This is a genomic window from Flagellimonas sp. B-3 (assembly GCF_056857835.1).
Map to the genome: position 1 here is coordinate 1 of NZ_JBSXNW010000015.1, position 57671 is coordinate 57671.

Genomic DNA, 57671 nt, shown 5'->3' on the forward strand with positions numbered 1-57671 from the left:
ACCTTCGGTAAAACCATATTCGGTACCATTGTCGCCCAATACACGGACCGTGGCACCGCCCTCCATATCCACCGAATCAATGGGGCGACTGCCCAAGGGAATGTATGGATTGTAAACGGTATCGGTCTCGAGGTCCAAACGCAGGCTGCTTCGGCTCAGATACACCTTTTGGGTAATCATTTCATTTGTTAGGACAGCCTCTACCACCAAAGCAGCGGTTTGTTCATCTTCGGCAAGCGTATCAAGTTCGAGTTCGTCCAAGCATGCCCCAAGAGATGCCAGAAATATGATTCCCAAAATAATTCGATATGAACCTTTTTGAAATTTCATCAAAACTTGAAATTATAGGTTATGGAGGGTATGGGCATTCCAAAAATGGAGCTTTGCAATGCTTTTACTTCACCATCATCCGTCACAAAAAAAACGGAGTACGGGTTGTTCCTGCCCAGCACATTGTACACCTGAATGGTTATAAAACTATGGGCCAATTTGTTCTTTTTATGGTTTCCTTCAATATTGATGCCCAAGTCCAAGCGATAAAAATCGGGTATCCGATATTTGTTACGATCGCTAAAAGTGACATAATCGGCATTATTGAACCTAAAGGTTCCCGTAGGGTACGTAATAGGTCTTCCCGTTTGATACACAAAATTCATGGATACACTATACCTTCTTGTAAACTTGTAATTGGCAATAACACTTAAGTCGTGCGGTTTGTCAAAATTGGATGGGAAAAATTCCCCATTGTTGATGCGTTCCTCACTGGTATCCCCATCAAATTTATATTTAGATCGTGAATAGGTATAGCTCAGCCAACCGTTAAGATCTCCTCTACTTTTCTTTAAAAGGAATTCCACTCCATAGGCTTTCCCTTCTCCTTGAAGCACTTCGGTCTCCACATTTTCATTGAGCAATAAGTCGGCCCCGGTTTTAAAATCGAGCACATCGTCCATACGTTTGTAATAGCCTTCCAAGCTCAACTCAAACATATTTTCGTTGAAATTTTTAAAGAATCCGAAGGTTGCCTGATATCCTTTTTGAGGTTTGATGTTCAAATCCGAAAGTTTCCAAGTATCAATCGGGGACACTGTTGTATTATTGGAAAGCGTATGTATAAATTGATACGAATTATTGAAACTGGCCTTTACCGAGAAGTCCGGGGCAAACAAATATCTAGCAGCAACCCTAGCCTCCGGTCCACCATACGTTTTAATAAATTCACCGCTATCATAACTTATAGTGTCCTGCACAGTAGATTCACTTCGCGGTGCACCCTCTTGGTAGGTATTTTGTGTGGCTTCGCCCATGGCCGCATAAAAAGCGTATCGGGCTCCCACATTGAGCAGTAGTTTATCGGATACTTTAAACTCGTCCCCAACAAACAAAGCTCCTTCCAATGCCTTTTCCCGATCTATGTCAATAGGTTCTACATTGGAATCATTGCCTTTAGGTTCAATGCTTCCGGGTTCCACCGAGTAATATTTACCCGATATGCCATAATCGAGTGTATGGGCATCGTTCAAACGGGTGTTCAACCGATACCTGAGCTCTGATTCGTTGATGGTATAGTCCAGTTCAAAATCACTGTTCCCATCGTCATCGTAATCAATTCCAAAATTATAATTGCTGTTACTTGCCGTGAGCACTCCGGTGCTTTTCTCGCTCAGTTTATGTGCCCAACGTACGGAGCCCAAACGGTTACTGTAATTGTAAAGCGAATCGGAAGTGATGCTAAAATTGTCTTTGCTGTAATAGGCGGTACCACGGATTTCACTGTTTTCATTGAATTTATGATGATATTTTACGATTCCATCAAAAAATGATGCCTCGCTGTTGCTCAGGTCCTCATCATCCAAAGCTTTCAATATCCAATCGGCATAGGCACCCCTACCTCCTATAACCAAGGAAGAAACCTCCTTTTTCAATGGAATTTCCAAAGCCAGGTTTCCGGTAACCGGACCTATGGAGCCCTCTCCTGATATTTTTTGGGTATCCCCGTTTTTGGTCTCAATATCGAGCACCGAAGAAAGCCGACCACCAAATTCCACGGGCGGTGCCCCTTTGTAGATGTTGACTTTTTCCGTTGTGAACGGGTTCAATGCTTGGAAAATCCCAAAGAAATGAGTTGGGTTATAAATTACCGCGTCGTCCAACAGTACCAAGTTTTGGTCGGTTTTCCCCCCTCTTACATTCAGTCCCGAAGCTCCTTCGCCGGCCGAGGAAATTCCAGGTAATGCTTTGGCTACCTCCAAAATGTTTCGCTCTCCCAATACCAGAGGTATGTCCTTGGATTCTTCAGAGCTTATCTCTTCGCTACCGGAAACTGCTTCTTCAACATTGCTTACGGCATCTGCTTCGACCACAACTTCCTGCAACTGTTCCAGACTCTCCTGTAATTGAAGGTTCAGGGTACCGTCGTTGTACATGATAACTTTACGTTCCGAATCCCTTATTCCCATGGCACTAGTAGAAATAAGGTTATAACCAGCCGGTAACACCAACTCGTACTCCCCTTGCTCGTTTGTGACGGTTACACCACTTCTACCTCCCACTCTAATGGCCAAATCAGGTATAGGAGCACCTGTTTCGGCGTTGATTGCCCGCCCAGACAATCGGTAGGTTGGCCTTAAATGCTGTTCATTGGCTCTTCCTATTCGAACAACTGGAAGTTTTTCAGTGGTCTGGGATACTTCATCATTATAAAATGTGGGAGGAGGAACATTTCTTTTATCTTGCACAACCGCTGTACTTCCCAAAGTGTCCTTTGTTTGATAAAAACTAGGGGGAAGTTCATCGTAGATAACCGTGTTCTGTAACAAAAACACCCTTTTTTCTTCCTCAAGAAGATAAAAATTCAATTGAGTCTCGGATAGGACGACTTCCAAAATATTGGAAATAGTAGCCTCTTGAAAGTTTTGTTCCACCTTTAAATCTTCAATCCAGTCATCTAGGTAGAAAAATGAATAACCGGATTTGTCTTCCAATTCCTTAAAAAATTCAGAAGAAGTTTTAGATTCACCCGAAATTGTTATGGGCACATTTTGTGAGAAAGCAAATTGCACCACTAAAAGTATGGTCAATAAACTTCCTTTCTTTATCAAAGAAGAACGAGGTTTAGTAAAATAAGTCAATGGTTTGTTGAATTAGCTTGCTACAATTTAACAAAAAATTAATAAGACAATGATATTATCTCACTAAAAGCCCATTAACTCTTAAAAAAATAGAGGTCTTCTAAATTCAGCAGCTTGAAATTAACAGTTCATCAAAATTTTTGGGCCCAATTTAAACAGCAAATAAAACAATCTCAATTGATGAGTGGAAAATGTATCACCTACGTTTGAACGCTGCCTCTTTTTCGACTTATTCCTGCAATGAGTCCAGCACACGTTGCGCGTTTTCCAATTCCCGTTGCATTTTCTCGTTCTCCAAAATATATTGTTCTTGCAACTGATTGATTTTTCGTTCAAACTCGTCGGCAGGGACATATTCCGGCTCCAAGAAAGTTTCTTTAAAAATACTGATCAATGTAAACAAAAAGCTGATCGTCACCGCTACTATAAGTCCTACGAGCATCACTTTTTCCCGTTTCAAATCAGGAGTGTTCTTCTTCAATAGTTTTCTTTCCTCCTTGGTCAATTTTGGCGTACCCGATAACTGCCCAAGAAACGTATCCCATTTCTCTTCTTCCTTAACATAGAGGTTCATGAATCCACCTTCATCCAAAAAATCTTCGGTATTGGGCGTAGAGGCCAACATAAAAATGTCCATTCCATTGCCACTCATTATATCCAGCAAATTAGGGTCGTAAGTTTGAATTTCCTGCACCAATTTTTGAGCATATTCCAGACTATAATTGGGTCTTAAAAATTCATCATAAAGGGTTTGGACTTGGAAGTAATCGTTTCGCTCCAAAGCATATTCCAAAAAACGGTCTTTTAATTCAGCCTTAAAAAATTCACTCATTTTTCAGAATGGGTGGTTAGTGGGTTGGTTTTTGGTTGTTTAGGCTAAATGTAAAGAATTGGGACGGTAAGATATTCTAATTTAAGGTAAACAATACATGGACTTTAGTTTTGAAATATTGTTATATCGGTTTGAGATGGAGAACTTTTGCTGGAATTGGCAAGTTAAACAATTTCGGCACTTAGGCCCGCCTGCAACAGCTTACTGCATTTAGGCTTTAGGGCGGCATACTCTCCCGTTTTTACGGTGCACTTCCCTTTGTAATGCACAATCAAAGAGCACTGTTCGGCTTGTTCGGGCGTATGCTCACAAACATTGATCAGTGTTTGAATAACATGATCAAAGGTATTGACATCGTCATTAAAAAGAACTATCTCGTGCTCATTTATGGTCTCTTCGTCCAGAAGGACATCTTCCAACTCTTTTTCTTTAGTTCCCATAATCTCTTGGAGTTTACGTATTTCTAATTTACATATTTTGCTGCAACCCAGTTATTCTTCTCAATATTTTTTTCAAATTGCAAACCGTAGGTGCCACATTTTGAAGAAATTGCATCTAAATCCTCCAAATAGAAGCCACTTAAAAATAAGAAACCTCCCTTTTTTAAGCAAGTTGTGTATATAGGAATATCTTCCAATAAAATATTCCGGTTGATGTTGGCCAGAATAACATCATATTTTTTGCCGTCCAGCAAACTACTGTCGCCCTGAAAAACTTTTATATCGGCACAGTCATTCCGCTCTACATTTTCCTGGGTATTCAAAAAACACCACTCATCAATATCAATGGCCTCCACATCGCCAGCTCCTTTCTTCTTGGCTAAAATAGCAAGGACACCTGTTCCGCATCCCATATCCAAGACCGATTTTCCTGAAAAATCCGTATCCAAAATATGTTGCAACATCATGTGTGTAGTTTCGTGGTGACCGGTGCCGAAACTCATTTTCGGTTCTATGACGATATCATAATCAACCTCAACGGCCTCGTGGAAAGGTGCACGAACCATACATTTTTCCCCTACTTTAATGGGATGGAAGTTTTTTTCCCATTCTGCGTTCCAATTCTGCTGTTCAATCTCTTTACTGGTCCAGCTTATCTCAAAATTTGGATTTTGGAATACGAACAAGTCTTCCAATACACCACCACGCCATTTGGATTTTAGGATGTAGGCCAAAAGTCCTGTTTCGTTTTCCACAAAACTTTCGAAACCCAATTCCCCCAACTCCGCAATCAAAATATCGGTTGCGGGTTGGAGCGGGTTTATTTTAAAATCGTACTCGAGGTAGACCAAGGACATGGTTTAAATTGCCTTGATGATATCCGTGAAGTCGGTAGCCACCAAAGAAGCGCCTCCAATCAAACCACCGTCCACGTCCGGCTTTGAAAATATCTCGGCCGCGTTGGCAGGCTTTACACTTCCTCCGTACAAAATGGAAACATCCTCGGCAATGGATGAATTGAATCCATCTGCAATTGTTTTTCTAATGAATGCGTGCATTTCCTGTGCTTGCTCTGGACTGGCAGTTTCCCCCGTACCAATGGCCCAAACAGGCTCGTAAGCCAAAACAATCTTGCTCCAAGCGCTGGCATCAAGATCAAACAAGGCATTCTTTAACTGGCTTTCCACTACGGCAAAGTGGTTGTCGGACTTTCTGTCCTCCAATTCTTCACCAAAGCAGAAAATAACCTTTAGCCCTTTTTCAATGGCTGTTTTTACCTTTTTGGCCAATAATTCATCGTCTTCACCAAAGTAAGCGCGCCTTTCGGAGTGACCTAGGATAACAACATCAACATCCAAGCTAAGCAACATATCAGCTGAAATCTCACCTGTATAGGCTCCACTCTCAGCAAAGTGCATATTCTGGGCAGCAACTTGTATTTTAGAATCCTGTAGTGCTTGTTTTGCCGCCTGTAGGTTAACAAAAGTTGGTGCTACTATCACATCGGCATCGGTATCGGGTAGTTTAGCGGAAAGCTCGGCCAACAATTCCTCCGTTTCCTGAAGGTTCTTGTTCATCTTCCAGTTTCCCGCTACAATCTTTGTTCTCATGTTATTTGTTGTTATGTTATACTGTTTTTGTGTTTGGTGTTTGGTGTTTGGTGTTTGGTGTTTGGTGTTTGGTGTTTGGTGTTTGGTGTTTGGTGTTTGGTGTTTGGTGTAAAATATTATTCTTTTTTCCTATTGTTGAATTTTTGTCCTTTTATTTTAGTGTTTCGAAGGTAATACATAAACGCCCCAATTTTGTTGTCACAATGCTCTATCATCTCCAAAGCTTTCATGTAATCTTCATCAGAGATCAGCTTCTTATCGAAAGAACGATAAAATTGAGATTTCAACTCGGTACACGAACCCTTTGAAAAACTTAGAAAATTATGAAACTCCTTATTGCCCCCTCTTCCAAAGCCTTCCGCAATATTGTCCATAATTGAACCTGAACTTCTCTCCATTTGATTCCGCAATGTATAGTTGTTCCCCAACTCAGTTGTTTGAAAAAGATGTTCAACAAGTTGACAAAGTTTCCTAGAAATTTTCCAAACCTCTAAATCTTCAAACCTATCTATCCTACCCATGTAACATCAAAACATTTTAACTGAAAAACAACAAACATCAAAACTCAAGTTCGTCAAAATCGTTGTAATGGACCTTTTGCTGAATAGTCCCTTTACTGAGCACTAAAATAGCTGGATTGGAACGTACAATAGTCTTCAAAGTTGTTTCATCTGTAAAATAGAACTCAAAATCCAGTCCGTAAGTATCGATTATCTTATTTGCCATATCGCTACTCGAAGCTGACATGCCTATGACTTTGTAGCCGTTTTTAATCGCTTTATCAGTCGTTTTCTTTACCTCTGGATAAATTTCTTGTTGTGTCTCCTGAATTTCTTCAGCAGTAGCTCCTTTTGTTAATCCGCCTGTTTTATTTAAATCGTAGGCAATCACCATTACCAATCTATCCTCTTCCAGCAGTTCAGGAGCATAGTCCTGCCCTTCTTGTTCAATGGTAAAGTCATGAATGGGAGGTTCATACCCTGCTTGTATCTGAGTAGTTTCCACATCAATAAATTCTCCATCTACCGTAGGATAATCTCCTTCGGTCACATAAATTTGTTCTTCACCGTCCACCTTAAATCGCCAGGCATACTCGTAAATGGGTTTTGGCGCATCTTCGGGAACGGACATTCCTTCCTGGATATTTGCCCCAATTTTATAAGGTCTAAAATCTACCGAAGGTAAATGGGCCAAAACATGGTTGGCAAACAACATACATGCCAGCAACGCCACTCCGCCAACAATCCAATTGGTCTTAGGGCTGAACAATGGCGTAATATATTTTCTGCCGAAAAACAGTATCAAAATAAATACCAAAAGAATCACATCTTTGGTAAAGGATTCCCAAGGGGTTAGTTTGACGGCATCTCCAAAACATCCGCAATCGGTCACTTTATTGAAATAGGCAGAATAAAAAGTCAAGAAAGTGAAGAAAACAATCATGAGCAGAAGGCTCCAAACGGTGAATTTAGGTTTGAATCCAATCAATAGTAAAATGCCCAGAATAACCTCAACAATAACCACAAAAATAGATATGGACAATGCCAATGGGGTTAAAAATGGTAAATCCAACACTCCTGGACTAAAATATTCCTCCAATTTAAAGGAGAAGCCCATGGGGTCGTTCAATTTTATCAGTCCGCTTATAATGAACAACACCCCTACTATAATTCTTGATATCCAAACTAAATATTTCATATACTATCAAAATAATTTTTTCAAGAAACAAAAAACAAATCCAAAGCACCAAATTCCAAATTCCACATTTCAAATGCCAAATGCTAAACTTTCTAACGCTTAACCTTATTTAGAATTGAAGATAAAATCCTTCTCAATTCCAACGATTCTTTTATTAAATCTTTGACCAAATCATCATCGGGATTCATCTCTTTTAGCAATCGCAACCAATATCCAGATTCTTTCGCTTCTTTTCTGGCAATTCTCAATCTAAATTGAAAATCCTTTTCGCCTAATTTTTCATTCGCCTCAATGTAGTTCGCACCCACTGAACCAGATGATCGTATTAATTGCTTTCCATCTTCCAAATTACCAATGGAAGCTTTCAATGATTTTACATATTTCCTACAATCCTTTGCAAAGTCAAATGTCCTTTCTTCCAAGTCATATTTTTTATCGGAGGGCATGTAATATTTGTTATTTGGATTTTGGTGCTTGGATTTTGGAATTTTCGCTCAAGTGTATGAGCGCAAAAACTGCATAATTGACCATATCCTGATAGTTGGCATCCACACCTTCACTCACCAAGGTAGCCCCTTGATTGTCCTCAATCTGTTTTACGCGCAACAACTTTTGCAAAATCAAATCCGTAAGTGAGCTTACCCGCATATCCCTCCAAGCTTCGCCATAATCGTGATTTTTGTCTTCCATCAATTTTTTGGTGATAACGACTTCCTCATCATAAAGTGCAATGGCTTCGTCGGCGGTTAGGTCCGGTTGTTCCACTACCCCTTTTTTAATCTGGATAAGCGCCATAATGGAATAATTGATAATTCCGATAAACTCGGAACGCTCATCTTCATCCACTTTTCTCACCTCGTTCTGTTGTAGGCTTCGAATGCGCTGGGCCTTTATAAAAATCTGATCTGTTAATGATGGTAACCGTAGGATTCGCCAAGCCGTGCCATAATCCTTGGCTTTTTTCAAAAACAATTCCCGGCAGGTTTGTATCACCTCATCGTATTGTTGGGAAGTATGCTGCATGTATTGTTGCTAATTTGCGTAAATTTCGTCCAACTTGCTTGTGCCCAAAAGCACTTTGCCAAAGATAATGAAACCCAACAAAGCAGATATTTTTTATGACCATAAACTGCAAAGGTGAACTTGTAGACCTAAAAAGGCCCAAAGTAATGGGAATCCTCAACCTTACTCCAGATTCTTTTTTTGATGGTGGAAAGTACAAGGATGAGGATTCCATACTCACGCAAGTTGAATATATGCTCGGCCATGGTGCCGCTTTTATTGATATGGGCGCCTATAGTTCGCGACCTGGTGCCGAACATGTTCCAGAGGATGAGGAATTGCGCAGAATGGTTCCCGTTATCGACCTTATCCTGAAAAGGTTTCCCGATACTTTGATTTCTGTGGATACATTCAGAAGTAAGGTGGCTGCAGAAAGTATTGAGCATGGTGCGGCCATTATTAACGACATTGCTGCTGGAAATTTGGATGATGAAATGTTTGGAACCATCGCAAAGTACCAAGTTCCGTATATAATGATGCACATGAAAGGTACCCCACAATCCATGCAAAAAGAAGCTACCTACGATAACTTGATCAACGACCTCAGGCTTTATTTTTCAGAAAAAGCCCAGAAGGCCACTTCAAAAAAAATCAACGACATCATCATTGACCCAGGCTTTGGCTTTGCCAAGACAACGGAACAAAATTATACGCTTTTAAACCATTTGGACATGTTCCAAACCTTTGGTTTGCCTATTTTGATAGGGTTGAGCAGAAAATCAATGATTTATAAAGTTTTGGAATCATCCCCACAAGAGGCTTTGAACGGCACCACGGCCCTGCACACCATCGCCCTTTTAAGGGGTGCAAACATTATTCGGGCCCACGATGTAAAAGAAGCTACGGAATGTGTTAAACTTGTGGAAGCCTTAAAAGAGAACGCACTCTGATTTGAGGTTCTCCTATTTTTGCTAATTTTACAAAAACACTGCGGTTGGATTTTTTAAATTTTCTCGAGTTCAAGATTACGGATATTATCGACATAGTCCTCGTGGCCGCACTCCTGTATTACATTTATAAACTGGTCAAGGGCACGGTCGCCATCAATATTTTTATTGGGATAGTGATTGTTTGGGCGCTGTGGAAACTAACCGAATTGCTGCAAATGAGAATGATCAGTAGCATGGTCGGCGGCTTTATGAACATTGGCTTGATTGCCTTGATCATTGTGTTTCAGCAAGAGATTCGAAAGTTTTTGCTGATGATCGGCTCCACCAACTTCGCCTCCAAACGCAATATTTTTAAACATTTTAAATTCCTAAAGCAAGAGGCCATTGCCACCAATACCGATGTGGATGCCATAATTGGTGCCTGCGAACGCATGGGCAGCTCCAAAACGGGGGCACTGATCGTAATTGAACGCAACAATTCCATGGATTTTGTAAAATCCACCGGAGATGCCATGAACATAAAGGTGACCCAACCTATATTGGAAAGCATTTTCTTTAAAAACAGCCCGTTGCACGATGGAGCCATTGTAATCCAAGATAACTTTATTACCGCCACAAGAGTGATTCTACCGGTTTCCAACGACCGAAACATCCCCCTCCGTTTCGGATTGCGACATAGGGCAGCCGTAGGCATTACCGAAAAAACCGATGCACTGTGCTTGGTAGTGAGCGAGGAAACAGGTTCCATATCCTACATTAAAAATGGGGAGTTTGTTCCATTTAAAGGAAGAGAGGAACTGATACATCGTATTAAAAAGGATTTGGAGCAATAAATCCAGATTAAGCCACCTCCTCGGCCAAAAATTGTGCATTGTACAAATCATTGTAGTAGTCTCCATTTTTTAGGAGCTCTTGGTGCATCCTTTCCTTGCAATACCCAGTAACGCAAATCCTTCGCCTCCTGTTGTAACAGGGTCTATATCGGAAAGATAAAAAAACTCATATTTTGTAGCACCTTTTTTCTTCCCTTCTTCAAAATTGTTATCTGTCAACTGAAAAGGGGCTTTTATCAATTCATATAGGCTGTTCATCAATTCAAAGAAAATTGAACGATTTGTTTGTGTTAATATTGAGTTAACCCATAAAATCTTACCTGACATGAACAATCCATATTACAGATTTGCATACACAATTCTTTCATTATCCCTTTTTATGGTACAAAGTTGTCAAAAAGAGGATTATATGGGTGAAATCGAAACACATGACCGGATTGCCCAAATCGAGGAAAATTTTAACACCGGCAAGTTGCTAAAGAACCCTTACGAAATCCATACTTTTAGAAGGGCCTATCAGAAAGTGCTGGACAGTTTGGAGTATGGGAGTTATGATACAGGGAAAGGATACAACAACCTTAAAAAAAAGAAAAAGGATACTAGTGATATACAGCCCAATTATCTGTATATTAAGTTCAGTCCCGAATCGGACGCACAGGAAAACAGATTAAGGAAACATCGCAAAATAATTTGCCTTGATTACCCTTTTGAATATGAGAACGGAGAGCTTTATCATAAAGAGAACCCGCTAGGGGAAGGAGAAAGATTGTTCTATTACACAAGCATCCCCATAGATGCCAAATATCCTAAAAACATACCCCATACCATACTCCAAGAAATGTATCTTCCTGAAAAAGATGAAACCTTAAATGACACCAAAACATCTGGCAAAAAGACCTTACGCGGTCTTGTTGATGATGAAGTGGATTTTATGAACCATGCTATAGAGCAAGCGTATGTCGATACCGATAATGAAGATTTGTTGCCAGAACCTCCTTTGGACAAAAATGGTTGTGAAACCTGCTTTTTGGGAATAAATTTAAGGGCTAAATGGCGACCCAGCGGCAATGTGAAAATTTTTGACGACAATATGGGGACATCCACGTATACGGTGAAAGAGTGCCAAACCTCCTATATCTACGATTATTCATCGTGCGACAATAACTTGAAAAGTAGTGTGGAGACAGGAAAGTTAATAATACCGGAACAAAACCTTTGTCCCCAAAAAATTGAAACAAAAACTTGTAAGAATGTCACCAAAACCCGGAATGGCAGTTATGTGCCCATTAATGGTGCCAATATATTGATACGGGATACATGGACCTTGGATCGCGCTATAGCCGATGCTCAAGGAAATTTTAAACATAAAGAGGTTAGGGCAAAAGTGAGATATGTGATCAAATGGGATCGCTTTGAGTTTAGTATTCGGGACCATTCAGGTTTAACACAGGCAGAAGACAAAGGCCCAAAATTGTACAAACAACCTTGGAACCTTAAGATAAACGGAGGGAGAATGAAGTACAGGGGGCAAATATTCCAAGCGGCCATGCATTTTTACTATCATAACATAGGTGGGTTGACCAGACCGCCGACAAACGGGTTTTGGAAAACCCAAATCAAAATCGCAGCCGTAGAGACCAGTCAAGGCCCATCATCTACGAAAATGCAGGTGGGTCATGGTACCTTTGGCATAGTGCCCCATATAAAAATTAAACAATATGGTGAGCCTTCCGAGGAAATTTATGGCACTACAATACACGAATTGGCGCATGCTGCCCATTGGCGTATTGATCCCATTTCTTGGGATGATTTGGTTGAACAAGGATACATTTATAATGGAGGAAGCAACAATCCTGGCCCAGCAGGAGCAAGTGCCCGCCGTCTCATGGAAAGTTGGGCAACGGGAGTGGAAATTTATCTTACCAATATGCGGTATAGAAGACTGGGACCGAATAGTTATAAATATAAAACTACAAATCTTCAAGAGAGACCGATTGATAATGGTGGGAGTATAGTAAAATTTTACACAACAACGTTTTATGATATGTATGATTCTTTTAATCAAAGGGATGAATATGGCATTAAAGTTCCAATGGACAGGGTTTCAGGATTGACTTGGCCGAATATGGAAAAATCCTTGATTGGCTCGACCAGATGGGAGGAATGTAGGGAAAAAAATGTTGCAATCTCTGGACAGTCCTATAAAATTCGAGAATTGTTTAATAACTGGTAAATTTCCGATGATGAATCTTAAAAAAATATTGTTATATCTAATTGTCCCATTTCTTATAATTTCTTGCTGGCCCAGGGAAATGGAGGAAACAATTAATCTAGTCATAAACAGTGATTTGGATAACCGTGTAGATATGAAGTTTTTTAGAAATGGTCTTTCAAGTGAGCGGAAGACTATTTCCAAAACGGGTCCGGGAGAAATTTTCAGGGATGGAGACACAGATATGGGAGTGCAGATTCACGGAATTTTTCAAGCAGACTCCATAGAGTTGATTTTTGACAATGAACGTATTGAAACGCATAAACTATTCTACAACGAACCTGTTGGTAATAGCTTATTTGATTTTAGTTCCTATCAAAGAAAAGGGGACACCTATACCTACACCATAGATACCAAAAATTACAACAACGCTACTCCATGCAATGGACCTTGCTATTGATTATTTGTCAAAATGAGATATCCAATTATTGGAATAATAGCTTTTATGATTGTTTTTGGATGCACTCCAGAACAATCCACAGTTTCAGAATATCAAATTGAAAATGGTCTGGATATTCCAATAAGTGCTGCGGTTTTTTAGAAATGGATTTCCTAGTACAACAATGACTTCTGTTACCCTTAAAGATTTAGGGGCAACATTTAAACAATCTGGAGAAACCTTAGGGTCAAATACGACTCCTTTTGATGTATTCGATGCTGACTCAATTTCAATAATTTTTAATGAAGAAAGAATACAAGGGCATAATTTGTTCGAGCCAAAGGGGTTTTCATTGTTGAATCAGCAAGATTACCAAAATATGGGCAATGGCAAGTTTCTGTACTTGATAGGCCAGGATAATTATGATGCATCGGTTGCTTGCGAAGATAATTGTAGTAATTAAGAGATGGCCCGTTACTCCAAGAAAGCGTTTCTTCTGTTCATTTTTGCTCTCCTATGTTCTTGCTGGCCCAGAGAAATCGAGGAAACCAGTATAATTGTAATAAACAATGGATTGGATAACCGTGTGGACATGCAATTTTTTAGAAATAGTATTCCCAGTGGGCCGGAAATAGTTTCTAAAACTGGAAAAGGGGAAATTTTTAGAGGGGAAGACACGTCCACTGTTGTAGTCATTAACCAAATTCTTCAGGCCGATTCCATTGTATTGATTTTTGACAATGAGCGTGCTGAAACACATTTTTTGCATACTGTGGTGCCTGTCGGTCACAGTTTATTTAATAATGATTCCTACAAACATGACGGTAACACAAGTACCTATACTATAGATGCCAAAAATTACAACAATGCGATTCCCTGCGATGGGCCTTGTAATTAAACTTGTAAGAACGATATTGACCTTGATTACCGTACTGCTGGCAATGTCTTGCTGGCCCAGGGAAATGGAGGAAACTGGTATTATAATTATTAACAACGGATTGGATAATCAAGTACAAATGCGCTTTTTCACCAATGGTCTGCCGAGTGGACAAAAGATGGTTTCTAAAACAGGAAAAGGAGAGATTTTTAGGGGTGAGGATACTGCTAGGGTAGTCCTGACTCACCAAATACTCCAAGCCGACTCCATTGTCATGGTTTTTGACAATAAACATCTTGAAACTCATTTCCTTTATACAGTGGAGCCAAAAGGCCACAGTTTGTTTAAAAGCGATTCATATACACATGATGGTAACACAAGTACCTACACCATAGATACCAAAAATTACAACAACGCTACTCCATGCGATGGACCTTGCTATTGATAGTTGGTAAAATGAAAAATCTAATTATTGCGGGTATGGATTCCAGTTCCAATAATCATGTTCCTCACCTGGGATTTGACATTGGAAGATTTTTCGCCCCATAAAAAGCTAAGCCACCTCCTCGGCCAAAAATTGTGCATTGTACAAATCGTTGTAGTAACCGCCTTTTTCGAGTAGTTCCTTGTGAGTTCCGGTTTCAATGATTTTACCAGCATCCATCACTATGATCTTATCCGCTTTTTTGATGGTCGCCAAACGGTGTGCAATGATGATGGAAGTCCTTCCCTCGGTGATCTTATCCGTGGCACGTTGTATCAATTGCTCGGAATAGGTATCTACGGAAGATGTGGCCTCGTCCAAAATCAAAATACTTGGGTTGCTCACATAAGCGCGCAAAAAGGCAATAAGCTGACGTTGACCACTGGAAAGCATGGTTCCGCGTTCTTTTACATTGTATTGGTAACCTCCCGGCAAACTCGAAATAAATTCGTGAACGCCAATTTGCTTGGCAGCTGCTTCAATCTGTTCCGTGGTAACGGACTCATCGCGAAGCGAAATGTTGTTTGCAATGGTATCGGCAAATAGGAAAACATCCTGAAGCACAATAGCAATATGGGAACGGAGCGATTTTAAGGTGTAGTCATCCAAACACACATCATCCACCAAAATTTTTCCGGAACTGATTTCGTAGAATCGATTGAGCAGATTGATGATGGTAGATTTACCTGCTCCCGTTGCACCAACTATGGCCACTGTTTCCCCAGCTTTCACTTTAAATGAGATTCCGTGCAGTACTTCTTCATCGGGCACATAACCAAAACGGACATCTTTAAATTCAATATCACCTTTTACATCTTCTTTCTCAACGGTTCCGTTATCATCAATATGGCTGTCGGTATCCAAAATCTTAAACACACGGTTGGCAGCTACCATCCCCATTTGCAGGGTGTTGAACTTATCCGCAATCTGACGAAGTGGTCGGAACAACAGATCCATCAAGAAAAAGAAAGCGACAATGGCCCCTTTGTTGTCCAATCCCACATTTTCTATATTCTGAATCACACCGAAATACACCACCAATCCAATACCAATGGAGTTGGAAATTTCCGCTATCGGAAAAAATATGGAGTTGTACCAAACCGTCTTCAACCATGCATTCTGATGCTTTTCGTTGATGACTCGGAACTTTTCTTTTTCAATTTCCTCTCGGTTGAAGAGTTGAACAATCTTCATTCCCGCTATGCGCTCCTGCACAAAGGAATTTAAGTTGGATACTTGGGCACGTACTTCAACAAAAGCTACCTTCATGGCTTGCTGAAAGAGACGCGTAGCAATCAAAATAACAGGCATAATGGCAAACACAATCAAGGCCAGTTTCCAGTTAATGACCACCATAATGATGGCTGCCGACAACATTTTAAGGGCATCGGCCACAATCATAAAAAATCCCTGACTGAATATTTCCCCTATTCGCTGCATATCCGCCACCGCCCTTGTGACCAAAACCCCGATGGAAGAATTGTCGAAATAGGTCATTTTAAAGCTGGTCATCTTCTCAAAAAGATTGATTCGGATATCGCGTATTACAGACTCTCCGAGTAAGTTCGCGTAATAGTTGAACAACAATTGTGTGGTTACCTGGCCCAACAAAAAGGCCAACATGTACAAGACGTTCTGAAGCAGCTGACCCGAGTCCTTATTTTCCAAAGATTGATTTATGATGGTTTTGACCAACAACGGAACCCCAATAGCGAAAGCTGCGGACAGGATGGCCACAATGGCCACCAACCAAAAAATGCCCCTGTAGGGTCTGGTCCGTGAAAAAACCCGTTTGAACAATCGAAAATCAAACGCTTTTCCTACATCATCCTTTTTGCTCATCAAAAATTTCTTTTGGATATAAAACCTTGGTCAAATATAATCCTTTTGCCGGGACAGAGACGCCTGCCTCTCCCCTATCTTTACTTGCAACAATTTGATGGATCTCTTCTGGGGACATTTTCCCCATGCCCACATCAAGCAAAGTGCCTACAACGGCACGCACCATATTCCGTAAAAAACGGTCGGCCGTAATGGTGAACACCCACTTATCATCATCAATTTTCCAGTGAGCTTCGCGAACATCGCAATTGAACGTTTTTACATCGGTATTGGATTTGGAAAAACATTCAAAGTCGGTGTATTCCAACAATATTTTAGCTGCCTTGTTCATGGCTTCTATATCCAACGAATGTTTTACAAAATGGGCATGATCGAAAAGAAATGGATCTTTTTCTTTCACCAACCAATATTCGTAGGTACGTTGCACGGCATCAAACCGGGCATGGGCTTCAATAGCAACTTGATGGATTCCTTGCACCGCGATATCATCTGGTAAAAAAGCATTCAACCGATATATTAAGTCATCTGTATCGGCGATGGGCTCAAAGTCAAAATGGCCAAACATCTGCCTTGCATGTACACCGGCATCGGTTCTACCGGCTCCCACCACTTCTAGCTTTTTACGTAAAAGTGTGGACAGTGCCTTTTCCAAAACCTCCTGCACGGTTATGGCGTTCGGTTGATTCTGCCATCCATGGTATGCCTTACCGAAATAAGAAAATTGGATAAAATATCTCAATGCGATCCCTTACTTTTAAGCCCATAAAGATAATTCAATCCTTTCCAACACAAATTCAACCTTAAGGTTTTAGCATATTTTTAGCGAAATGACGAAAATTTTATTGCTTTCCGATACTCATGGCCACATGGACAACACCATTTTAAAGTATGCCGCACAGGCCGATGAAATTTGGCATGCTGGCGATATTGGAAGCATATCCGTAACCGACCAACTAGAAGCTCTTAAACCTGTTCGAGGGGTACATGGGAACATTGATGACCATGTGATCCAAAAAGAATTTCCAGAAAACAACCGGTTTATGTGCGAGGGTGTGGATGTATGGATCACCCACATTGGGGGTTATCCCAACAGGTACGATGTTCGGGTACGGGAAGAAATTAAAAATAATCCACCTAAACTTTTTATTTGTGGCCACTCCCATATTTTAAAAGTGATGAACGATAAAAAATTGGGGGTTTTGCACATGAACCCAGGAGCTTGTGGCAAATATGGTTTTCATCAAATGCGTACCATGCTTCGTTTTGTGATCAATGAGGATAAGATTAGCGACCTTGAGGTAATTGAACTGGGCAAACGATAGCACAAAACATAAAAACCCCGGCCTAAGCCAGGGTTTTTTCGCACTAATACTACTAAGATGTTAGGTTCAACGTAAGCGATCAACAGATTTTACAAGATCTTCATCCTTTTTGATAGCCCTGTTGGCCAGGACAAGAAAAACGATAGAAAATACAGGAATCAGCATCCCAATACCCTTCTCAGAAACCACAGTTTCTCCGGATAGGCTTAGTGATCGATAAACGAAAAATCCTAGTAAAAAAAGGTTCAATATCATATTCAATCTGTTTACCACAAATTGATTTTGTCTTTTCTTGTACATTATAATCGAAACTACGGCCAAGACGGTTACCACATAAAAAACCAAGCTTACAATAACTTGATCTTGGGCAAATACTTCTCTTCCGCCTACTTCCACCCATAAATTCAGAAAAAACGGAAGTATGCCCGATATAAGGCCTACTATCAGTAAAAATAACGTTTGTATCCGCTGAATCATTGTGCAAATTGATTTCGAATGCCAAAAATAGGCGTCTTTTTGATAAATAAGGCCTTATTCTTGAAAAATTATTTGTAATATTGTCACGTTATTATAAAGCACCTACCTCGGAATTCTTACTCCAGTAGTATCCAAAGATAACTTTACTTCAAATTTTAGAATAACACAAGTTTAACTTATTCCATTACTTAATGTTCGAGATTTCAGATCTAAAAGCTAAAAAGCTTCCTGAGTTGCAAGAAATTGCAAAGGGTCTTAATGTTCCCAAATTCAAATCATTGAAAAAATTGGACCTAGTATATCAAATACTTGACGTTCAAGCATCCAACCCTAAAGCCGTTGCAGAAACTGTTACAGCAAGCGCAGACGAAAAGCCAGCGCCAAAACCTAAAAAACCCAGAGCTCCTCGCCCTAAAGCTTCGGAGACGAAAAGCACAGAAGGTGACGCTCCAAAAAAAGCACCTCAAAAAAGAGAGCCCAGGAACAAAAAAGAGGACTCCAAACCTCAAGGAAAACCTCAGAAAAAGGACAACAAGCTACAGGACAACAAGTCTCAAGACAATAAGTCCCACAGTAGCAGTAACTCCCAAAAGAACCAAAACAACAGGAGAAACAACCAACACAACAAACCGCACCACGATAAAAAGAACAGCAATTTTGACAAGGATTTAAAGAATAGGTACAAAGAGCCTGAATTTGAGTTTGATAGCATTATTGAGAGCGAAGGTGTGCTGGACATTATGCAGGATGGTTACGGATTCCTACGGTCTTCCGATTACAATTACCTGTCTTCTCCCGACGATATTTATGTTTCCCAATCACAGATAAGATTGTTCGGACTTAAGTCCGGGGATACAATTTTAGGAAACATTAGACCTCCAAAAGAGGGTGAAAAATATTTTCCGCTGATCAAAGTGAACAAAATCAACGGATTGGACCCACAAGTGGTTCGTGACAGAGTGGCTTTTGAGCACCTTACCCCATTGTTCCCTAAGGAAAAGTTCAAGTTGGCGGAAAAACAAAGCACTATTTCCACAAGAATTATGGACCTGTTCTCCCCTATCGGGAAAGGACAAAGGGGAATGATCGTTTCCCAGCCCAAAACGGGTAAAACCATGTTACTTAAGGATATTGCCAACGCCATTGCAGCTAACCACCCCGAGGTATATCAAATCATTCTATTGATCGATGAGCGCCCCGAGGAGGTTACCGACATGCAACGCAACGTACGTGGTGAAGTAGTTGCCTCTACCTTTGACAAGGAAGCCACCGAGCACGTAAGAGTAGCCAACATTGTATTGGAAAAAGCAAAACGATTGGTGGAATGTGGTCATGACGTAGTGATCCTTTTGGACTCCATTACGCGTTTGGCCCGAGCCTATAACACCGTACAACCAGCATCTGGTAAAGTATTGAGTGGTGGTGTGGACGCAAACGCACTACATAAACCAAAACGTTTCTTTGGTGCGGCCCGTAACATTGAAAATGGTGGATCATTATCCATTATTGCAACGGCCTTGACCGAAACCGGTTCCAAAATGGACGAAGTTATCTTTGAGGAATTCAAGGGTACAGGTAACATGGAGCTTCAGTTGGACAGAAGAATCTCCAACAGAAGAATCTTCCCTGCCATCGACCTTATTTCTTCCTCAACACGAAGAGATGATCTGTTGTTGGATGAAAACACCATTCAACGTATGTGGATCATGCGCAAATATCTTGCAGACATGAACCCTATTGAAGCAATGGAGTTTATGGAGCAACGTATAAAACAAACCAAGAACAACGAGGAGTTTTTACTCACCATGAACGAGTAAAACCCCACAACACTCCATATCATAATGTTTACAGGCCCTTCAAGTTTTTTGAAGGGCTTTTTGTTGAGCCAATTTATAGAAAAGGCATATCTTTAGTCCGGTTTCCTCAAAAACTGAACATTAAATACTTAACTATGAAAAACAACCAAAAGGCCGTAATTGCATTTTTTGGGGCCATATTACTTTTACTTGGAGCTTGCCAACAAGGGCCCAAGAAAGATGAACCAACCGAACCAGAAGAAGTTTTACCGCCCGAAGGCATTATTTCTTTAGAGGAATCCAAATCACTCTACGATAATTACACCAAGAATAGGGTAGGTGTAATCGAGGAATATGAAATGGAGCGATATCCTGACAGAAAGCATATTCCCGCTCGCTTTACATCCTTTAACTATGCAGACATAAAAGACTATATGGCCTACGTAGAACAAGAGGCCAAAGAAGCTGGCGTTGAAGTTGCATCGCTACGTCTATATTTTGCCAATTATCCGGATAAAGAAAGGTTTCCCGACGGAAAAAAAGTTGTACATCCAAGGCAGAATTCTATTTTTTTAGTCCCCACAACAATTATTGATGGCAAAGAACTCGGATTCTATATTGGTGCAGACGGAAAGGCAAAACCAATAAAAGGTGTTGTGGGCAACTCGGAAACAGGTGAAAAAGATGGACCAAACACATCCCAAGCGGGTTTTGCCCCATCACTCTTTCAGGATGACATTAAGAGTTTGAACCTCAACCACGGAGGTTCAGGACCACCCCCTTACACCGACTTCTAAAAAGTATGTTTGAAGAGCTCTTTAAATATCTGACTGAGCATTTTTATGTACCACTATATCTGATAACTTGGGTAATATCGATATTTCGGTATCGTAGGTATTTCGACACACCGCTTAAATATCTCCCAATGATAATCATTTATACTTTTTTCACAGAGCTCTTGGGCGTACTGATTAAATACAACAACAATTTTCAGTTTTTCTCTGATGGCAGATATGCTTGGCACAATGTTATAATTTATAATGTTTACCAGATTGTGTTTTTTATTTTCTTCTTTGAGGTATACCGAAAAGTGGCCCAGAATGGAACGATCAAAAAACAGATTCGTTATTTAAGTATTCTTTGCATACTATCCTATATTGCCAATGCAATAATCTACAATCCCTTGCACAATCAAATGACCTATGGCCATATCATAGGCTCTCTCATGATGGTCTATGTCATTATTCAATATTTCAAGGAAAAAATACAAGAAGAAAAGACGCAACCATTAAAATTCAATCTAATGTTTTGGATTAGTTCGGGTTTGATGGTCTTTTACACATTGTTTCCCATAATTTCTGTAATCTATCTGTTAGATCTTAATATAGGCATCCAAATTTATTTTAGACCATTATTGTTAACATCCATAGCCTTAATGTATGGACTTATCATTTTGGGCCTGCTCATAGGAAAAAGAAAAGCATTCAGGTAAAAAAAGCCTTCCAAGTAAAAATTTAAGCCTCCAACCTCGAAGGCTTTTATTTCTTATCTTGATTTACCTTTAAAAGCTTTGAGAACCAGACAGCAACCAATAATGGAAGGATTTTACAACTTTATTACCGAACAATACATTCTTCCATTCTATCTTATCGTCTGGATTGTGTCCATGGCCTGTTACCCATCGTATTTTGACACCCCACTAAAGTACTATCCCATTTACTTAATGTACACCTTTCTCACCGAACTATTGGGATACTTCATCAAACATTTTGACGAATTCCAAATAGTGGATGTTGAACAGTATAACTGGTACAACGTCATTATATTCAACATCTATTCCGTGATTTCATTTTTGTTTTTCTACTATATCTACTGGAAAATGGTTCAAAACAAAAAACATAAAAAGTGGATACAAATTGGGGTCTTGGCAAGTATTTCAGGTTATGTGATAAGCCTATTTTTTCAAAATCCTTTGTACAGCAACCTTTACTATGCCGATATGATCGCTTCCTTTATTTTACTTTTTAGTATATGGCTTTATTTTAAAGAAAAAAAGAGCGAACCTACACCCTACCCCAAGAAATACAACCTCATGTATTGGATGAGTTTGGGATTGATAATCTTTCATTCCGTTTTTCCATTTTTGTTTTGGGTTGGATATGAAGCCCCAAAAATTTGGGTAGATTATCACTTTCGGAGCATATTAAGAATATTGATCCTAATCATGTACGGCACTTTTTTGGTGGGCGTACTTATTCATAAAAGAAAGGCTTTCAGATAAATTGTTAAAAACAAAAACGCCCCCAATTTGGGGGCGTTCAGAATATTGTGGTCAAACTAAAATTACATTGCTGCAACTTGAGTCATCAATTTACTCTTAAGGTTTGCGGCCTTGTTATTATGAATGATATTTTTCTTGGCCAATTTATCAATCATACCAACTACGGTAGGCAACAAAGCCTCAGCAGCTTTTTTATCTTCCTCGTTACGTAATTTTTTGATGGCGTTACGCACAGTTTTGTGCTGGTACCTGTTACGCAAACGTACTGCTTCGTTTCTTCTGATTCTCTTTAATGCTGACTTATGGTTTGCCATTGCTTAAATTTAATTCTTTCTAAATCCTTTTGTTGTAGCCCGTAGGGGAATCGAACCCCTGTTACCAGGATGAAAACCTGGCGTCCTAACCCCTAGACGAACGGGCCATTATTTCAATTTCAAAATTTTAAGCTACAAAGTTAAAAAAATAAGCAGCTTTTTAGCCTAAAACTTTTCTTCGTAGCCCGTAGGGGAATCGAACCCCTGTTACCAGGATGAAAACCTGGCGTCCTAACCCCTAGACGAACGGGCCGTTTGGTTGCATAATTGCGGATGCAAAAATACAACTATTTTTAAGTCTTGCAACAGTAATTATTATTTTTTGCAACCTACCTAATAGGCCTTTGCAAACAACACCCGCTGAACAGATGGTTTTCCTGTTACAATACACTTTCCTTCCTCCTTTTCTGCATGCAGTGGAATACAGCGAATAGTGGCTTTGGTCTCTTCTTTTATTCTATCCTCTGTCTCCGTTGTTCCATCCCAATGAGCCGAAACAAAGCCACCCTTATCCTCAATAATTTTTTTGAACTCATCATAGGAATCCACCTTGGTGATATGGTTTTTTCTATAATCCAACGCCTTGTTAAAGATGTTCTCTTGGATTTCATCCATCAGGGAAACCACCTTGTCCACAACTTCATCGGCCTTTACAATTTCCTTGGACAGGGTATCCCTGCGAGCCACTTCAAAAGTTCCATTGGCCAAATCGCGCTGACCTACTGCCAAACGCACAGGAACACCTTTTAATTCATATTCATTGAACTTAAATCCGGGCTTGTGCGTATCTCGGGTATCATATTTAACAGTTATGCCCCTATCACGCAATTCTTTTACCAATGGCTCCACTTTCTCCGAAATAGCGTCCAATTGATCGAATCCTTTATATATAGGAACAATTACAACTTGAATTGGCGCCAACTGTGGCGGCAATACTAGACCATTGTCATCGCTATGGGTCATTACCAAAGCTCCCATCAATCTTGTTGAAACACCCCACGACGTGGCCCAAACATACTCTTGCCCACCTTCTTTGTTGGCAAACTTCACATCAAAAGCTTTTGCAAAATTCTGACCCAAAAAGTGAGAGGTACCGGCTTGCAGGGCCTTTCCGTCCTGCATTAATGCTTCTATACAATAAGTTTCTTCCGCACCCGCAAAACGCTCGCTCTCTGTTTTGGTCCCCTTTATCACAGGAACGCCCATATATTTTTCAGCGAATTCCGCATATATGTCCATCATAAGCTCCGCTTCTTCCAAGGCTTCTTCACGAGTGGCATGTGCGGTATGCCCTTCTTGCCATAAAAACTCAGCAGTCCTCAGAAAAAGACGCGTTCGCATTTCCCAACGTACCACATTGGCCCATTGGTTGATCTTTAAGGGAAGGTCTCGGTAAGATTGAATCCACCTTCTGTATGTATCCCAAATAATGGTTTCGGACGTGGGGCGAACAATCAGCTCTTCTTCCAATTTTGCATCTTCGTCCACCACAATGCCACTTCCATCCTCGGCATTCTTCAATCGGTAATGGGTAACAACAGCACATTCCTTGGCAAAACCCTCTACATGACTGGCCTCCTTACTCAAGTACGATTTTGGTATGAACAACGGAAAATAGGCATTCTCATGACCTGTCTCCTTGAACATCTTGTCCAACTGCCCCTGCATTTTTTCCCATATGGCATATCCGTAGGGTTTTATCACCATACATCCTCTAACTCCCGAGTTTTCAGCCAAATCTGACTTTACGACCAGTTCATTATACCATTTGGAATAATCTTCCGCTCTACTCGTTAACTTTTTACCCATCTATTGTAGTTTGGCACAAAACTTGCGACTTTATTAATAAAAATGATTGGGTAAAACTAATTATTTTTAGTATGTTCAACAATAAAAATTGCGCCATGTTAAAGACTTTACTCCATAAAAAATTACGAATCCCGTCCATTTTGATGGTCAGTGCCATCTTTATGGCATCTTGTGGTTCTTATCAGCAAGCTTCTTATTACGATGATGGCATCTATTCCACCAACAACCGTGTTGTCGGGGTTGAAAAGAAAAATGCCGAAGCAGTAAGAATTGAAGAACAGGAGAACAACATTTACGGCGATTATTTTGGCGACAAAGCAAACGAATACGGTGAAATTTTGGATAGCGAAGTTTTTACCGATATAGACAGTTATTCGAGTCAGGCCCAAAACGACACCATTCCTTACGGAGAACAAACCGATTACATTGCCTATAATAACAACTATAACGGAAACCCTGGTTGGGGCGACAATCCTACAAGCATTTCCATCAACGTTTACGACAACAGTTGGGGCTGGGGCGGCTATTATGGTTGGAACGACCCATGGCTATGGAACGGATGGGGATGGAATGCCGGCTGGGGCTGGGGAGGCCTTGGCTGGGGATGGAACAACCCATGGAGATATAACCGTTGGGGCTGGGCCGGGTATTACGGCTGGGGATACCCCTACAACGGATGGGGCTGGGCTGGTGCTGGCTTCGGATGGGGTGGATACTATGGCTGGGGCGGCTATTACGGTGGTTATTGGAACCGCCCATACTATAACAGAGGATACTATGGCAGAAACTACGCCTACATGTCAGGACGGAGAGGCTATGCTTCCCGTATTCCAGGAACAACACTAACATCTAGATCAAGCGGATATTCCTCTAGGTTCAGAAACAACAGTGGACGTTCCAATGGAACAGTTTCCAGAAACAACGGCTTGGCCAACAGAAGAAGTTCCAATGGCTACAGTAACAGGTCCAACGTTAGAAGGTCGGTAAGCGCAGACGCCGTTGCCAGAAATAGAAACTACAGAACAAGTAGAAGCACAAGAACTTCCCCAAGTTACAATAGAAGTTCAACAAGCTCACGTCGTTCCTATGGGACAACTCCTTCAAGAAGCAGCCGAAGCTACAATAGAAGCAGTTCTCCCTCATCCAGAAGCTATAATTCTGGACGAACCACTAGGAGCTATCAATCCAGAAGCGCTACACCAAGTAGAAATTACAGTCGTTCATCCAGTAGGTCGAGCTCCAGAAGTTACCGTAGCAGCGGCTCATCAAGAAGCAGCAGATCCAGTGGCACCTACCGAAGCTCAGGAAGTAGCTCTAGAAGCTCAGGTGTAAGTAGATCTTCAGGAGGCGCATCACGTTCTTCCGGAGGTAGAGGCGGTAGAGGTGGCAGACCATAATCCACAAACTATTTTGATTAATCTAAATCATAAGAAATGAAAAGAATCTCAACTTTCATAATGGTATTGGCATGCACTTTCGCAAGTGCACAGACCATTGATGATGTATTGCGCTACAGCACGGAAAACATTCAAGGAACCGCAAGGTTTCAGGCTATGGGCGGTGCATTTGGAGCCTTGGGCGGTGATTTATCCGCACTAAATGTAAACCCAGCAGGTTCTGCCGTATTCAATTTTAGTGAATTGTCCATAACGGGTTCCAACTATCATAGAAACAACGACGCCCTTTATGGCAACACCCTAAGCAACACTACTGCCAACTCTTTGGATTTTAACCAAGTGGGCGGAGTGTTCGTATTCAATTCATCTACCGATAGCCCTTGGAAAAAAATTGCATTGGCCTTCAATTACGATATGGTGCAAAATTTTGACAACGAGTTTATTGCATCCGGAACAACATCCGTGGGTATCGACAATTATTTCCTCAACTTTGCACAAGGTGAACCCCTAGGGCCACTGCGCACACAAGAGGGTGAATTTATTGAAGATGCGTATTTGGATATCGGGGCCAATCTCGGTTACTCGGCCCAACAGGCATTTCTTGGCTTTCAGGCAGGAATTATAGAACCAGAAATTGATGATAACGAGAACACTGAATATAACTCAAATGCACAATACAGCAATGTCAATCAACGATATATACAGAATACATCCGGTTACAATAGCAAGTTCACTTTGAATTTTGCCAGCCAGTATAAAGAAGATTTGTATTTAGGTGCGTCTGTAAACTTCCATAACGTACTGTATGATAAAATTACATATTTGGATGAAGAAGGGTATGATGCTGAATCGCCCATCCAATACACCTCTTTTGACAACTTGTTGCACACGGAAGGTTATGGTTTCTCCTTCAGCTTGGGAGCCATTGCCAAAGTAAACCAATCCATTCGTGTGGGCGGTAGTTACCAATCGCCAACATGGTACACTTTGACAGATGACACATCACAAAGAATCAATTCCAATTTGGCGGTATCGGATATTGACTTTATCAACTTTGGTATTGTAAACCTTTATGATGAATACAGGATAAAAACACCTGAAAAATACACAGGTAGTGTGGCATTGGTTTTTGGGCAAGATGGACTTATCAGTTTGGATTACTCCTATCAAGATATGTCCAAAGCAGAGCTTAGACCCACTTCCGACCCTAGTTTTGCCGCAGAGAACGATTTTATTGCAGGTACTTTGGGTGCGGTCAACTCCTACCGTTTAGGAGGTGAATATAGGATAGACCAAGTTAGCCTTAGGGCAGGTTACCGATTTGAAGAAAGCCCTTATGCCGACAGCGATTTTGTGGGCGACCTAAATGGTTTTTCCACAGGTATTGGTTACAATTTTGGGGCAAGTCGCTTGGATTTGGCCTACAGTAGAACCGAGCAAGATGTGAATTCTTATTTTTTTGATGGAGGGATTGATAGTGCTGCCCTAATAAGCAGAATAAACACCAATATCTCTCTAGGGTATACTTTAAAATTCTAAAGCACAGAAAAAGAAAATATAATACAAGAGGCTGTCCAAAAGCAATAAAATTTTGACTTTGTCAGGTTGAGCGCAGTCGAAACCCCTTGGTTATCAGCTTGACTTAGGTTCTCGACTGCGCTCGAACTGACAGATAACAAGCTTTTTAGATTGCCTCTTTTTTATCGAACCAAAGAAAAGTGCCGCCGAACAGATTTGGCCACTAAAATGCCCTCGTCATCACGCTCATACTCCAAACGGAACCAGTAATCGGAGGAAGGCATATCCCTACCATTATAGGTTCCATCCCATCCTACGTTCACATTAATTTGTTTTAAAAGCTTGCCATAGCGATCAAAAATGTAGACCACAGGGTTTGTTAACTCCTCTACCCCGTAAACAGTCCAATTGTCGTGAAATCCATCACTATTGGGCGTAAAGAATTTTGGATACCCCACCACCAAAAACTCTTCGGGTTCCGACATTCCACAACCATTTTTATCGTTAATGACCACAGTGTTTATTCCAGGGGGCACATCCCTAAAAACAGGATCATCCTGAAATTCACCTCCATTTATGGCATATTCATAGTTGCCATCCCCAACAGGAACAATCTCCACATTGTACGGATCGGTCCGGTCACTATTCACAAAATCATCGATTACCCTAACTTCTTCCAGTTCTGGAGTGCCGTAAAAAGTAATCAAAACATCATCGTTATATGTTTGTCCCAAATTATTCTCAACAATAACATAATAGCGCCCTGAATTTGGACTAGTAACAACATACTCCGTTTGACCAGGACTTGTTGGCAAGACCTCTAAATTACCGTTATCTTCTCGATCAACAATCCAATCTACTCTACTAATATTTGGACCAAATGGAGAATTCAAAGCTGACAAAATGATATCCGGATCGCCTTCACAAGCAACAATATCAAACCCTAAAAATTCATCCCTAAGTGTACAATCCAAGGCACTATCCTGATCCTCATCTACCGACGTTCCGGTAAAGGTCAGCTCAAAAGATTCCGGTTCTTCATCAAAATTGGTGTTGTAGTTATTAATATAGAGGTAATAGATTTCTCCTTCCCTAACATTCACCCATTCGTCATAAGTGTTCTGACTCCCCTTTACAAAGGGTGCTCCTTCCCGCCCATCTACGGGGTTTACCCCAATCCCTGTAAAGCCCGTATCGTTGTATTCATAGTTGCATCGGATGGGCTGCGCGCTTCCATCACCGATTATGGTACAGAAATTTTCATTGGAAGTTTCATCAAAAGGGCCGTACAATGCAAAATCCCACTCTGCGGTAATTGGGCTGCCGGGGTTTACGGGCAATGCTTCAATATCAAAACCAATTTGTCCATCGACACCTGCTCTAAATACATACCATTCCGTATTGTTCTCAATATTGGCCGAGCTCACACTTCCTTTTTCCAAACAGCCTGTTTGGGTGATTACCTCTGGATCAAAATCATCAATATCACCACCGCCATCGGTAGTTCCCAAAATGGGTTCATCGGCGCAAACGGGTATGGCGGTTCTGCAATCTGGTGAGTTTTGGGCGCTAACTACTTGAAATAGAAAGAAACAACAGATAGCACTGAATAGAGCTCTCATAGAATTTGGGGCTAGTGGTTACGCTACTTACACCTCATATAACTCTATTAATTATCCTTTTAGTATGTGTTTATGCAATAAAATTTGATGCTGATCAATAAACGGCCAGCTTGTTATCGGCGAAGGGAAAAATGGCTTTGTAAATACTTGGCATAAGTTCGGTTGCCATCATCATCCACATAGGATAGTTTGAACCAATAATCGGTGGATGGCAATGGCTTGCCTTGAAAACTTCCATCCCAGCCCGTATCAAACTCGTTCATCTGCTTGATGAGCTTACCATAACGATCATAAATCGTAACAATCGGCGAGTTTAAGGTAGAAAGCCCCTCTATCTGCCAAGTTTCGTTCAATACATCGCCATTTGGGGAGAAAATCGCCAAATATCCAACCACTACAATATCTTCTTCGACCACCCCGCAACCATAAGGGTCGCGCATTCTCACGGTATGCACACCTGGTAAAACACCTTCAAACATATTGCTGCCCTGGTATTCGCCCCCATCCATACTGAACTCATACGCACCATTGTTTTCCGTATTGATGGTTACTGTATTGTTGGCGCTCATATCGTCAATATCAATACTTGAAATCTGTGGCATGGTTGAAATTTCTACGGACACCGTCCTACTCGTTTCGCAAACAATTCCATGGGATTGATTGGTGACCGTTACCTTATATTCCCCAGCTTCCGAAACCATAATGGATGGTGTTTGCTCACCCGTGCCCCATTGATAACTATAATTGGCATTCGGTTGCGTTTCCCCGATTTCCAAACTTCCAACGGCCTCGCAAATGACCACTTTCTCATCAAAGCTCAACACAGGTGCCTCTATAGCATTCAAAGCAAAGCTTTGGGATGCATCATAACAATCAGGGTTTGCCAAGGAGGTGGTTCGAACGTAAATCGTATCAGAAACACCTGTCAATATATAGTGTTTTTCCAAAGGATTTATCCCTGCTTCGGCATCGGTCTGTGAGTTATGGTAGCTGACCACAAAATCATCTTGATCCATACCACCCAATGCCTCATAATTTTTACTGTTCAAATCAAAGGTCATATCCGCTTCGTAACAAAAAGTTTCGTCCAAAACTGTTCCTGTAATCGGAACATCGTTAAAACCAACCTGCACATCGCTCACAATGCTTTCTGCAGATGTATCTACCACAACACGGTACTGACCAGAATTTTGAACAGTATGGGTTGCACCATTGGCTCCCGCGATTAATTGATAACCACTTCCCGAGTCCATATACCATTCGTAATTCATGGCCCCAGAGGTAGAGGCATCCAAAACCACACTATCGCCCTCGCAAGCAGCAATGGGCGGTCCCAACAAATTGCTTACAATGGAACAATCCAAGGCACTATTGGGGTAGTTTGCCCAAATATTTCCCGTAAACTGGATGGAAAAGCCCGAATTTATATTGCTAAAATTATTGATAAAGAGATAGTAGTCCTCTCCTGCTTCCACTTGAAGCCAATCCTCGTAATGCACCGAATCCTCATCGCCCGTAGGGTCTTCCCCTACTCCAATAAAACTGGTATTTTCGCTATTATCAAAAAAATTACAACGGATAGGCTCCCCTAAATCACTACAATCGCTCGCACGATACAGGGCAAAATCCCAATCTTCGTTACTATTATGACCAATATTAAAGCCCAACTGACCAGATTCAGCGGTTCGAAAACGGTACCAAGCTGAATTGGATTCAATTACACCCGTAGTGGTCTGCTCCAGACATCCACTGGAAGCCGCACCATTAAAGTCATCAGTCCCAAAACCATTTGTTCCGCCATTTATGGGCGTATTGCTGCATATAGGAACGGCATTAATACAATTTTGGGCCACCTGCGCTTGCGCAGTTTGCCAAAAAAGCAACAACAGTAAGGTCTTGGCAAAAGGTTTAATCATAAAAGACTGTAGGTTTGGATATTATAAAAGTACCGTGGTACCTGCCTTAACAATAATTTATGTTGTCAAAGCCCCGATACCAGATGTTAAATCGATCATTAATGTATATCTTTGCTCTCCTTAAGCAATAGCTATGAAACTAGAGCAGGCATTGGAAGAACAATATGAAGAAAGAGGAAACGACCACGTAGGTTCCTCATCGGACACACCTTTAAGAGAAGATGCTTTTGTATTGAGCGATGAAGAAAAGATCGAAAGAATACAAAAAAGCGTAAGGGAAATTATGCTTACCCTGGGTCTCGATTTGGATGACGACAGTTTAAAAGGCACACCTAAACGGGTGGCCAAAATGTACGTACAAGAAATTTTTGGCGGATTGCATCCTGATAGAAAACCAAAATCGTCCACTTTTGACAATAAGTACAAGTACGGCGAAATGTTGGTGGAAAAAAACATTGTGGTTTACTCTACCTGCGAGCACCACTTGTTGCCCATCGTTGGACGGGCGCACATTGCCTATATTTCCAATGGAACGGTTGTTGGCCTTTCCAAAATGAACCGTATTGTGGATTATTTTGCAAAGCGACCACAGGTACAGGAACGCATGAATATCCAAATTGTAAAGGAACTCCAAAAAGTGTTGGGCACCAAGGATGTTGCCTGTGTCATCGATGCCAAGCACCTTTGTGTAAATTCCAGGGGCATACGGGATATTGATAGTAGTACCGTAACCGCTGAATATGGTGGGAAGTTTAAAGATGAGGCCACAAGAAGGGAATTTTTGGACTACATCAATCTCGATACCGAATTTTAAACACCAACCGTTTAAATGCAATTGTACAAAGACCAATCCTTACGAATTCATAATTCACTTACTGGGAAAAAAGATGTATTCAAACCTATAAACGAAGGCCATGTGGGCATGTACGTTTGCGGTCCCACCGTTTATAGCAATGTGCATTTAGGCAACTGCCGCACTTTTATGTCTTTCGACATGATTTTTCGCTACTTTAAGCACTTGGGGTACAAAGTGCGCTACGTCCGTAACATTACCGATGCAGGGCACTTGGAAAATGATGCAGACGAAGGTGAAGATAAAATTGCAAAAAAGGCCAAGTTGGAGCAAATTGAACCTATGGAAGTGGTTCAACGCTACACCGTGGATTTCCATAACACCCTACAACAGTTCAATTTATTGCCGCCAAGCATTGAGCCTACGGCAACAGGCCATATCATTGAACAAATCGAGATCATCAAGGAAATTCTTGAAAAAGGATTCGCTTATGAGGTAAACGGTTCCGTTTATTTTGATGTGGTCAAATTCAACCAAGATCACGATTACGGCAAGTTAAGCGGTAGAAAGTTGGAGGATATGATCACCAACACTCGCGAACTTACCGCACAGGATGAGAAAAGAAACCCACAGGATTTTGCCCTTTGGAAAAAGGCAGAGCCGCAACATATTATGCGTTGGCCATCACCATGGGGAGATGGTTTCCCTGGATGGCACTTGGAGTGTACGGCCATGAGCACCAAATATCTGGGAGAAACCTTTGATATCCACGGTGGCGGAATGGATCTTAAATTCCCCCACCACGAGTGTGAAATAGCACAAGCCGAGGCCAGTACGGGAAAATCCCCTGTCAACTATTGGATGCATGCCAATATGTTGACCTTGAACGGCAGAAAAATGTCCAAATCCACGGACAACAACATTTATCCTTCGGAAATCTTTAGCGGGGACAACAATATTTTGAGCAAACCCTACACCCCGGCCGTGGTTCGCTTTTTTATGATGCAAGCCCATTACACCAGTATTTTGGACCTGAGTGATGAAGCCTTGCAAGCATCCGAAAAAGGATACAATCGTTTGATGGATGCGCTCGAAAGCATTGATGCCCTTAAAACAGGTGATAAATCAGATTTTGAAGTGGCCGCTTGGAAGCAGAAATGCTACGATGCCATGAACGATGACTTCAATACACCGATTTTGATTGCACAGTTGTTCGAGGCCGTGAAGCACATCAACCTCATAAAAGAGAACAAAGAAAGTATTACAACCGACGACAAAGAATTATTGGCCAATACATTAAAAGCCTTTGTTTACGACGTTTTAGGCGTAGAAGGTCAAGCCTTGGCAAAAGACAATTCCAATGCTCTAAAAGGAGTTATGGAACTATTGATCGAGATGAGAAATGATGCCCGCGCCAAAAAGGATTTCGCAACATCCGATAAAATCAGGGACAAACTCAATGCTTTGGGCATCCAATTAAAAGACGGCAAGGACGGTACAACCTTTAGCGTAAACTAGTGTTTCACAAATTTTGATTGGTATTCACCTGGTGAAACATGGATTTTTCGCTTGAACAAGCGGTTAAAATAAGAACGGTTCTCAAAACCGCATTCCAAATAAATCTCCTTTATTTTCCTATCGGGATTTTTTAAAAGGTCAATGGCCATTTTTATTCGCTCGCTATTGATATAGTCAATGGGTGTTATCCCCAATTCTTCTTTAAAAGTTTTATGGAAATGGGATTCGCTCATGCAAGCCTTTTTGCTAAGCTCGCCAACGGATAGTGTTTCGTGTAGGTGTTGGGAAATATATTCAATCACATAGGCCAACCTATTACTGGAACTTAATTTTGAAGCGTTTTGGGTATATTTTTCTCGTGTATTGCCCTGTAAAATTCGAATAATCAATTCTTGCAGCATATTGTCCACAAAAAAATCCTTAGATGGGTGGTTTTCAGTAAACAGGTACAATAACCGCTGAATGATTCCATAAATGCTGGCATCGTTGGTAAAATGATAATTGTAATCCATCAAAGCCCATTCAGACCCATCGTGCTTAGGCATGGATTCGTTCATCAAGTTGATGACCTTATTGATTTTTTCATCTGAAATCGCCATGGCCAAGCAACGTGTCGGATTCTCTTCGTTCGCCTCAGGAAAATCAATACACATGACTTCGTTGGAAGGAAGTATCAAGGATTCACCTGGAAGAAAGTCAAAAGATTTTTTATCCCGAAGGTGCATTATTTTTTTCCCTATCAACATAGATGCAAGTACAGGTTGATTAAATTGAAGGAGCACCTTTTCTGCTTGTAAGTGGGTTTCAAAAACATGCATGGAGGCATTGTTCAATGTATATGAAGTTTGGTTCTCGACCAAATTTTCAAGTTTTCTTTCCTTAAAAAATTTATCTGGCAACTGCATATTTAAATACCTACTTATCAAATTAAAACCTCAATACTTACTAAATATAAAAAATATGACTCCATTTTTTGTTAAAACTATAAAAACAAAGAGGATTGGTCATGTCATTAATAGTATACGTCAGATGTACAGGATGTAAAATCAATACTTTTAGAATCAGTCACTTGCACAAAGTAGGCAGATACATAAAATTTAACTTTAATAAACAGTATTATGAGCAATGTTCAAACTACGGAACAAAGTGTTTTGGAAAAACCTAAGTTCAAAAATCAGTATGAAAACTACATCGGTGGAAAATGGACCCCGCCGACAAAAGGAGAATATTTTGACAATATTTCCCCTGTAGATGGGAACGCCTTCACAAAAATTGCACGATCCACTGCCGAAGATGTGGACAAGGCCATTGATGCCGCTTGGGCCGCTGCCCCTGAATGGAACAATTCCTCTGCTACCTACCGAAGCAATCTACTATTAAAGATTGCCGATGTAATGGAGAATAATCTCGAAGCCTTGGCACGGGCCGAAACCTGGGACAACGGTAAAGCCTTGCGAGAAACTCGTGCTGCCGATATGCCATTGGCAGTGGACCATTTTAGATATTTTGCAGGAGTAATCAGAGCCGAGGAAGGTTCCGTGAGCGAGTTGGACTCCAATACCGTCTCCATGAACGTTATGGAACCTCTTGGGGTCGTGGGCCAGATTATTCCATGGAACTTCCCTATTTTGATGGCAGCTTGGAAATTGGCACCAGCATTGGCTGCGGGGAACTGTGTGGTATTAAAACCTGCAGAACAAACCCCAGTAGGCATTTTGGTACTCATGGAATTGATCGAGGATATTCTTCCTGCCGGAGTTCTCAACATCGTAAACGGATTTGGCTTGGAAGCAGGAAAACCATTGGCTTCCAGTCCACGTATTAAAAAAATCGCCTTTACAGGGGAGACCACTACAGGTCAATTAATCATGCAATATGCATCAAAAAACATCATACCCGTTACTTTGGAATTGGGCGGTAAGTCCCCAAATGTTTTCTTTGAAAGCATTATGGATGCCGATGACGAATTCTTCGACAAATGTTTGGAAGGTGCCGTAATGTTCGCCTTAAACCAAGGTGAAGTATGTACCTGCCCATCCAGAATATTGGTTCAGGAAAGTATTTACGACAAATTCATTGAACGTGTGGTAGAGCGTACCAAAGCTATCAAACTGGGGCATCCACTGGACCCAACTACCATGATGGGCGCCCAAGCATCCAACGATCAGTTTGAAAAAATCCTGAACTACATCCAAATTGGTAAAGAAGAGGGTTGCGAAGTGCTAGCTGGTGGAGAAGCCGCCTACAACGAAGGACTTGAGGGCGGATATTACATACAGCCCACCATCTTAAAAGGAAACAACAAAATGCGCGTGTTCCAAGAAGAGATTTTTGGCCCAGTCGTCTGTGTAACTACCTTTAAAGATGAAGCCGAGGCATTGGAAATCGCCAACGACACCCTTTATGGATTGGGCGCAGGAGTCTGGACAAGGGATATGCACCAAGCCTATAAAATTTCAAGACAGATTCAAGCGGGCCGAGTTTGGGTGAATTGCTACCATGCCTACCCAGCTCATGCACCATTTGGAGGGTACAAAAAATCAGGTATCGGAAGAGAAAATCATAAAATGATGCTCAGCCATTACACCCAGACCAAGAACATGTTGATTTCCTACGATAAGAACAAATTGGGCTTTTTCTAGGATGGAGCAATTGATAAAACGCGTGTTGGTATCGGACAATGCCATAAAAATCATTGATCAATTGAAGGAGCGCCATGGCGAATTGATGTTTCATCAAAGTGGAGGCTGTTGTGACGGTTCCTCCCCGATGTGCTTCCCAAAGGGCGAGTTAATGCTCGACAACAACGATGTAAAATTGGGCACCATTCACGGATGCGACTTTTTTATGAGCAAGGACCAGTTCGAATACTGGAAACACACACAACTAACGGTCGATGTGACTACGGGACGTGGTGCCAGTTTCAGTCTGGAAATTCCACTGGGACTCCGTTTTGTCATCAAGTCACGATTGTACACGGATGAGGAGCGGGAACATTTGGAACCCGTGCAACCCGCCGAAGAAGTTTAAATCAGGCCCCGACTTTATCGGGGCTTTTTGCTACCTTGTAACCATCTTTTACCAATAGATAGCATGAAGAAAATTTTGATAGCGCCATTTGTTCTGTTGGTACGGTTTTACCAACTTTTTATCTCCCCTATGTTCCCTTCAACATGTCGCTATTCCCCCACATGCTCTCAATACACCTTGGAAGCTTTAAAAAAGCATGGACTGTTCAAAGGTGGTTGGCTTTCCATCAAACGGATAGCGAGTTGTAACCCTTGGGGTGGAAGCGGTTATGACCCCGTACCCTGATGAAGTTCAAGCTTCAAGTTCAAGTGCAGACTTCGGGCATCGGGCATCGGGCATCAAGTCCCGAATTCCAAAAAACAAATTCCAATAACTCAATAACAAAATAACCCAGCAACCTAAACCCAAAAACGGTAATTGGCAGTAAAAAAACTTAGCCTTCAAACAAAGTACGACAAATCCCATAAAGTATGTATGGAGCAAAAAGGAGGCTTAAAAAAGTTAATAGTGACCAAAAATCCTACAAACCAACTGCCCAAACGCCCAAAGTAGTTATATTAGTCCCAAAATTTATTTAAATGTACTTTCTAGGATTTGACTGGAACCCCGAAGGAACCCTTTTTAAACTGGGTTTTTTACAGATAAAATATTACAATCTACTATGGATTACAGCCTTTATCCTTGGCTGGTTCATTATGAAAAAAATCTTCCTGAACGAAAAGAAATCCATGGAAAAACTGGATTCTCTTTTCATTTATACTGTGGTTTCCATAATGTTGGGAGCACGTTTGGGACATGTGTTTTTTTATGATTGGGACTATTACAAGGACCATTTGGCAGAAATTCTTTTGCCCATTCGCGAAAGTGCGGACAGTTCGCTCTTTGGCATCATCAATGGTTATGAGTTTACCGGATTTACCGGATTGGCCAGTCATGGAGCAACCATAGCTGCCATTATCGGCATTTGGCTGTACACCCGTAAATGGAAGGACATTAAAATGCTTTGGTTGTTGGACAGGTTGGTTGTCCCATCTGCCATTGGAGCCGCTTTTGTAAGATTCGGTAATTTCTTCAATTCCGAGATCAACGGAAAAGTAGTGGACAAATCTTATTTTTTGGCCACAAGGTTTATCCGGGACTCGGATGATATGCCGGCATATCAAGCTATGGCACTCACCAAGGAACAAAGCCCTAATGCCGCTTACAAAGCCATTCAACATAACCCGGAATTCTCAGAGATTTTACAATCCATTCCCTATCGCCATCCTGCCCAATTGTACGAAGCGATTTGTTACATATTTGTGTTTATAGCCTTATACCTTTTATATTGGAAAACAGATTGGAAGAACAAACCGGGCTTTCTCTTTGGTTTGTTCATGGTGCTATTGTTTGTAGTTCGATTCTTTGTGGAGTTCTACAAGAAAAGTCAAGGTGGTTTCGAAGATACTTTGGGAATGCTCTCCACAGGACAATGGCTCAGTATTCCAATGATATTTATTGGCATCTATTTTATGCTTAAACCACCCCCTGTAGAACTTTAATATGATGTACAAATTTGGAAAAATAGTCCTTTTGGTTTTAGTCCTTGTTCTGGTATCGTGCAAAACGGAGTCTAAACAAGCACTTAAAACAGAATCCATATCTTTTACCAAGGAAGGGGACCTCGCCGTGATAGCTACGGAAACTGATTCCATAAAGGCAAATTTTGATATAGAGATAGCAGAAACGGATTATGAGACCAAAACAGGGCTCATGTACAGAAAATCCATGGAAAAGAAGCAAGGAATGCTGTTTATACAGCCTACCGAATCCTTGCAATATTTTTATATGAAGAACACAGAAATCCCTTTGGATATCATTTATATTAGCCAGGCCCAAAAAATTGTCAGCTTTCAAAAAAATGCAAGACCGTTTGATGAAAACACCCTACCCTCCAATGCACCTGCAAAATATGTACTGGAAATAAATGCAGGACTTTCGGACCAACTAGGGTTGCAAGTGGGTGACAGTATTAGCTTTTCACGTAATTAAATGCCCAAATATCTACTAGAAAACCAAGCTTCGGAGCGATTGATCTTTCGAAAATTGAAAGCATCGGATTTTGATGATTGGTTGCCCTTTTATCACAATCCAAAATCCACACGGTTTTGGGAAGGGCTCCCCACAGACCCCGTTAAAGCTTGTCGAGAACAGTTCAATCGGGTTTTTGAACGTTATGAGAAGGATCTGGGCGGGATGAATGCCCTAACTTCAAAAGAATCGGGAGAATTGGTAGGAATCTGCGGCCTGCTTGTCCAAACCGTGGATAATGTACGAGAATTGGAGATCGGTTATTCCATACTACCAAAGTATTGGTTGCAGGGCTACGCTATAGAAGCCGCCCAAAAATGTAAGAAATATGCCTTCGACAATAGCTTTTCGGACTCTTTGATCTCTATTATTCATGTGGACAATATACCATCCCAAAAAGTTGCCAAGAAAAATGGCATGTGTTTGGACAAAACCACGACCTACAAGGATAATCCAGTCCATATTTTTAGAGTGAATCGAGGATAATCGTATTTTTGGGCCAATACCATTTTACCACATGAAGCTACCCAAAAGCTACGCCATCCTAACACAAAACAATTCCAATACGAAGCAATTGGTGCATAACCTGCTCCGCAACCAACCTATTGATGGTTTAAAGGAACTACAACCATTGAACGGGCTGCTTTTTTCACGGTCAGAAATCAATCGGTACATGGATGAAGAAGAACGCCATGAAATCAAAATTTTGACCCAGAAAAGTGACCAAGCATTAAAAACCATGAGCAGCGGCGAACAAAAAAAGGCCTTGCTCAACCATTTACTGCAACAAGATCCTGATTTTATGGTATTGGTGAATCCTTTTGATAATTTGGATATGGCCACACAGACCAAGTTGAAAGAACAGCTTTTGGATATTGCTTCCAGCAAAATTCTGGTTCAATTGGTGAGTCGATTGGATGATATATTGCCCAACACTTCCAACTTTTTTAAGCTTGATGGAGGTAATCTTCATCAATACGATTCGCCCGATGCTTTTTGGAACGAAAACAAAAACGAACCTATCAGCTTTAGCGGCAAGATTCCACCACCTTTATCCCCGATTAAAGTCGAGGGCACGGAATTGGTCAGTTTTAAAAAAGTATCCGTCAGTTTTGATGGGCGTCAGGTTATAAACCAAATCGATTGGACCATCAAAAAAGGAGAATTTTGGCAATTGATCGGCCCCAATGGCAGTGGAAAATCTACCCTCCTATCTATGGTTACTGGGGACAGCCATAAGGGCTACGGCCAAGATTTGACGATTTTCGGACAAAAAAAAGGGAGTGGCGAAAGTGTTTGGGACCTTAAACAAAAAATCGGCTATTACACCCCTACCATCACCAATACCTTTGGAGGATATCACAGTCTGGAAAATATGATCATCTCCGGGCTCCACGACTCCATTGGGCTTTATGTACAACCTACGGACCGTGAAAAGCAATTGGCCAACCAATGGCTTGAGCTTTTACAACTAAACGATAGAAAAAACGATCACTTTCGCGACCTAAGTACCGGTAATAAGCGTTTGGTTATGATGGCGCGCTCCATGGTAAAACATCCACCATTACTTATTTTGGATGAACCTACGGCAGGGTTGGATGATACCAGTGCGAATCTTTTTGTGTCCTTGGTAAACAAAATCGCCAAAGAAAGCGAAACCGCTATCATTTTTGTATCCCATCGTAAAGAGCCAGAGCTAGCTCCAGAGTATATTTTTGAACTACATCCGTCGGAAAAAGGCTCCACAGGTATCACTTCCAAATCATAAAAGTTTCACAAACAAACACTTAACCCACCCATTCATTTTTTTGTTATCTTATAGGGAATTCAATCATTAACTTTCCCTTAAATGCAAAAAATAAATGTTAAGCCAGGTGCCAAACTTGCAGATTATAAGGCGTACGGATCCCTTTATTCTTCTGTGCTGGATTTTATGGAACAGGCCAAGGAGCCTATTGAATCCCTTAGGGGACGAACCATTTGGATGATAAATTCCACTGCCATCGGTGGTGGTGTGGCCGAAATGCTACCTAGTCAAATGCGGATACTCCGCGAACTTGGTGTATCTATCGAGTGGCTGGTCATCGAAGCCGAAAAAGATGCATTTTTCGATTTGACCAAACGTATCCACAATGCTATTCATGGCAGTGGTAACGGAATTTTTACTGAAGAAGACCGAAAAATTTATGAAGAAGTCAATCAAAACAATCTTTCCAAAGCGTTGGAACTGATCAAGGATGGCGATATTGTTGTGGTACACGACCCGCAACCTATGCCATTGGCCGCCATGATAAAAAAGAAAAAGAACGTTTCCATTATTTGGCGGTGCCATATTGGTTTGGAAGAAGATACCGAGGTAACGGATGCAGTATGGAAATTTTTAGAGCCCTACACCAACGATTACGACCATTTCGTGTTCAGTTTACCGTCTTATGCGCCTAAGTCGTTACAAAAAAGAACATCCATTATTCCTCCAGCGATCGACCCATTGAGCCATAAGAATCGGGAGCTTCAGTTACACAAATGTATCGGCATTTTGTATCAATCCGGAATTTTGGATGATCACAAGGCCATTCTTTATCACCGTTACAAACATCTGGTAAGAAAAGTGATGCCCGATGGTTCTTTTGATTTTTTAGATGCGGATAAGAATCTGGATTTAATCTATCGCCCGATTATTACTGAAATATCTCGATGGGATAGACTCAAAGGTTTTAAAGAGTTAATGGAGGCCTTTATTAAAATGAAACTGGACAACCGTAAAAATGGTGACCCAAAGAGCCTTGAATACAAACGAATTGAAATGACCCTTTTGGTGATGGGTGGCCCCGACCCTGCTTTTGTGTCCGATGACCCCGAAGGCAAAGAAGTCTTGCAAGAGCTTACCGAAACTTATAAGGATGTGGACAGCAACATGCAAAACGACATTGCCATTTTGCTACTTCCGTTGGACAATCCAAAAGAAAATGCTTTGATCGTAAACGCCCTTCAACGAACCTCTAGTTTTATCGTCCAAAATTCCATCCAAGAAGGGTTTGGACTTACCGCAACGGAAGCCATGTGGAAAAGAAAACCTGTTTTGGTTTCCAACGCCGCTGGACTCAAACTTCAGGTGGTCCACAACAACACAGGACAAATAAATCCTGACCCCACAGATATTGAAGGTTTATCCAAAACCTTGGCCTATATGCTCAACCACCCCAAAGAAAGGGATAAATGGGGCTTTAACGGTCAGCTTCGGGTAATTCAGAACTTCACCTTGTTCAGCCAATTGCTATCGTGGTTGGAAACATTATCGACCAACAAAACATAATTATAAAAAAGAAAGGTCCTCAAAGTGAGGACCTTTATTATAAAGTGTAATAAAAAAACGAAAAACTATGCTCCTGTAGCAGCAGCAATTTTCTTCTTTAATGAATCGAACATTACCGGTGTTGCGATAAATACGGAGGAGTATGTACCCACAATTACACCAATGATCATTGCGAACATAAATCCTCTTAAGCTTTCACCTCCAAAGGTAAAGATGGCCAACAACACAATCAATGTGGTAAGGGACGTATTCAACGTTCGGCTCAAAGTACTGTTTAAGGCATCGTTGATGTTTTCACCACCTTTAAACCCTTTGAGAAGGGTGATTTCACGGATACGGTCGAATACTACCACCGTATCGTTCAGGGAATAACCGATTACCGTAAGAATGGCCGCTATAAAAGCTTGGTCAATTTCCATATTGAAAGGCATAATGCTTCCAGTTAAGGAGAAAATGCCCAGTACGATCATTACATCGTGGAATACCGCTGCAACGGCACCCAATGAGAATTGCCATTTTCTGAATCGTAATAAAATATAAAGAAAAACTACCGCCAATGATCCAATAATGGCCAAAAAGGCATTTTTCTTGATATCATCCGCGATGGTCGGTCCTACTTTAACGGATTGCAGGATACCTATTGATTTTTCGGAAGCACCCACTGTAAAATCTTCAAAAGAAGTGCCGTCTGGCAAATAATTTTGCAGCGTGGTATAAAGCATATTTTGAATTTCGGTATCCACCTCAACTCCTTCTTCATCTACTTTGTAGGGCGTAGTAACTTTTATCTGGTTGGCATCTCCAAAAGTCTTCACATTGGTTCCACTACCGAAAACCGTATTTAGTTCAGAAGCAATTTCTGATGGGTTGACCGCTTTTTCAAAACGAATTTGATAAGAACGTCCTCCGATAAAATCAACCCCTTGATTCAGTCCATTTGTAAGCAATGAAAAGGTGCTCACGGCTAGTAAGATTCCGGAAACAACATAAGCAATCTTACGCTTGGACAAAAAGTCAATATTTATTTTGGTGAACAGGTTCTTGGTAATTCCTGTACTGAAATCCAGCCTGCGTCCTTTCTTGTTGGTATAGGCCTCGATCATCAATCTGGTCACAAATATCGCTGTGAACAAGGAAGTAACAATACCGATCATCAAAGTAGTGGCAAAACCTTTAATGGGTCCTGATCCAAAAATAAACAGGATAATCGCGGTCAATCCAGTAGTAATATTGGCATCCAAAATGGAGGACAAAGCGTTTCCAAAACCATCTGCAATGGCTTGTGCCTTTCCTTTTCCGCGGGCCAATTCTTCTTTTACCCTTTCAAAAATAAGTACGTTGGCATCCACCGACATACCTATGGTCAAAACAATACCTGCAATACCCGGTAAGGTCAATACTGCCCCCAAACTGGTCAACACCCCAAAAATCAATAAAATATTGAATATCAATGCAATATCAGCAAAAACTCCAGCTCTTCCGTAGTAGAAAATCATCCAAACAAGCACAAAAGCCATAGCAATCATAAAGGACATAAATCCACTATCAATAGCTTCTTGTCCCAAGGACGGACCAACAACTTCAGATTGAATAATATCGGCCGAAGCAGGAAGTTTACCTGCGCGCAATACGTTGGCAATATCTTTGGTTTCGTTTACGGTAAAGGTACCTGTAATTTCGGAACGTCCTCCAGAAATAGGCCCTGAAGAAACACCTGGTGCGGTGTATACTTTATTGTCCAAAACAATGGCAATACCTGTTTGGTTGTTGTACGCATCTCCCGTCAACTCCTCCCACTCTTTGGCACCACGGGTATTCATCGTCATGCTAACGGCTGGTTTGTTGAACTGGTCAAAGGTATCCTGTGCATCAGAAACTACGTCTCCACTTATTCTTGGAGTACCTTCCCTGTTGGATTTCAACGCATACAGATCAGCTACTTCAGAATCCTTGGCTGGACGCTCCCAAAGAAATCTGGTAAATTGAATATCGTTGGGCAACAATCTTTTGATTTCCGGCATCCTCAAGTATGCACCAAGCTCGGCTGTGTCGGAAACCATGGCACGTGCAATGGCATGACTACCTGGATTGGCAGGAAGTAGTTTACCCAATAATGGATTGGCCTCTTGGGTCATGTCCAAGGAGTCTTGGGATACATCCGAAAGCAACGAATCAATTTCCGATTCAGGTTTTGACACCTCTTCTTCCTTTGCCTCCGGTTTCAATATATCTTTTAAACGCTCGTTGGCATTTACCAAAAAGTTTCCTATGCTTTGGTTGCTCTGTGGGTAGGTTTCCCAGAATTCCAATTGTGCCGTGCTGGACAACAATTCTTGGGCACGGGCAATATCCTTGGCACCTGGAAGTTCTACCAAAATTCTTCCTGAGTTTCCTTCTCTTTGAATGTTGGGCTGGGTTACCCCAAATCCATCGATACGTTCACGAAGCACCTCAAATGCAGAAACAATGGATTCATCAATCTTTCTTCTGATGATGGGTTTTACCTCATCATCCGTCATTTGAAAATTGACTTCATCACTTAGGCCTTTATTGGCAAAAATATCGGGCGATGCCAATTTGGTATCTCCTTTAATATTATCAAAGGCATCAAAGAACAACTCCAAATAGGTGTCATCACTATTGGTCGATGCTTCATCGGCATCTGCCAATGCTTTGTTGAAAACAGGGTTTTTGGTATTGTTGGCCAATCCTTTCAAAATATCCTTTACGGAAATCTGCAAGGTTACATTGATACCTCCTTTAAGGTCCAATCCCTTGTTCAACTCTTTTGTTTTGGCATCCTCATAGCTCGTAAAGCCCAAAACAGTGTTGTCACTGATGGAATCCAAATACGATGCCTCTAAAGCTTCACGCTTTGCAACATAATCTTCCTCAGCTTCCGAAATTTGGCTAACTGCGTATGCTTCAGCATCCTTCTCCAACTTACTTGTAATGAAAGTATAGGATAACTGATAGATGCTCACCAAGCCAAAAAGGATCGCGAAAAGCCTTATAATTCCTTTATTCTGCATTGATTGTTAATTTTTTAGAAGTTTTCTTAAACAGCGTGCAAATATATCATTTCCGATAAGATTTGACAATAGAAATTGATGTAATTGCAATTACAGTTGACGGTTATGCCCTAAAAATGAAATTGTCATTCCGGACAAACCAAGAAATCTCCACCTAAATTGATGGGCAATTTCATTATGGTGATGTCCAAAATGACAATTTAGTTGGTTGTTATTATGATAGCGTTTAAACCTCTAGCAGTCCGTTGGTTTTTTTAACGCCAGCCGCACTTTCCTGCATTTTGGCCTTTTCGGCATCGGACAGTTCAATTTCGACGATTTTTTCGATTCCGTTTTTGCCCAAGATCACCGGTACCCCGATGCAAATATCGTCCAAATCATACTCGCCCTCCAAAAGGGTGGAACATGGGAACATCTTCTTTTGGTCGCAAGCAATGGCCTGGACCAATCCAGAAACCGCTGCCCCTGGGGCGTACCATGCGCTGGTGCCCAATAATTTGGTCAATGTGGCTCCTCCTACTTTGGTTTCTTCCACTACCCAGTCCATTTTTTCTTCCGATAGAAATTCGGAAACTTTTACACTGTTTCTGGTAGCATGCCCGATCAAAGGTACCATTCCAGTATCGCTGTGTCCTCCTATCACCATACCATCTACATCAGATATCGGCGCTTCCAAAGCTTGGGCCAATCTATATTTGAATCGGGCACTGTCCAATGCACCGCCCATACCAATAATCCTGTTCTTTGGCAATCCAGTGGCCTTGTGCACCAAATAGGTCATGGTGTCCATTGGGTTGCTCACAACTATAATGGTTACGTTTGGAGAATGCTCCAAAAGGCTGGTTGCTACCGTTTTTACAATACCTGCATTAATTCCGATAAGCTCTTCGCGCGTCATTCCGGGCTTACGTGGTATACCCGAGGTAATCACTGCGATGTCGCTATCCGCTGTTTTGCCATAATCGTTGGTGCTTCCCGTGATTTTGGTATCAAAACCGTTAAGGGAGGCCGTTTGCATTAAATCCATGGCCTTTCCTTCGGCATATCCTTCTTTGATATCCAATAAAACTACTTCTGATGCAAAATTTTTCATTGCTATGTACTCAGCACAGCTTGCTCCAACTGCGCCTGCTCCAACTACGGTAACTTTCATTTGTATAGATTTAAATTTTAGTCTTCAAAAATAAGGCATTTGGCTCAGAAAAATGCTGACTTTTACCAGTTTTAGCCAGTTCAAGCATTCAAAACGTACAAAGCTGATGTTCGATTAAAATAGGGGAAGAAGATTCATTAATCCCCAAGAACACAAGAAATGCAAATATTTTATCTTTTTTATGCAATAGTTTCCTACAAACTTACGTTCTAATAGTCCCAATTTTAATTTAACCTACTTGACCCATGAAAAAGCTCTTTTCATTGTTGTGCATTGTTGGCATAATTGCCATAAGCAACTGTACTCGAGTACCAGAAAACCACGACCCTATTTTGGGCATCTGGGCAAAAACAGAGTTATCTAGCATTGAAGGCAAAAGCGCCGGCACCGTTCGTGAAGAATGGATTTTTAACGATGTATACCTGGGCCGGTACCAGAGATATTCCGATTCCGAATTGATTTTTTATACTGACTTTAAATGGTCCGAAGACAATGGGACCTATTCTATTATATATGGCGACCCTCAAGTAACGGATATTACCGTTAGTTTAAAAAAGGCACAGGAACCTGAAGTATTAACCTTGGACAATGGCTCGGTCTTCGCCACCAGGGAATAACGTGAAGACTACATATATGAAAATAGGAGGCCCCGGAAACGGGGCCTTCTTTATTTTTATTGGTTGGTTGATTTGGTTTTTTTCTATCTGAATCCAAAATTAACACCAAAGGTGAAAGTACTGAATTCAGAAATATTGTATTCTGCGTTGAGTCTAAAGAAGCCCAGCTTTAATCTTGTACCCAAATTGGCCGAAACTCCGCTTGCATTTTTGGAAACGGAGAACGGATCTTCCACTGTCTCCGAAAAGAAAGGCCCGTTGGCTTGGTATGTACCCAACAAATCAATGTCCGATTTACCTGTAATGTACCCCAATCCCCCATAAAAGTTGATCACGGGTATATTTTTAGTGGAAACCACAGCGCTGAAATTCCATGTTTTGAAGGATGCATCAATACGTTGGTTCTCACCTTCGATAAAATTAGAATCCGTAAAATCGTATTCTCCGTTCAAGTTGGTATAGCCGATTACCGCCGAGATGGCCACGGGCAACATCTTGTCTGCCGGTAACATTTTGGTAAAGTCATATTGCAATCCTGCACCGAAGAGGCCAATTTTTGCATCGTCATCAAACTTGATCTTGGGCAAAAAGCGTGCTTTCACTTCCAAACCTTTAATCAAACCAACGCTTCCTTGAAGGTACCCTGATGGGATAAAATTGAGGTTTTCAGCCGAAAGACCCGTTGGAAGCTCAAACTCCTCGCGAAAAACTCCACTTTCATCTTCAACAAAAACCTCCACGCCTTCAATATCTCCCAAGCCCGTGGCTACCATTCTCGCCTGACCGGGGTTATTTACAAAGTCCAGGTTTTCATAATCGGCAGGGTCTAACAAGAATGCCTTTTTATCGTCTTTATTCTTGAACCCGGTCATGTTTCCGATTATGGAAATTTCAAATCCCCCCAAAGGTTTGGCTTCGGCGGTATTGTACCATCCATTGGAAATACTATAGATGGATGCTTCTGACACAGGGGCCAGATATGCATTGGCAAATTGTTCGGCATCTGCCACACCTGCGACAAAAATATCGTTCAAGTCCTGGGCTTTTCCCATGGTTACAGAAACTAGCGCTAGTACTAAAATTATTCTTTTCATAATGTTGAAATTTTACCCAAAACTAAAAAACTCGCCTTTGAGGGGCGAGTTTTTGTTGTGAAATAGCTATTACCTATGCATCTATATTCGCATAAACGGCATTTTTCTCTATAAATTCACGTCTTGGTGGTACTTCATCGCCCATTAACATGGAAAATATTCGATCAGATTCCGTAGCATTGTCAATCTGCACCTGACGTAATTTTCTAAATTCCGGGTTCATAGTGGTATCCCAAAGCTGCTCGGCGTTCATTTCCCCAAGACCTTTGTATCGCTGGATACTTGCCCCGCCGTTCATTTCTGCATTGATTGCATCACGTTCCTTATCGTTCCAAGCATATCGTTTTTTGGCCCCCTTTTTTAACAAATACAAAGGTGGAGTGGCGATATAAACATGGCCACCTTCTATCAACTCCCGCATGTAGCGGAAGAAGAAGGTCAAAATCAAGGTTTCAATGTGACTACCATCAACATCCGCATCACACATGATCACTACTTTATGGTAACGCAGTTTTTCAAGGTTCAATGCTTTACTGTCCTCTTCGGTCCCAATAGTTACTCCAAGAGCTGTATAGATATTTTTGATTTCTTCGTTTTCGAAAACCTTGTGCTGCATGGCTTTTTCCACGTTAAGGATTTTACCACGTAATGGAAGAATGGCCTGAAAGTGTCTGTTTCTTCCTTGTTTGGCCGTTCCGCCTGCGGAGTCCCCCTCAACCAAAAACACCTCACATAGTGTAGGGTCTTGCTCGGAACAATCGGACAGTTTCCCGGGCAAACCACCCACACTCATCGGGTTCTTACGCTGAACCATCTCACGGGCTTTTGCAGCGGCATGCCTAGCCTGTGCAGCAAGTTTTACCTTCTCCACAATTTGCTTGGCATCATCAGGGTGCTCCTCCAAGTAAATGGTCAACATTTCGGATACGGCCTGACTAACAGCACTAGTTACCTCTCGGTTACCTAACTTGGTCTTGGTTTGACCTTCAAACTGTGGTTCTGCGACTTTTACAGAAACGATTGCAGTCAATCCTTCACGAAAATCATCTCCTGATATTTCGAATTTCAACTTGTCCAGCATTCCCGAATTATCGGCATATTTCTTTAGCGTGGATGTTAATCCTCGTCTAAAACCAGATAGGTGGGTACCCCCTTCGTGGGTGTTAATGTTATTCACATAGGAGTGAAGGTTCTCGGTATAGCCCGTATTGTAGACCATGGCCACTTCCACAGGAATGCCGTTCTTTTCTCCTTCCATGGAGATTACATTCTGGATCAGCGGCTCACGGGTACCGTCCAAAAACTTGATAAATTCCTTTAGCCCTTCTTCAGAATAGAATGTCTCGGCTATATATTCCCCTTTTTCGTCCTTATTTCGTTTGTCGGTAATTGTTATGGTAACTCCCTTGTTCAAATAAGCAAGCTCACGCATCCTATTGCAAAGGGTTTCATAACTATATTCTGTGGTCTGGGTAAAAATGGTACTGTCCGGAACAAAAGTGACTATGGTACCTGTCTCATCACTTTCGCCAACACTTTTTACAGGATAAAGGGTTTTACCTCTCTCATACTCCTGCTCCCAAATTTTTCCATCCCTATAGACCGTAGCCTTCAATTTTGATGACAAAGCGTTCACACAGGACACACCCACACCGTGAAGTCCACCCGAAACCTTATAGGAATCCTTATCAAACTTACCACCGGCACCGATTTTGGTCATAACGACCTCCAATGCGGAAACACCTTCTTTTTTGTGCAAGTCCACAGGGATACCCCTACCGTTATCCTGTGTAGTTATGGAGTTGTCTTCATTGATGATTACATCAATTTTATCGCAATGACCGGCCATGGCCTCATCAATGGAGTTATCCACTACTTCGTACACCAAGTGGTGCAAACCTCTGACCCCTACATCTCCAATATACATGGAAGGTCTCATACGCACGTGTTCCATTCCCTCAAGGGCCTGGATACTATCCGCCGAGTATTGTTTCTTATTAGCTTCTTCGCTCATATATTTATCGGTATTTGGCTCAAAATTTCAAATCCTACAAATATAATCAATACCCTATGCAAATGGTCTATAAGAGCCTGTTGAACAGTCTAAGTTATCAACAAATCCTGTGGAAAAGCACACATTCCCCATCATTCATTTTGAAGTCTCCCCCAATAGTTGGTTGGTCAATAAACTTTCTTTTGGATAATGGGCTCAAAAACGTGAACAAAGTAAACCCTATTGTTTACCCAAACAAGCATGGATTTTTCGGATTTGACAAAAAAATTTGATTTTTTTTCAATAAACGATATGTTTACCGAATATATAAACTCAAATTTTACATTATGAAGAAATTTTTATTTATGCTCGTGGCAACAATTGGATTTACATTTACGAGCAATGCACAAGACGGAACACAAACAAATCAAGGAAGTTGGCTTATTGAGGCAAACACTGGATTTGGCGGGGATGGACTTACAGGACATTCAGCCAATACCGGTTTTTCACTTGTTTCGTCAGATGGTTCCACAATATGGAGCATTGGTGCCGAAGGGGGATACTTTATTGCAGATGACTTGGCCATTAAAGGAGGACTGGGCTATTCAGATTACGATGGCTTGAATATTTTCTCTTATAAATTGGGAGCTAAATATTATGTCATCAGTACTATCCCCTTCCAATTGGATATCACCGGTGCCAGTATTCAAGATGCTCCTGAAAGTCCACTTTGGTTGGGCTTACAAGGTGGATATGCCATCTTCCTTTCCAACCATATCAGTGTCGAACCCGGACTGCGCTACAACATGAGCCTCAATGAGGATTTTACCGATGAGGGCATATTTGAATTTCGAATAGGTTTTGCCCTTCACTTTTAATTGAATACAAAACTTGGACCCCAACAACTAAAAAGCCCCTTGGATAAGGGGCTTTTCGGACTAATTAAAAAATGAAACAAGTTAGCTTTACTGCTTCATATCGTTTGGTTGGTTTAAACGGGGGTTATTTCACATACGCATCGGTATGGACCTTAGCCACGGCCCTTCCCGATGGGTCGTTCATGTTTTTGAACGCCTCGTCCCACTCCAAGGCAATCTTGGTACTACAGGCCACTGAAGGTTCTTGTGGAACACTCAATGCTGCTGCATCTGATGGGAAATGACTTTCAAAAATGGAACGATAATAATATTCTTCTTTCGATGTTGGGGTTTGAATCGGGAATTTGAAATGGGCATTCTCCAACTGCTCATCCGTAATTTCCTCTTCCACCAAAGCTTTTAAAGTATCTATCCAGCTGTATCCCACACCATCTGAAAATTGTTCTTTCTGTCTCCAAGCTACACTTTCGGGCAAATAATCTTCAAATGCTTTTCGCACTACCCATTTTTCCATGCGTTCGCCGTTGATCATTTTGTCTTTTGGGTTAATGCTCATTGCTACATCCATAAACTCTTTGTCTAAGAAGGGAACACGCCCTTCGATACCCCAAGCGGCCAAAGATTTGTTGGCCCTAAGGCAATCGTACATGTGGAGTTTATCCAGCTTTCTTACGGTTTCCTCGTGGAAATCCTTTGGGCTTGGTGCCTTGTGAAAATAAAGGTATCCGCCAAACAATTCATCTGCCCCTTCACCCGACAGCACCATCTTGATGCCCATGGATTTAATCACCCTTGCCATTAAATACATTGGAGTCGAAGCTCTTATGGTTGTAATATCGTAAGTTTCTAGGTTATATACAACATCTTTTATCGCATCTAACCCTTCTTGAATGGTAAATTTTATTTCGTGGTGCACTGTTCCTATATGATCCGCCACCTTTTGAGCGGCTGCCAAGTCAGGTGAACCCTCCAATCCTACGGAGAAAGAGTGCAACTGTGGCCACCAAGCATCAGCGGTATCGCCAGACTCTATTCTTTTTTGAGAATATTTTTTGGCTATGGCCGATGTTACGGAAGAATCCAGCCCTCCGGACAACAGCACACCATAAGGCACATCGGACATTAACTGACGGTGCACGGCTGCCTCCAAAGCATCTTTTATTTTTGCTATACTGGTTTCGTTTTCCTTAACGGCATCATACTCCATCCAGTCCCGTTTGTACCACTTTACAAACTCCCCATCGGAGCTGTGCATGTAGTGTCCGGGAGGAAACAGTTGAATTTTTGAACAAGTCCCTTCCAAAGCCTTCAGCTCTGAAGCCACGTAAAAAGTTCCGTTCTTATCCCAACCAATGTACAATGGAATGATACCCATATGGTCACGGGCAATGAAATATTCATCTTTTTCTGAATCATAGATGGCAAAACCGAAGATTCCGTTCATTTCATCCACAAAATCAGGGCCCTTTTCTTGATAAAGCGCCAAAATAACTTCACAATCGGATTTGGTCTTGAAATCGTATTTTCCATCAAACTGTTTTCTTAACTCTTGATGATTATATATTTCACCATTGGCGGCCAGAACCAATTTCCCGTCCGCACTTAACAATGGCTGCTTTCCTGAAGCAGGATCCACAATGGCCAACCTTTCATGGGCCAAAATGGCTTTGTCATCGGAGTAAATCCCACTCCAATCTGGCCCACGGTGCCTTACTTTCTTCGACATCTCCAACAATTGGGGCCTTAGTACTTCTGTACTTTCTTTTACATCAAATGCGCAAACAATACCACACATAAAATTAATTTTAGTAACAATTTTGAAACAAAAATGATTTTAAATATTATTAAATAAAAGCATTATTCCTATATAGATAACACTTAATAACATAAATAATAAAAATACAATGTAATTGTAATTTGAATTAAGGTTTATTATTTAAACCCGAACGCTTTGTAAGGCCTATTTAAATTTTTCGTCTGTATATTGGAACAACATTTAATTAACTAGTTTTACAAGGAACTTAAATCGCAATCATGAAGAAATTTACATTACTACTTTTAGTGCTTTGCACCAGCTTGGTATTTACTACCGATGCTACGGCCCAGAAGTTTAGTGGACTTGACAAAAGTCCGGCAGACATTGCCTACTACCCTGCCAGCTCAAGGGAAACCAATAAAGCTGCCCGTGTTATTTATAGCCGCCCACAGCTAAAAGGGCGTAGCTTGGCAGAACTTGCTCCTGTTGGGAAGGTCTGGAGAACCGGTGCAAACGAAGCAACAGAAATTACGTTTTACAAGGACGCCAATGTTGGTGGAAAAACCATTAAAGCTGGGTCCTACGCTCTATTTACCATTCCTGGTGAAGATGAGTGGACCATTATCTTGAACAGCAAACTACACCAATGGGGCGCTTATTCGTACGATAGTGACGCCGATGTGGTTCGAGCTACTGCAACAGCCTCTAGCGATAGTGAAGCATTGGAAGCTTTTGGTATTGCTTTTGATGATGACGGAAATATGGTTTTGGGATGGGGAACTACGCGAGTTACCTTGCCTATCAGCTACTAATACAAGGATTGAAAAATAGAAAAGCCCCGATTCGGGGCTTTTTTATTTGTTATTCCACACCATAATATTTTACACCATTCTCCTTTGACTTTTTCAAATATCTTTCAAGGATTTTCTCATCCTTTGGCAATAAGTGGGAGCCGGCAATGAAACTGATTCCCTTGTCCTTTTTATGGACAAAGATGTAAAACCCATCACCTTCCTTGAGTGCTAAGTCAACATCCATTTCCTTTCCTACCAATATTGTATCCGATTCAAGATTGTAAGCATAGTAAACATTGATTTCATCCCATCTATTATGTGACCTATTTCCAACGATAGGTGTTCTAGTTATTTTAATTACCACTGCAGGAACCAAAACAAAATCATCTTCATCAAAATCCTCGTATTTTGGAGTTACATCATGTTTGCAACCAGAAAAAACAAGTAATAAAACCCCAATTGACAAAAAACGAGTTATAGATTTTGATAGATTCTTCACTTTGTTCAGAATGACAACGGGATATTATTTCTTCTGAACACCGCCTAGGAAAACCTGCTCGGCGGTTACGTTTGGAATCTCTTCCGATGGTATGGCCATAATATCATCGCTCAAAATCACAAAGTCAGCGAATTTACCTGGCTCGATGCTCCCTTTTTCATCCTCCTCAAAATTGGAATAGGCCGCCCAAATGGTCATACCCTTCAAAGTTTCTTCCCTACTTAAGGCATTTTCCATTTGAAAACCGCCTTCGGGATATTGCTCCACATCCTGGCGGGCTACCGCTGCGTAAAAGGTTAAAAATGGGTTTACCTGCTCCACGGGGAAATCGGTTCCCAAAGCCACCAATCCAGCCTTGTCCAGCAAATCTTTATACGCGTAGGCACCCTTGACACGCTCTTCACCCAATCTATCTTCTGCCCAGTACATATCGCTGGTAGCATGGGTAGGCTGCACGGATGGAATGATGCCATTTTCAAAATAATCGAAATCGGATTGCGAGATTACCTGCGCGTGCTCCACCTTCCATCTGCGGTCCGTTTTACCTTCCAAAGCCTTTTCATACGCCCTTAGCACCACAATATTGGCAGAATCCCCAATGGCATGGGTATTCATTTGGTAGTCGGTCGCAGCTATTCGCTCTGCCAAGGCTTCAATTTGGTCCACAGGGGTCACCATAGCACCAAAATGTCCGGGCTTATCGGAATAGGGTGCTCTCAAGGCTGCCCCTCTTGAACCCAAGGCACCATCGCCATATACTTTTACGGAGCGAACATTCAATCCTTCCGTTTTGATGATGCCTTTTTTCAAAAAGTAATCCAGGTTCTCGGGATAGTTGGACACCATGGCATATACCCGAATAGATAACTCGCCGGCCTGCTGTAGGCTATCAATCAATTCTATAATATCTCTGGACAAACCGGCATCGTTTACCGTGGTCAATCCATAATCCAAGGAAATCTGCTCTGCATCTTTAAGTGCTTGTATTTTTTGCTCCAAACTGGCTGGCGGCATCACCTTGTTGATCAAACCCATAGGGTTATCAACCAAAACCCCGGTAAGTTCACCGTCTTCTTTTACGATTTCACCGCCCTCGGTTTCGGTATCAGCAGTTATGCCCGCCATATCCAATGCCTTTTGGTTCACGAGATAGGCGTGGCCATCAATACGCTCCAAAGCCACTGGAGTATCAGGAAAAATTTCATCCAGTTTATCCTTGGTGGGGAATTTCTTGACTTCCCAATCGTTCTGATCCCATCCCCTACCTAAAATAAAGCTTGATGGGCGCTCCTCTTGAAACGCCATGACCCTGTCCACAACTTCATCAAAACTTTGGGTACCTACCAAATCCACTACTTGTTGATTCTGTCCCAACCCATAAAAGTGACAATGGGCATCAATGAGGCCTGGTACCATGGTCTTGCCCTCGGCATCCAATTGCTTTTGGGCTTTATATTTTTTGGAGATTTCTTCCGTATCGCCAACGGCAACAAATTTTCCATCTTTTATGGCTATGCTGGACGCTTTGGAAAAAGCATCGTCCACCGTGTAGACATTTGCGTTATAGACAATAAGGTCGACCTCCTCTTTAGTAGTACAAGAAAAAACTAAAGCGACGCTGATAAGAAAAAAGAACTTTTTCATTTTTGATGGTTTCCACCAAAAATAGAAAATACAGGGATAACGCTATCGAGTTTGCCCGCATAAAATTTGTCCGAATACTATTTAAAAATCAAACTTATACGATACACCCGCCAATGCTTGGAATCCCTGCACCCTAAAATTGGCCCAACGCTGGTAATTGTTGTTCGCAATGTTCGAGGCTTTCACAAAAATGGACAATTGCTCGTTGAACCGATACCCCACATAGGCATTGGCATCAAAAAAGCCGTCCAAAGTGACCGGTGTGTACACTACAGGCGGATTTGCTATGTTTATCGGACTGATTGTTGACAATAAATCATCTCTTTCCCCCACATAGAACAAGTTGGCACCCATATACCATTGATCGCTTATTTGATAGTCCATAAATAATGATCCTTTAATGGACGGCAAGTTCCAAGCGGGGTTATCCGTTTCGGTATCGTAGTCGTAAAATTCAGCGTTAGCGCCCAAAGAAAAATTACGGTTCACATCTACATTAATTTCTCCGAAAACGCCCAAAGTCTTTACATCATCATAAAAAACTTGAAAGGAATTGCCATAATAATAGCTTTTTTCATCCATTCTGGATGTGTTTATGGTATTATGAAAGAAAAGTGGTTTTCTATTCTCCGCCATGTATGAACCTTTGATGTTGTACCCTACATTGGAGGTCAATTGCCCTTTTAGCCCCAAATATCCTTCATACTGCTGGTCAGTGGGGACAATGTCCAAAGTTGGTGACACATAAGGGTTTTCATCTACAAAATCGTGATAGGAGTTTTGTTTCAAATCGCCCTCTATTCCACTGTAGGCAATCACATTTTCGTCCATAACGCGGTATGAAGCAGTCACAGCGGGATAAATATAAAAGTTGTTCTCACTATTTTCGATATCCAATCCGTAAACAATGTTAGCTCCCAAGTTCACGGTTAGGTCATCGCGCAAAATCAAAAGACTTGGAGTTACCCCAGCCTGAAGGTTACTGTAATTCTTTTCGCCAGGGTTATCCAATTCGGAAATGGTTCCATTTTTAAAACTACCGCCTACATAATCCACTTTGACAGAAATCGTAATCAATTCCTCCGTAATGGGAAGTTCAAATGTTGGGTTGATCACTGCTCGGTTCTCTGCGGACTCGGTAGCGTCCCAAAATCGTCTCAACAATATATTTCCGCTCTTAAAATAGGAATCTTCCATGTTGAAGTGTGCCTTGGCCTCCGCATTGAAATAATTTTGCTGCTCGTCCATGGCATTGATCTCATCCTCACTGAACAAATCACTCTGAATACCATACCAATTGTAAAGCTGGTGTTGTAGCCCAATGGCCGCACCCCAATCCATATAACGGTCCTTTTTGGTATAGGAAGCATTCAATTTGGTGTCGTAAAAATCAGTTTCCAAGGGTGTAGAGTCCAAATCGCCACGTGATGAGTTGTGGGAAAGACCAAAATCCAACAGGTCTTCTCCCCTGTTAAAATCCCTACTGGTATAAAAATCCACCAAAGCGTTGTTGTAATTGCCCAACCCGACCGAAGCATACGAATTGTACAAGGTGGGCGGTGGTGTTCTTTCAACTCCTGAAGCCTTGCCTTTTGCAGGTGTAAAGGTCGATGCCACTGGAACGGAAAATATGCTGTAATTGATCTTTTTCTTTTGAAGCACAATGGAATCGTTCAGCGATGGAGACGACTTAATCTTAAAGGCATCCGAAACGGTAGGGGAATACGGCTTTACCACCGTTACCGTTTCCGTACCAATGTTATCTTCTTCTTGGGCGATAACGGTTCCGCAAAGGCTCAAAAAAAGTAATGAAAATATATAGGTTCTCTTTTGCATGCTGTGTCTCGTTTAGTTTTCGTTGGGGTCTACGGATGAATTGCTCTCGGCTTCTTTGGCTTTAATCGTGGCCAGTTCAGTTTCTGCATCCGAAACGATTTCATCAAATTCGGAAAAGTTGGTAATTACGCTTTCCAGAATATAGGAGGCCTGAAAGGCATCTCCCAAGTTGTAAAAATTCTTGGCCATGATCACCAATCCCTTTCCTGCCCACTCTTTGTAAGCCGCATAATCCTTGGCCAATTTTTGAACGGACTCGTTAGATGCTTCAAAAGCCTGTTCCTGATTTTTAAAATAGGCATCGTAGTACCAAGCTTCGGCAGCGAGTTCTCCCGAAGCAATCTTCTTCACATCTTGGTAAGCCGTTTTTGCCAAACTTTCATTATCGGTGGCAATGGCAGAACGCGCTATCATAATCTGCGCATCACTCTTGATACGGTCATCAATTTTAGGGGCGTTCAATACTTTTTCGGCATAGGCAATGGTCTGCGAATACTCTTTTTGACCATAAAAACCTTTCATCAAATTGGATTGGGCAAAAGTCTTGTTCTCAGAAATATCCGCTGTGTTCTCCAATCTTTTCAAATAAGGAATGGCGCTATTGTAATCTTGCTTTTCCACATAAATTTCGCAAACACGGGTCAGGGCCTGCTCGGTATACTCCCCATTGCCACCATCGGCAACGGCTTTGTATTTTGGTAAGGCCTTATCTTTTTCGCCATTGGCAAAGTAGAGTTGAGCCAGTGCAAAGTTCGCGTTCTGTGCATGCAATCCATTTGGGAATTCTTTCAAATAATCTTCGTATCCTCGAATGGCGGCAGTTGTTTTTCCTTCAATTTGCTTCCTTTC

Annotated in this window: 54 protein-coding genes, 2 tRNA genes and 1 pseudogene (1 of these 57 running past the window's edge); 27 read left to right on the top strand and 30 right to left on the bottom strand. The window is 41.4% G+C overall.

Going from position 1 to position 57671, the window contains the following annotated elements; all coding sequences use genetic code 11:
- From AC13CS_RS02670 to AC13CS_RS02715, 10 genes and pseudogenes are all read right to left on the bottom strand, one after another.
- Positions 1 to 330: pseudogene (locus AC13CS_RS02670) on the bottom strand (DUF4249 domain-containing protein); the annotation flags it as partial.
- Positions 330 to 3101 (bottom strand): TonB-dependent receptor, encoded by a 2772-nt coding sequence (locus AC13CS_RS02675; protein ID WP_482888353.1) that lies wholly within the window; start codon positions 3099 to 3101, stop codon positions 330 to 332. The pseudogene AC13CS_RS02670 and the gene AC13CS_RS02675, both read right to left, overlap by 1 nt.
- Before the next feature lie 259 nt (positions 3102 to 3360).
- Entirely contained in the window at positions 3361 to 3963 is a 603-nt protein-coding gene (locus tag AC13CS_RS02680) for a hypothetical protein (protein ID WP_482888354.1), read from the bottom strand.
- Positions 3964 to 4127: 164 nt separating this feature from the next.
- Positions 4128 to 4403, bottom strand: coding sequence for an ATP-dependent Clp protease adaptor ClpS (locus AC13CS_RS02685; protein ID WP_482888355.1), 276 nt, complete (start codon positions 4401 to 4403; stop codon positions 4128 to 4130).
- A 23-nt stretch (positions 4404 to 4426) separates the two neighbouring features.
- Positions 4427 to 5260 (bottom strand): 50S ribosomal protein L11 methyltransferase, encoded by an 834-nt coding sequence (gene prmA, locus AC13CS_RS02690; protein ID WP_482888356.1) that lies wholly within the window; start codon positions 5258 to 5260, stop codon positions 4427 to 4429.
- A 3-nt stretch (positions 5261 to 5263) separates the two neighbouring features.
- Positions 5264 to 6013 (bottom strand): triose-phosphate isomerase, encoded by a 750-nt coding sequence (gene tpiA / locus AC13CS_RS02695; RefSeq protein WP_482888357.1) that lies wholly within the window; start codon positions 6011 to 6013, stop codon positions 5264 to 5266.
- Positions 6014 to 6129: 116 nt separating this feature from the next.
- Positions 6130 to 6534: a four helix bundle protein gene (locus tag AC13CS_RS02700; protein ID WP_482888358.1), complete on the bottom strand. Its 405-nt coding sequence runs from the start codon at positions 6532 to 6534 to the stop codon at positions 6130 to 6132.
- A gap of 37 nt (positions 6535 to 6571) precedes the next feature.
- Positions 6572 to 7711, bottom strand: coding sequence for a BT_3928 family protein (locus AC13CS_RS02705; RefSeq protein WP_482888359.1), 1140 nt, complete (start codon positions 7709 to 7711; stop codon positions 6572 to 6574).
- A gap of 92 nt (positions 7712 to 7803) precedes the next feature.
- A complete protein-coding gene (locus AC13CS_RS02710) occupies positions 7804 to 8133 on the bottom strand; it encodes a four helix bundle protein (protein WP_482888360.1) in 330 nt (109 codons plus the stop codon).
- A gap of 34 nt (positions 8134 to 8167) precedes the next feature.
- The gene (locus AC13CS_RS02715) at positions 8168 to 8734 is read right to left on the bottom strand and encodes a DUF1599 domain-containing protein (RefSeq protein ID WP_482888361.1); all 567 of its coding nucleotides are present in this window, start codon (positions 8732 to 8734) and stop codon (positions 8168 to 8170) included.
- A 95-nt stretch (positions 8735 to 8829) separates the two neighbouring features.
- Here AC13CS_RS02715 and folP point away from each other — a divergent pair, with 95 nt between their 5' ends.
- Together folP and cdaA are read left to right on the top strand one after the other, a co-directional pair.
- A complete protein-coding gene (gene folP, locus AC13CS_RS02720; protein WP_482888362.1) occupies positions 8830 to 9663 on the top strand; it encodes a dihydropteroate synthase in 834 nt (277 codons plus the stop codon).
- A gap of 44 nt (positions 9664 to 9707) precedes the next feature.
- Positions 9708 to 10496: a diadenylate cyclase CdaA gene (gene cdaA, locus AC13CS_RS02725; protein ID WP_326278043.1), complete on the top strand. Its 789-nt coding sequence runs from the start codon at positions 9708 to 9710 to the stop codon at positions 10494 to 10496.
- A 69-nt stretch (positions 10497 to 10565) separates the two neighbouring features.
- Here the strand turns inward: cdaA and AC13CS_RS02730 are convergent, their stop codons facing one another.
- Entirely contained in the window at positions 10566 to 10754 is a 189-nt protein-coding gene (locus AC13CS_RS02730; RefSeq protein WP_293168938.1) for a hypothetical protein, read from the bottom strand.
- Positions 10755 to 10905: 151 nt separating this feature from the next.
- Here AC13CS_RS02730 and AC13CS_RS02735 point away from each other — a divergent pair, with 151 nt between their 5' ends.
- From AC13CS_RS02735 to AC13CS_RS02755, 5 genes are all read left to right on the top strand, one after another.
- Positions 10906 to 12729: a hypothetical protein gene (locus AC13CS_RS02735; RefSeq protein WP_482888363.1), complete on the top strand. Its 1824-nt coding sequence runs from the start codon at positions 10906 to 10908 to the stop codon at positions 12727 to 12729.
- Between the two features lie 133 nt (positions 12730 to 12862).
- Positions 12863 to 13168, top strand: coding sequence for a hypothetical protein (locus AC13CS_RS02740; RefSeq protein ID WP_293168941.1), 306 nt, complete (start codon positions 12863 to 12865; stop codon positions 13166 to 13168).
- A 163-nt stretch (positions 13169 to 13331) separates the two neighbouring features.
- Positions 13332 to 13610, top strand: coding sequence for a hypothetical protein (locus AC13CS_RS02745; protein WP_293168943.1), 279 nt, complete (start codon positions 13332 to 13334; stop codon positions 13608 to 13610).
- Positions 13611 to 13613: 3 nt separating this feature from the next.
- Entirely contained in the window at positions 13614 to 14045 is a 432-nt protein-coding gene (locus AC13CS_RS02750) for a hypothetical protein (protein WP_293168945.1), read from the top strand.
- Positions 14014 to 14469 (top strand): hypothetical protein, encoded by a 456-nt coding sequence (locus tag AC13CS_RS02755; RefSeq protein ID WP_482888364.1) that lies wholly within the window; start codon positions 14014 to 14016, stop codon positions 14467 to 14469. The genes AC13CS_RS02750 and AC13CS_RS02755 overlap by 32 nt, the downstream gene beginning before the upstream one ends.
- Before the next feature lie 108 nt (positions 14470 to 14577).
- Here AC13CS_RS02755 and AC13CS_RS02760 read toward each other — a convergent pair whose 3' ends face one another.
- Entirely contained in the window at positions 14578 to 16350 is a 1773-nt protein-coding gene (locus tag AC13CS_RS02760) for an ABC transporter ATP-binding protein (RefSeq protein ID WP_482888365.1), read from the bottom strand.
- Positions 16334 to 17089, bottom strand: a complete 756-nt coding sequence (gene truA, locus AC13CS_RS02765; protein WP_482888366.1) for a tRNA pseudouridine(38-40) synthase TruA — start codon at positions 17087 to 17089, stop codon at positions 16334 to 16336. Before truA ends, AC13CS_RS02760 begins: the two co-directional genes overlap by 17 nt.
- A gap of 88 nt (positions 17090 to 17177) precedes the next feature.
- Here truA and AC13CS_RS02770 point away from each other — a divergent pair, with 88 nt between their 5' ends.
- Entirely contained in the window at positions 17178 to 17672 is a 495-nt protein-coding gene (locus AC13CS_RS02770) for a metallophosphoesterase family protein (RefSeq protein WP_482888367.1), read from the top strand.
- 66 nt (positions 17673 to 17738) lie between these two features.
- On the opposite strand, the gene AC13CS_RS02775 is transcribed toward AC13CS_RS02770, so the two are convergent.
- A complete protein-coding gene (locus AC13CS_RS02775) occupies positions 17739 to 18149 on the bottom strand; it encodes a DUF4293 domain-containing protein (RefSeq protein WP_482888368.1) in 411 nt (136 codons plus the stop codon).
- Positions 18150 to 18340: 191 nt separating this feature from the next.
- Between AC13CS_RS02775 and rho the strand changes: the two genes are divergently transcribed.
- From rho to AC13CS_RS02795, 4 genes are all read left to right on the top strand, one after another.
- Positions 18341 to 19966, top strand: a complete 1626-nt coding sequence (gene rho / locus AC13CS_RS02780) for a transcription termination factor Rho (protein WP_482888369.1) — start codon at positions 18341 to 18343, stop codon at positions 19964 to 19966.
- Between the two features lie 134 nt (positions 19967 to 20100).
- A complete protein-coding gene (locus AC13CS_RS02785; RefSeq protein ID WP_482888370.1) occupies positions 20101 to 20742 on the top strand; it encodes a hypothetical protein in 642 nt (213 codons plus the stop codon).
- A gap of 128 nt (positions 20743 to 20870) precedes the next feature.
- On the top strand, positions 20871 to 21437 hold the full coding sequence (locus AC13CS_RS02790) for a hypothetical protein (RefSeq protein ID WP_293168960.1): 567 nt from the start codon (positions 20871 to 20873) through the stop codon (positions 21435 to 21437).
- 102 nt (positions 21438 to 21539) lie between these two features.
- Entirely contained in the window at positions 21540 to 22226 is a 687-nt protein-coding gene (locus AC13CS_RS02795) for a hypothetical protein (RefSeq protein WP_482888371.1), read from the top strand.
- A gap of 62 nt (positions 22227 to 22288) precedes the next feature.
- Here the strand turns inward: AC13CS_RS02795 and rpsT are convergent, their stop codons facing one another.
- The 4 genes from rpsT to proS all read right to left on the bottom strand — a co-directional run bounded on the left by rpsT (position 22289) and on the right by proS (position 24349).
- Positions 22289 to 22540 carry a 30S ribosomal protein S20 gene (rpsT, locus tag AC13CS_RS02800; protein WP_207032733.1) on the bottom strand — a complete coding sequence of 84 codons (252 nt, stop codon included), beginning with the start codon at positions 22538 to 22540 and terminating at the stop codon, positions 22289 to 22291.
- Between the two features lie 35 nt (positions 22541 to 22575).
- Positions 22576 to 22647 (bottom strand) — tRNA-Glu (locus tag AC13CS_RS02805).
- Positions 22648 to 22721: 74 nt separating this feature from the next.
- Positions 22722 to 22793: transfer RNA gene (locus tag AC13CS_RS02810), tRNA-Glu, on the bottom strand.
- Between the two features lie 80 nt (positions 22794 to 22873).
- A complete protein-coding gene (proS, locus tag AC13CS_RS02815; RefSeq protein ID WP_482888372.1) occupies positions 22874 to 24349 on the bottom strand; it encodes a proline--tRNA ligase in 1476 nt (491 codons plus the stop codon).
- 95 nt (positions 24350 to 24444) lie between these two features.
- On the opposite strand from proS, the gene AC13CS_RS02820 reads away from it, so the two are divergent.
- On the top strand, positions 24445 to 25746 hold the full coding sequence (locus AC13CS_RS02820) for a hypothetical protein (protein WP_482877085.1): 1302 nt from the start codon (positions 24445 to 24447) through the stop codon (positions 25744 to 25746).
- A 36-nt stretch (positions 25747 to 25782) separates the two neighbouring features.
- On the top strand, positions 25783 to 27285 hold the full coding sequence (locus tag AC13CS_RS02825) for an OmpP1/FadL family transporter (RefSeq protein ID WP_482888373.1): 1503 nt from the start codon (positions 25783 to 25785) through the stop codon (positions 27283 to 27285).
- 161 nt (positions 27286 to 27446) lie between these two features.
- On the opposite strand, the gene AC13CS_RS02830 is transcribed toward AC13CS_RS02825, so the two are convergent.
- On the bottom strand, positions 27447 to 28886 hold the full coding sequence (locus AC13CS_RS02830; RefSeq protein ID WP_482888374.1) for a T9SS type B sorting domain-containing protein: 1440 nt from the start codon (positions 28884 to 28886) through the stop codon (positions 27447 to 27449).
- 113 nt (positions 28887 to 28999) lie between these two features.
- On the bottom strand, positions 29000 to 30802 hold the full coding sequence (locus tag AC13CS_RS02835) for a T9SS type B sorting domain-containing protein (protein ID WP_482888375.1): 1803 nt from the start codon (positions 30800 to 30802) through the stop codon (positions 29000 to 29002).
- Between the two features lie 133 nt (positions 30803 to 30935).
- On the opposite strand from AC13CS_RS02835, the gene folE reads away from it, so the two are divergent.
- Both folE and cysS read left to right on the top strand, forming a co-directional pair.
- Positions 30936 to 31616, top strand: coding sequence for a GTP cyclohydrolase I FolE (gene folE / locus AC13CS_RS02840; RefSeq protein WP_482888376.1), 681 nt, complete (start codon positions 30936 to 30938; stop codon positions 31614 to 31616).
- 15 nt (positions 31617 to 31631) lie between these two features.
- Positions 31632 to 33113, top strand: a complete 1482-nt coding sequence (cysS, locus tag AC13CS_RS02845) for a cysteine--tRNA ligase (protein WP_482888377.1) — start codon at positions 31632 to 31634, stop codon at positions 33111 to 33113.
- Here the strand turns inward: cysS and AC13CS_RS02850 are convergent.
- Positions 33110 to 34018, bottom strand: coding sequence for an AraC family transcriptional regulator (locus AC13CS_RS02850; protein WP_482888378.1), 909 nt, complete (start codon positions 34016 to 34018; stop codon positions 33110 to 33112). The two genes, cysS and AC13CS_RS02850, sit on opposite strands and share 4 nt — an antisense overlap.
- Positions 34019 to 34231: 213 nt before the next feature.
- Here AC13CS_RS02850 and exaC point away from each other — a divergent pair, with 213 nt between their 5' ends.
- From exaC to AC13CS_RS02890, 8 genes are all read left to right on the top strand, one after another.
- Complete coding sequence (gene exaC, locus AC13CS_RS02855; protein WP_482888379.1) at positions 34232 to 35755, top strand: acetaldehyde dehydrogenase ExaC; 1524 nt, start codon at positions 34232 to 34234, stop codon at positions 35753 to 35755.
- Position 35756: 1 nt separating this feature from the next.
- Entirely contained in the window at positions 35757 to 36143 is a 387-nt protein-coding gene (locus AC13CS_RS02860) for a DUF779 domain-containing protein (RefSeq protein WP_482888380.1), read from the top strand.
- A 63-nt stretch (positions 36144 to 36206) separates the two neighbouring features.
- Complete coding sequence (yidD, locus tag AC13CS_RS02865; protein WP_163625995.1) at positions 36207 to 36428, top strand: membrane protein insertion efficiency factor YidD; 222 nt, start codon at positions 36207 to 36209, stop codon at positions 36426 to 36428.
- A 293-nt stretch (positions 36429 to 36721) separates the two neighbouring features.
- Positions 36722 to 37684 carry a prolipoprotein diacylglyceryl transferase gene (gene lgt / locus AC13CS_RS02870; protein WP_482888381.1) on the top strand — a complete coding sequence of 321 codons (963 nt, stop codon included), beginning with the start codon at positions 36722 to 36724 and terminating at the stop codon, positions 37682 to 37684.
- Between the two features lies 1 nt (position 37685).
- Positions 37686 to 38174, top strand: coding sequence for a DUF192 domain-containing protein (locus AC13CS_RS02875; RefSeq protein WP_293168981.1), 489 nt, complete (start codon positions 37686 to 37688; stop codon positions 38172 to 38174).
- Complete coding sequence (locus AC13CS_RS02880; RefSeq protein ID WP_293168983.1) at positions 38175 to 38699, top strand: GNAT family N-acetyltransferase; 525 nt, start codon at positions 38175 to 38177, stop codon at positions 38697 to 38699.
- Positions 38700 to 38730: 31 nt separating this feature from the next.
- Positions 38731 to 39981: an ATP-binding cassette domain-containing protein gene (locus tag AC13CS_RS02885; protein ID WP_293168985.1), complete on the top strand. Its 1251-nt coding sequence runs from the start codon at positions 38731 to 38733 to the stop codon at positions 39979 to 39981.
- An 81-nt stretch (positions 39982 to 40062) separates the two neighbouring features.
- Entirely contained in the window at positions 40063 to 41526 is a 1464-nt protein-coding gene (locus AC13CS_RS02890; protein ID WP_482888382.1) for a glycosyltransferase, read from the top strand.
- Between the two features lie 65 nt (positions 41527 to 41591).
- Here AC13CS_RS02890 and secDF read toward each other — a convergent pair whose 3' ends face one another.
- Both secDF and AC13CS_RS02900 read right to left on the bottom strand, forming a co-directional pair.
- Positions 41592 to 44558, bottom strand: a complete 2967-nt coding sequence (gene secDF / locus AC13CS_RS02895; protein ID WP_293168989.1) for a protein translocase subunit SecDF — start codon at positions 44556 to 44558, stop codon at positions 41592 to 41594.
- Between the two features lie 226 nt (positions 44559 to 44784).
- Positions 44785 to 45711: a malate dehydrogenase gene (locus tag AC13CS_RS02900; protein ID WP_293168991.1), complete on the bottom strand. Its 927-nt coding sequence runs from the start codon at positions 45709 to 45711 to the stop codon at positions 44785 to 44787.
- A 245-nt stretch (positions 45712 to 45956) separates the two neighbouring features.
- On the opposite strand from AC13CS_RS02900, the gene AC13CS_RS02905 reads away from it, so the two are divergent.
- Positions 45957 to 46328, top strand: coding sequence for a hypothetical protein (locus AC13CS_RS02905; RefSeq protein WP_293168993.1), 372 nt, complete (start codon positions 45957 to 45959; stop codon positions 46326 to 46328).
- Positions 46329 to 46411: 83 nt separating this feature from the next.
- On the opposite strand, the gene AC13CS_RS02910 is transcribed toward AC13CS_RS02905, so the two are convergent.
- Positions 46412 to 47422: a DUF6588 family protein gene (locus AC13CS_RS02910; protein ID WP_293168995.1), complete on the bottom strand. Its 1011-nt coding sequence runs from the start codon at positions 47420 to 47422 to the stop codon at positions 46412 to 46414.
- A gap of 73 nt (positions 47423 to 47495) precedes the next feature.
- Positions 47496 to 49436 (bottom strand): DNA topoisomerase (ATP-hydrolyzing) subunit B, encoded by a 1941-nt coding sequence (gene gyrB / locus AC13CS_RS02915; RefSeq protein ID WP_293168997.1) that lies wholly within the window; start codon positions 49434 to 49436, stop codon positions 47496 to 47498.
- A 326-nt stretch (positions 49437 to 49762) separates the two neighbouring features.
- Between gyrB and AC13CS_RS02920 the strand changes: the two genes are divergently transcribed.
- Complete coding sequence (locus AC13CS_RS02920) at positions 49763 to 50293, top strand: hypothetical protein (RefSeq protein ID WP_293168999.1); 531 nt, start codon at positions 49763 to 49765, stop codon at positions 50291 to 50293.
- A gap of 124 nt (positions 50294 to 50417) precedes the next feature.
- Here the strand turns inward: AC13CS_RS02920 and asnB are convergent, their stop codons facing one another.
- Positions 50418 to 52088 carry an asparagine synthase B gene (asnB, locus tag AC13CS_RS02925; RefSeq protein WP_482888383.1) on the bottom strand — a complete coding sequence of 557 codons (1671 nt, stop codon included), beginning with the start codon at positions 52086 to 52088 and terminating at the stop codon, positions 50418 to 50420.
- Positions 52089 to 52327: 239 nt separating this feature from the next.
- On the opposite strand from asnB, the gene AC13CS_RS02930 reads away from it, so the two are divergent.
- Complete coding sequence (locus AC13CS_RS02930; protein WP_482888384.1) at positions 52328 to 52861, top strand: DUF2911 domain-containing protein; 534 nt, start codon at positions 52328 to 52330, stop codon at positions 52859 to 52861.
- A gap of 49 nt (positions 52862 to 52910) precedes the next feature.
- Here the strand turns inward: AC13CS_RS02930 and AC13CS_RS02935 are convergent, their stop codons facing one another.
- The 4 genes from AC13CS_RS02935 to AC13CS_RS02950 all read right to left on the bottom strand — a co-directional run.
- A complete protein-coding gene (locus tag AC13CS_RS02935) occupies positions 52911 to 53342 on the bottom strand; it encodes a hypothetical protein (RefSeq protein WP_482888385.1) in 432 nt (143 codons plus the stop codon).
- A gap of 24 nt (positions 53343 to 53366) precedes the next feature.
- The gene (locus tag AC13CS_RS02940; protein ID WP_482888386.1) at positions 53367 to 54986 is read right to left on the bottom strand and encodes an amidohydrolase; all 1620 of its coding nucleotides are present in this window, start codon (positions 54984 to 54986) and stop codon (positions 53367 to 53369) included.
- An 81-nt stretch (positions 54987 to 55067) separates the two neighbouring features.
- Positions 55068 to 56822 carry a TonB-dependent receptor gene (locus AC13CS_RS02945; protein ID WP_482888387.1) on the bottom strand — a complete coding sequence of 585 codons (1755 nt, stop codon included), beginning with the start codon at positions 56820 to 56822 and terminating at the stop codon, positions 55068 to 55070.
- 12 nt (positions 56823 to 56834) lie between these two features.
- Positions 56835 to 57671, bottom strand: partial view of a tetratricopeptide repeat protein gene (locus AC13CS_RS02950; protein WP_482888388.1) — the 3' end only. It continues 2187 nt past the right edge of the window; 837 of the gene's 3024 nt are visible here — the last part of the coding sequence; the start codon falls outside the window, past its right edge — the gene reads right to left on this strand; the stop codon is at positions 56835 to 56837.

Excerpts from the sequence above, each read along its gene's own strand:
- AC13CS_RS02680 (WP_482888354.1), bottom strand. The coding sequence starts at position 3,963 with ATGAGTGAATTTTTTAAGGCTGAATTAAAAGACCGTTTTTTGGAATAT.
- AC13CS_RS02685 (WP_482888355.1), bottom strand. The coding sequence starts at position 4,403 with ATGGGAACTAAAGAAAAAGAGTTGGAAGATGTCCTTCTGGACGAAGAG.
- prmA (WP_482888356.1), bottom strand. The coding sequence starts at position 5,260 with ATGTCCTTGGTCTACCTCGAGTACGATTTTAAAATAAACCCGCTCCAA.
- tpiA (WP_482888357.1), bottom strand. The coding sequence starts at position 6,013 with ATGAGAACAAAGATTGTAGCGGGAAACTGGAAGATGAACAAGAACCTT.
- AC13CS_RS02700 (WP_482888358.1), bottom strand. The coding sequence starts at position 6,534 with ATGGGTAGGATAGATAGGTTTGAAGATTTAGAGGTTTGGAAAATTTCT.
- AC13CS_RS02705 (WP_482888359.1), bottom strand. The coding sequence starts at position 7,711 with ATGAAATATTTAGTTTGGATATCAAGAATTATAGTAGGGGTGTTGTTC.
- AC13CS_RS02715 (WP_482888361.1), bottom strand. The coding sequence starts at position 8,734 with ATGCAGCATACTTCCCAACAATACGATGAGGTGATACAAACCTGCCGG.
- folP (WP_482888362.1), top strand. The coding sequence starts at position 8,830 with ATGACCATAAACTGCAAAGGTGAACTTGTAGACCTAAAAAGGCCCAAA.
- AC13CS_RS02730 (WP_293168938.1), bottom strand. The coding sequence starts at position 10,754 with ATGAACAGCCTATATGAATTGATAAAAGCCCCTTTTCAGTTGACAGAT.
- AC13CS_RS02735 (WP_482888363.1), top strand. The coding sequence starts at position 10,906 with ATGGGTGAAATCGAAACACATGACCGGATTGCCCAAATCGAGGAAAAT.
- AC13CS_RS02740 (WP_293168941.1), top strand. The coding sequence starts at position 12,863 with ATGAAGTTTTTTAGAAATGGTCTTTCAAGTGAGCGGAAGACTATTTCC.
- AC13CS_RS02745 (WP_293168943.1), top strand. The coding sequence starts at position 13,332 with ATGACTTCTGTTACCCTTAAAGATTTAGGGGCAACATTTAAACAATCT.
- AC13CS_RS02750 (WP_293168945.1), top strand. The coding sequence starts at position 13,614 with ATGGCCCGTTACTCCAAGAAAGCGTTTCTTCTGTTCATTTTTGCTCTC.
- AC13CS_RS02755 (WP_482888364.1), top strand. The coding sequence starts at position 14,014 with ATGCGATTCCCTGCGATGGGCCTTGTAATTAAACTTGTAAGAACGATA.
- AC13CS_RS02760 (WP_482888365.1), bottom strand. The coding sequence starts at position 16,350 with ATGAGCAAAAAGGATGATGTAGGAAAAGCGTTTGATTTTCGATTGTTC.
- AC13CS_RS02770 (WP_482888367.1), top strand. The coding sequence starts at position 17,178 with ATGACGAAAATTTTATTGCTTTCCGATACTCATGGCCACATGGACAAC.
- AC13CS_RS02775 (WP_482888368.1), bottom strand. The coding sequence starts at position 18,149 with ATGATTCAGCGGATACAAACGTTATTTTTACTGATAGTAGGCCTTATA.
- rho (WP_482888369.1), top strand. The coding sequence starts at position 18,341 with ATGTTCGAGATTTCAGATCTAAAAGCTAAAAAGCTTCCTGAGTTGCAA.
- AC13CS_RS02785 (WP_482888370.1), top strand. The coding sequence starts at position 20,101 with ATGAAAAACAACCAAAAGGCCGTAATTGCATTTTTTGGGGCCATATTA.
- AC13CS_RS02790 (WP_293168960.1), top strand. The coding sequence starts at position 20,871 with ATGATAATCATTTATACTTTTTTCACAGAGCTCTTGGGCGTACTGATT.
- AC13CS_RS02795 (WP_482888371.1), top strand. The coding sequence starts at position 21,540 with ATGGAAGGATTTTACAACTTTATTACCGAACAATACATTCTTCCATTC.
- rpsT (WP_207032733.1), bottom strand. The coding sequence starts at position 22,540 with ATGGCAAACCATAAGTCAGCATTAAAGAGAATCAGAAGAAACGAAGCA.
- proS (WP_482888372.1), bottom strand. The coding sequence starts at position 24,349 with ATGGGTAAAAAGTTAACGAGTAGAGCGGAAGATTATTCCAAATGGTAT.
- AC13CS_RS02820 (WP_482877085.1), top strand. The coding sequence starts at position 24,445 with ATGTTAAAGACTTTACTCCATAAAAAATTACGAATCCCGTCCATTTTG.
- AC13CS_RS02825 (WP_482888373.1), top strand. The coding sequence starts at position 25,783 with ATGAAAAGAATCTCAACTTTCATAATGGTATTGGCATGCACTTTCGCA.
- AC13CS_RS02830 (WP_482888374.1), bottom strand. The coding sequence starts at position 28,886 with ATGAGAGCTCTATTCAGTGCTATCTGTTGTTTCTTTCTATTTCAAGTA.
- AC13CS_RS02835 (WP_482888375.1), bottom strand. The coding sequence starts at position 30,802 with ATGATTAAACCTTTTGCCAAGACCTTACTGTTGTTGCTTTTTTGGCAA.
- folE (WP_482888376.1), top strand. The coding sequence starts at position 30,936 with ATGAAACTAGAGCAGGCATTGGAAGAACAATATGAAGAAAGAGGAAAC.
- cysS (WP_482888377.1), top strand. The coding sequence starts at position 31,632 with ATGCAATTGTACAAAGACCAATCCTTACGAATTCATAATTCACTTACT.
- AC13CS_RS02850 (WP_482888378.1), bottom strand. The coding sequence starts at position 34,018 with ATGCAGTTGCCAGATAAATTTTTTAAGGAAAGAAAACTTGAAAATTTG.
- exaC (WP_482888379.1), top strand. The coding sequence starts at position 34,232 with ATGAGCAATGTTCAAACTACGGAACAAAGTGTTTTGGAAAAACCTAAG.
- AC13CS_RS02860 (WP_482888380.1), top strand. The coding sequence starts at position 35,757 with ATGGAGCAATTGATAAAACGCGTGTTGGTATCGGACAATGCCATAAAA.
- yidD (WP_163625995.1), top strand. The coding sequence starts at position 36,207 with ATGAAGAAAATTTTGATAGCGCCATTTGTTCTGTTGGTACGGTTTTAC.
- lgt (WP_482888381.1), top strand. The coding sequence starts at position 36,722 with ATGTACTTTCTAGGATTTGACTGGAACCCCGAAGGAACCCTTTTTAAA.
- AC13CS_RS02875 (WP_293168981.1), top strand. The coding sequence starts at position 37,686 with ATGATGTACAAATTTGGAAAAATAGTCCTTTTGGTTTTAGTCCTTGTT.
- AC13CS_RS02880 (WP_293168983.1), top strand. The coding sequence starts at position 38,175 with ATGCCCAAATATCTACTAGAAAACCAAGCTTCGGAGCGATTGATCTTT.
- AC13CS_RS02885 (WP_293168985.1), top strand. The coding sequence starts at position 38,731 with ATGAAGCTACCCAAAAGCTACGCCATCCTAACACAAAACAATTCCAAT.
- AC13CS_RS02890 (WP_482888382.1), top strand. The coding sequence starts at position 40,063 with ATGCAAAAAATAAATGTTAAGCCAGGTGCCAAACTTGCAGATTATAAG.
- secDF (WP_293168989.1), bottom strand. The coding sequence starts at position 44,558 with ATGCAGAATAAAGGAATTATAAGGCTTTTCGCGATCCTTTTTGGCTTG.
- AC13CS_RS02900 (WP_293168991.1), bottom strand. The coding sequence starts at position 45,711 with ATGAAAGTTACCGTAGTTGGAGCAGGCGCAGTTGGAGCAAGCTGTGCT.
- AC13CS_RS02905 (WP_293168993.1), top strand. The coding sequence starts at position 45,957 with ATGAAAAAGCTCTTTTCATTGTTGTGCATTGTTGGCATAATTGCCATA.
- AC13CS_RS02910 (WP_293168995.1), bottom strand. The coding sequence starts at position 47,422 with ATGAAAAGAATAATTTTAGTACTAGCGCTAGTTTCTGTAACCATGGGA.
- gyrB (WP_293168997.1), bottom strand. The coding sequence starts at position 49,436 with ATGAGCGAAGAAGCTAATAAGAAACAATACTCGGCGGATAGTATCCAG.
- AC13CS_RS02920 (WP_293168999.1), top strand. The coding sequence starts at position 49,763 with ATGAAGAAATTTTTATTTATGCTCGTGGCAACAATTGGATTTACATTT.
- asnB (WP_482888383.1), bottom strand. The coding sequence starts at position 52,088 with ATGTGTGGTATTGTTTGCGCATTTGATGTAAAAGAAAGTACAGAAGTA.
- AC13CS_RS02930 (WP_482888384.1), top strand. The coding sequence starts at position 52,328 with ATGAAGAAATTTACATTACTACTTTTAGTGCTTTGCACCAGCTTGGTA.
- AC13CS_RS02940 (WP_482888386.1), bottom strand. The coding sequence starts at position 54,986 with ATGAAAAAGTTCTTTTTTCTTATCAGCGTCGCTTTAGTTTTTTCTTGT.
- AC13CS_RS02945 (WP_482888387.1), bottom strand. The coding sequence starts at position 56,822 with ATGCAAAAGAGAACCTATATATTTTCATTACTTTTTTTGAGCCTTTGC.